Genomic DNA, 57,671 nt, shown 5'->3' with positions numbered 1-57,671 from the left:
CAAAAGCATGATCTGTTAATAGTTGTTCTAATCCGTTTTTAGCAACTTCAACCCATGAAGTTTCTGTGTCAAATTGTAATCCAAGCATAATGTGTAATTGAGGTTGTAAAAGTAAAAAATATAAGTGCTAATTGTATTATAAATACTCTAAAAATGGTAAATTTGTTGCTGAAAAAATCTCTTAAGAAAATTGCTTTAAAAAATATTGATCCGAATTACGAATACTAAATAGATTGCTACAAATTCTAAATAGGGTAATATTTTAAAAATATTTTTCAGTAGTTTTAGATAAAATAGAGAAAGACAGAAAACTTCTAAGGAAATGAAATTACAGTTACAAAAAAAAATGGGAAAAATTATTGGCGCTTTAGCATTAGTCTTTTTAATGATTACAGCTAATTCGTGTAAAAAAACAGTTACTACAGAAAGTAATGTAAATGAATTTGGTGAATATATTAGTGTTTTTCCAGATAAGCTAATATCGGTAAACCCTAACTTAAAATTTGTATTAAAAAATAAAGTCACGACAAACTTTGATGCCACTGAAGTTATTACTACAAAACCAGCTATAAAAGGAGAAGTAGTTTTAAATGATAATGAGTTAGTTTTTGTTCCAGCTGAAAAACTAAAAAGCAATCAAGAGTATTTAATAACACTTCATTTATCTAAATTATATGAAGATATAGAGGAAGATTTAGAGAACTTTACTGTTAAAGTAAAAACTAAAGAATTATTATTCAACGTTTCTTTACAAGCTCCAAGTGTTCATAATAAAAAACTATATGCAGTAGAAGGAGAGTTAATTGCTAGTGATATTATAGAAACGGAAAAAATTCCATCTTTAATTAGAGCTACATATAATGGGAAAGAAAAAGCTATAAAGTTTAGTACTGTAGGTAAAGTAAGTTCTAAAGTTTACTTTAAGATAGACAGTATAGAACGCTATGAGGAAGACAAACAATTAAAGGTAGAGTGGACTGGAACACCAATTCAGTCAGAGTCCAAAGGAAGTAGAGAAGTTACCATAACAGGAAAAAACAACTTTAAGATATTAAATGTTGAAGTTATTGATATAGATAAACAACATATTGAAATAAGCTTCTCAGACCCATTACAAAAATCACAAAATTTAAAAGGACTTATTCAGTTTTTAAATACTCAAAAAAGAGCTTTTACATACAAGATAAATAGTAACAAAGTAACAGTATATCCAAAATCATCATTTACACAAAAAGTTGATTTAGAGATTTTCAAAGGAATTAAGAGTGTGGATGGTTATACTTTAAAAGAAAACACAATTAAAACGGTTTATTTTGAAGAATTAAAGCCTGCGGTAAAGTTTATAAAGAGTGGATCAATACTTCCAAACTCTAATAACCTAAAAATAAATTTTAGTGCAGTTAACTTAAAAGCGGTTGATGCTACAATTTACAAAGTATATAAGGAAAATGTATTACAGTTTTTACAAAATAATAGTTTAAGTAATCAAGGAAATTTACGTTATGTAGGGCGTCCTGTAGCTAAATACACAGTAAACCTTGGTAATCAAGGATTAGATCTAAGTAAAGAAAATGCTTTTGCTATTGATTTAGCAGAAATAATAAAAGTGGAAAACGGAGCGATGTATAGAGTCGAGTTTTCATTTAATAAAGACTATTCAAATTATAAATGTGCAGAAGGTGTTTCAACGAAAACCATCGTTTTCGGAAAAAAGGAGATAGATACCAAAAGCTATGACAACCCTAATTACTATGACGATTATTACTACGATTATAATTGGAGAGATAGAGAGGATCCTTGCACAACGTCATACTATTATAACAAAGATATTAGTACAAATATTTTAGCTACCAATATTGGAGTTATAATTAAAAAAGGAAATAATAATAAAACGTTAGTAGCAGTAACAGATATACTTACTACAGGTGCTATAGAAGGAGCAAAAGTAACTTTATATAATTTACAAAAGCAAGAAGTAACTTCAGCAACAACTAATAAAGAAGGAGTAGTTTCTTTTTCTGATGTTACTAATGCCTTTTTTGCAGTAGTTACTAAAAACAACAATACAACTTATGTGAAGTTGAAAGACGGTGATGCACTTTCAATGAGTAAGTTTGATGTTTCTGGAGTGAAATTACAAGAAGGAATCAAAGGGTATATTTATGGAGAACGAGGAGTTTGGAGACCAGGAGATCAATTGTTTTTAACTTTTGTTTTAAACGATAATGCGAATCCAATTCCAGAGGAACACCCAATAAAATTTGAATTAATAAATCCGCAAGGAAAAATAATCGATAGAAAAGTACTTCCAAAAAAATCAAACAATGTATACACATACGCTCCTATAACAAACCCAGAAGCTATTACTGGTAATTGGAAGTTACGTGTAAGTGTTGGTGGAGCTGTTTTCAATAAAACATTAAAGATTGAAACCATAAAACCGAATCGATTAAAGATAAAACTAGCTACAGATGCAGAGTTCATCAAAGCAAATTCAACTATTACAGGAAATGTAGAAGTAAAATGGTTACATGGAGCAATAGCAAGAGGATTAAAGTTAGATATCAACGGGAAATTCTCACAAACCAATACGGAGTTTTCAAAATTCAAAAACTATAACTTTGATGATGTAACTCGTCGATTTGGAACAGAAGAGTTTAAAGTGCTAAAAGGAAGTTTGAGTAATGATGGAACTACTAAATTCTCGGTAAAACCTAAATTAGATAGTAAAGCTCCAGGAATGTTAAGAGCGAGTTTTATTACAAAAGTATATGAAAATGGAGGAGACTTTAGTACCGATGTATTTTCTAATAAAGTGTCACCGTATACTTCGTATGCTGGATTACAAGATGCTGAAGAACCACAATCTAAAAACTATTTATTTACAGATGAAAACTATACATTTAATGTAGCTTCAGTAAATGAAGAAGGAGTAGGAATAGCAAATACTTTAGAAGTAAATGTATATAAATTATCATGGCGTTGGTGGTGGAGTACTTCTGATAATGGATTGTCTAGTTATGATGGTACACGTTATCATGAACCTTATAAGAAATTAAAAGTAACAACAAATGCAAGCGGTAAAGGGACTTTTAAATTAAAGGTTGACGAAAATGATTGGGGACGTTATTTAATAAAAGTAAAAGACTCAAAAAGCAAGCATGTTACCTCAAATGTAGTATATTTTGATTGGCCTTCTTGGTATGCTAAAAAGAAAGGAAATCAAGATAAAAGTAACGCTACGATGTTAATATTTACAACCGATAAAGAATCGTATGAAGTAGATGAAAAAGCAACTGTGAAGTTTCCGTCTTCAGAAGGAGGAAAAGCATTTATTACTATTGAGAATGGAACAGAAGTATTAGATCATTTCTGGGTACCAACACAAGCACAACAAACATCGTTTAGTTTCCCAGTAAAAGCGAGTTATACACCAAATGTATTTGTAAACATTTCATTGTTACAAAAACATAGTCAAACAGTAAACGATTTACCAATTCGTATGTACGGTTCAATACCAATGTTGGTACATAATCCTGCAACGAAATTAGAACCAAAAATCCAGTTAGCGGACGAGTTAAGACCAGAATCAACAGCTACTATTCAAGTAAAAGAAGAAAAAGGTAGACCAATGACTTATACCATTGCACTGGTAGATGAAGGTTTGTTAGATTTAACACGTTTTAAAACACCAAATCCATGGGGAGTGTTCTATGCACGCCAATCTCTTGGTGTAAAAACTTGGGATATTTTTGATGACGTTATTGGTGCTTACGGTGGAAAAGTAAATCAAATATTAAGTATTGGAGGAGATGAAGCAGAGGCAGGAAGTAAAAACCGAAAAGCGAATCGATTCAAACCAATGGTTACGTATTTAGGCCCTTTCGATTTAGAAAAAGGAGACAGTAAGGAACATAAAATAAAAATACCTAAATATGTAGGATCTGTTCGAGCTATGGTGGTGGCTACTGATACTAAAAAAGATGCGTACGGTAGCGATGAAAAAACAGCTTTTGTACGAAAACCAGTAATGATTTTAGCATCATTGCCTCGTAAAATAACACCACAAGAAACCGTTACCTTACCAGTTACTGTTTTTGCAATGAAACCAAACATTAAAAATGTAAAAGTTACAGTACAACCAAACGAAGCATATACTATTGTAGGAGATAAAACACAAACCGTTTCATTTAGTCAGCCAGATGAAAAAATGGCGTATTTTACCCTAAAAGTAAATGATTTTAAAGGAATTGGTAAAGTAAAAATAGACGCAAGTTCAGGAAGAGAAAAAGCATCTTACGAAGTAGAAATAGATGTGTTAAACCCAAATCCAGTAACTACTGAAGTAAAAGATGTCGTATTGAAATCTAATGAAGTAGGGGAGATTAACTTTACAAGTTTTGGTACTAAAGGAACGAACGGAGCTACGTTAGAATTATCAACCTTACCACCAATGAACTTTACCAAGCGTTTGGGATACTTAATTCGTTATCCGCATGGATGTGTAGAACAAACAACTTCAGGTGCTTTTCCACAGTTGTTTTTACCCGAATTATTTGAGTTATCAAAAGAAAAGATAGCTTCAACAGAAAGAAATATAAAAGCAGCAATTCAACGTTTATCAGATTTCCAATTATCTAATGGAGGGTTGTCATACTGGCAAGGAAATAGTACCGCAGATAGTTGGGGAACGTCTTATGCAGGTCATTTTATGATAGCGGCTGAGAAGAAAGGGTATGTACTACCTATTGGTTTCAAATCAAAATGGATAGGATATCAAAAGCAACAAGCACGTAATTGGAGAAATAACTCACGTTATTACAATAATTCTTTATCACAAGCATATAGGTTATACACGTTAAGTTTAGCAAATAGTCCTGATTTAGCATCAATGAACCGTTTACGCGAATCAATGGGAGTTTCAGATGAAGCAAAAATGAGATTAGCAAGCGCGTATGCTTTAATAGGTAAAAAGGCTATAGCAAAATCTATTTTAAAAGGAATAACCGGTTATACCTATACAAAACGATATTATTCAAACTATGGTTCTGAAACTAGAAACAAAGCAATGTCTTTAGAAACCTATATGCTGTTGGATGACGAAACTAAATCAATAAAATTAGCAAAAGAAATTGCTGAAAACCTATCAAGCGAGCGTTGGATGAGTACACAAACTACAGCCTATAGTTTGTTGGCAATGAGCCAATATGCTCTAAAAAATGGCGGTAGTGACGGAATTAATACAAGTTATATTTTAAATAAGGCGTCAGGAGAAGCAAGTACTTCAAAATCGCTGTTAGCAAAAGATTTAATAGCTATTCAAAAAGAAAATTCATTAAAAATAACTAACAAAAACAACGGAGTTTTATATGTACGTATACTAAACAAAGGAATTTTACCAGTAGGTGAAGAAAAAGTATTCCAAAAGAATTTAGAAACCACTATTACATACAAAACAAAAGATGGAGCTCGTATTACTCCAGATAACTTGTCACAAGGAACCAATTTTGTAGCAGAAGTTACAGTGAAAAATCCAACAAGTGAAACCATTGAAAATGTAGCATTAACGCAATACATTCCTTCAGGATGGGAAATTGTAAATACACGTTTTACTGATTTTGGAAACAATACAACATCTTCAAAAGTAGATTATACAGATATACGAGATGCAAGTATCAGTAACTACTTTACCTTGAAGAAGTACGAAACCAAAACATTTAGAGTATTAGTGAATGCTTCGTATTTAGGTGAATATTATTTACCAGGAGTACAAGTAGAAGCAATGTATGACAACGATTATATAGCTCGTACTAAGGGACAGTGGATTAAGGTAATTAAGTAAATAGTTTCTAAACAATCATTACGGTTTTTGTAGTGATTGTTTGTTATTTGTTAAATTTTAAAAGAGGGTACGAGGGATATTTTTTAGGAGAAATTTGACACATAAAATAATTTATGCAAACAATTTTCAAATGGATACAACAAAATAAAATCAAAGCAATCATCACAGTTTTTGTGGTGATTGCTTATTATTTCAGCCTACCTAAAAAATTATTTGAGACACCTACATCAACAGTTGTTACTGCAAAAAACAACGAATTATTAGGAGCTGTAATAGCCAGCGATGGTCAGTGGAGATTTCCTGAGTTAGACTCTGTGCCTAGAAAATTTGAACATTGTATTTTACAATTTGAAGATGCTTACTTCTATAAGCATTTCGGGTTTAATCCTATTTCAATAGGAAAAGCAATGGTAGAAAACATCAAAGCAAAAAGAGTGGTAAGAGGTGGAAGTACACTAACGCAGCAAGTAATTCGCTTATCAAGAAAGAATAAAGAACGCTCATATTTTGAAAAGCTACAAGAATTAATACTAGCCACTCGATTAGAATTTCGTCACTCAAAAAAAGAAATTCTAAACCTCTATGCATCTCATGCTCCTTATGGAGGAAATGTTGTTGGATTAGAAATGGCTTCATGGCGTTATTTTGGTTTAAAACCACATCAATTGTCATGGGCAGAAACAGCAACTCTAGCTGTATTACCCAATGCTCCTTCATTGATTTATCCGGGAAAAAATCAACAAAAGCTAAAAAATAAAAGAAATAGGTTATTACAAAAATTACATGAAGAAGGAATAATAGATCAAATAACATATGATTTAGCAATTGAAGAAGAGTTACCACAAAAACCATATCCGTTACCTACAGTAGCACCACATTTTGTACAAGAAGTAACTAAACAGTATAGAGGACAACGTGTAAAAAGTTCTATTGATATTCATTTGCAAAGGCAAGTAAATAATTTAGTAAAGCAGCATTATTTCCGTCAAAAACAAAATGAAGTCTACAATATGGCAGTATTGGTGTTAGATGTTAAAACAAGAAAAGTACTGTCTTATGTAGGGAATTCTCCAACCGATAAAGCACATCAAAAAGATGTGAACAATATCATCGCTCCAAGAAGTACAGGAAGTACTTTAAAGCCTTTTTTATATGCGCAAATGCTACAATCGGGAGATTTACTACCTAGTCAATTAGTCGCAGATGTACCAACAGAAATAGCAGGATATTCACCAAAAAACTTCAATCTAACTTTTGATGGAGCAGTTCCTGCGAACGAAGCATTAACACGTTCACTGAACATTCCTTCAGTACGCATGTTACAGCGATACGGATTGGAAAAATTTAGAGAAGATTTAAAAGCATATCACATTAGCGATATTAATAAATCAGCAGATTATTATGGACTCTCCTTGATTTTAGGAGGAGCAGAAGCAAGTTTATGGGATTTATGTAAAACCTTTGCAGGATATGCAGGAATTGTAAATCACTATGAAGAACTAAAACATAAGTATTACCAAAATGAGTTCATAGAACCTAGTTTTTTGTCAGAAGGAACTCCAGATTTTGGTAAAGTTCAAGAAGACTATATAACTTTAGATGCTGGAGCTACATTTTTAACACTAAACACTTTAATAGAGGTAAATAGACCTTATACAGATCAAGCTTGGAAGTATTATGATTCGTCTCAAAAAATAGCATGGAAAACAGGGACAAGTTTTGGAAATAAAGATGCTTGGGCAGTTGGAGTTACCCCAAAATATGTAGTAGGGGTGTGGATAGGAAATTCTGATGGAGAAGGACGTCCAGACTTAACAGGAGTTGGAAGTGCAGCTCCATTAATGTTTAATGTTTTTGATGTGTTACCGAAATCTAACTGGTTTTTAGAACCCTATGAAGATTTAATAGAAGCTGCTATTTGTGAGAAAAGCGGGTTCTTAGCTAAGACAATTTGTCCTTCAGTAATAACCAAAAGAGTTCAAAAAAGTGCTATGAAAGCCAAGTCATGCCCGTATCACCAAGAAATAACGGTAGATATATCTGAAAAATATAGAGTGAACTCAAATTGCGAATCAATTTCTAACATGATAACAAAACCATGGTTTGTATTACCACCACTAATGGCTTATTATTATCAGCAGAATAACGCAGATTACAGATCACTTCCAAAATATAGATCAGATTGTAACCAGTTGGAAAGTAATACAATGGATTTTGTTTTTCCTGCTAAGCTCACATCAAAAATATCGTTAACACGAGGAGAGAATAATAAGTTAAATCCTATAATTTTAAAGCTCACACACGCCAATGCAGAGGCAAAAGTATATTGGTATTTAAATAAACAATTTATTGGAATAACAGAACAGTATCATGAACAAGCTGTTATGCCAAAAAAAGGAGTTCATACAATAACAGTTATAGATGATTTTGGGAATGAGCTGAAAAGGATTATTGAACTAAAAAATTAAATAAATATAAATACGGTTTAATTAAAAGCTGTATTTTTAGTTTTTTTAAATATAAAATATGTTAGAACTAGCAGGGATAATTATACTTGGAATTTTAGCTCAATGGGTAGCTTGGAGGTTTAAAATTCCAGCAATTTTACCTTTAATTTTAATAGGATTGCTTGTTGGACCTATTGCAGCAGAATTTTTTAATGATGATGGAAGTAAATGGATAGAACCTATTTGGGATGGTGAAAAAGGGTTATTCCCCGGCGAAGGACTGTACTATTTTGTGTCATTATCAATTAGTATTATTCTTTTTGAAGGAGGTTTGACCTTACGACGCGGAGAAATAAAAAATATAGGTCCTGTTATCACCAAATTAATCACATTAGGATCTGCAGTTACCTTTTTTGGAGGAGCTATAATTGCTCATTATGTATTTGGATTAAGTTGGGAGTTGTCATTCTTATTTTCTGGATTAATAATTGTTACTGGACCTACAGTAATAACACCAATTCTTAGAAACATACCGCTTAAAAAAGATGTCTCAGCAGTTTTAAAATGGGAAGGAATACTAATAGACCCTATTGGAGCATTAGTAGCTGTACTTGTTTTTGAATTTATAAGTGTAGGTGGAGGTGCTGGATTTACTGGAACAGCCTTATTAGAATTCTTAAAAATTATCCTTTTTGGAACCACTTTCGGTTTCACTTTTGCCCATGCTTTAATCTTTGTAATTAATAAAAAATGGGTGCCACATTATTTATTAAATGTAGTTTCCTTATCCACTGTTTTATTAGTATTTGTAGAATCTGAATTATTTGCTCATGAATCAGGATTATTAGCTGTTGTGGTTATGGGAATGGTACTTGGTAATAGTAAATTAAAGAACTTAAAAGAGATACTGTACTTTAAAGAATCATTAAGTGTCTTGTTAATCTCTATTCTATTTATTTTATTATCAGCAAATATTGATTATAAAGAGCTAACACTATTATATGAGTGGAAAACATTGCTTCTATTTGCTTTAATTGTGTTTGTGATACGTCCGTTAGCAGTATTTTTAAGTACCTCAAAATCTAATTTAAAAACTAACGAAAAACTATTTATTAGTTGGGTAGGGCCAAGAGGTATTGTTGCAGCAGGTATTGCTTCGTTATTTGGAAGCAAGCTGTTAAAGCAAGGAATTGAAGGAGCAGAATATATTACACCTTTAGTATTTATGGTGGTGTTAGGAACTGTTTTGTTAAACGCTACTACAGCAAGGTTATTTGCTAAATTAGTTGGTGTATTTTTAAAACGTTCAAATGCAATAATGATTGTTGGAGCTTCAGATTTAGCTAGAATGATTGCTAAGTATTTAAAACAAAACCAAAGAAGAGTGGTGTTGATTGATTCTAATATTGAAAATGTTGAAAAGGCCAAAGAAGAAGGATTAGAATCAATTGAAGTAAATATTTATGATGATCAACTTACAGACAATATTGAACTTAATGATGTAGGATATTTAATAGCAATGACAGGAAGTGATTCAATTAACAAATTTGTAATTTCTAATTTCTCCTCTATTTTTGGAGAGCAAGGAGCTTATCGTTTAGCAACTTCACAGGAAGTTATTACAAAAGATTACGAAGACGAAGATCATTTATTTACAATAGAAGATGATTATATTAATTTAATGGAAGCTGTAAGAGAATTCCCTGAAATTCACGAAACAGTAGTTAATTCTATTGATGATTATAAGAAGAAAATTGAAGAAATTAACAGAGATCAAAAATCGATTCCAATTTTCGTTAAGAGTCAAAAGAATGAAATTCTATTAATCTCAGAATTTGAGAAAAAAGTAAAGAAAATAGAAGATTGGAAGTTAGTTTACGTAGGTAAGAATTTAAACATCTAAGCCAAAAGTACTCTTTAATTTTTCAATTAATGGATTTTTTTCTTTTAGTTTGTCGTACTTCTCTTGAGGAGTATAGGCAAACTTTTTTTCTACAGTTTCATTAACAATAACATTAATTTGGATACCGTAGTTATTTAATTTTTCTCGTAAAAAACGTAATAATTTAGGTTTTCCTTTTTCAAGTTGCGACTTCATTAAGTCATTAGGTAACGAAAAAATAATCGTTAAATCTTCTTGTAACTTGGGCTCACCAGAAGCTAAAATAGCAGCGATACTTCGTTCTCCAAAACCTTGTAATTGGAAATAATATTTTTTCCAAGCATCTTTTAACTCATCTTGAGTAAAAGGAGTTCTTGGATGATTATCGAAGTTTTCCTCTGTATCAATAGTACTTTTTACTTCTTTCTTTTGCTGTAAGCTTTTTAAAGATAAAGCAGAAGTACGTCGTTTAATGTTCTTTAAAACTGGTTTAGTGGGAGTTTTTTCTTTTATTTCAGTACTAGTTACTTGTACTGATTCCATTTTTTTAGGAGTTTTTGTAACAATAGGCTTTACCTCAGTTTTTTTGACAGAAGGAGATAAAGCGGTAAAAAAAGTAGCAGGAATTATGTAGTTGCTAGATTTTTTTTTTGCTCCATCAAAAGTGATAGAGGCAATTTGCATTAAAGTAAGTTCTACCAATAAGCGTTGGTTTTTACTTCCTCGATATTTCAAGTCGCAATCATTAGCCTTGTCTATAGCAGGGAGTAAAAATTGCATACTGGCTTTAGAAGCTTGCTCTAAATATTTTTTCTTAGTATTATCACCAACCTCTAATAAAGCTATGGTAGCTTGGTCTTTTGCAACTAACAAATCTCTAAAGTGAGAAGCCAAACCGTTTATAAAATGATGTCCCTCAAAACCTTTTCCCAATACATCGTTAAATGCCATTAAGACTTCTGGAATTTTATTCTGAAGTAATAAATCGGTAATGTTAAAATACACATCGTAGTCTAACACATTTAAGTTTTGAGTAACAGCTTCGCGAGTTAAATTGTTTCCAGAGAAGCTTACAACTCTATCAAAAATAGAAAGGGCGTCACGCATTGCACCGTCAGCTTTTTGAGCAATTACATGTAATGCATCATCTTCAGCAGTAATGTTTTCTTTAGCACAAATCGTTTTTAAATACTCTTTAGCATCTAAAACACCAATGCGTTTAAAATCAAAAATTTGACAACGAGATAATATCGTTGGTATAATTTTATGTTTTTCAGTAGTTGCTAAAATAAAAATAGCATGTGCAGGCGGTTCTTCTAACGTTTTTAAAAAAGCATTAAAAGCGGCTTGAGAAAGCATGTGAACCTCATCAATAATATAAACCTTGTACTTTCCTGTTTGAGGCGGAATACGAACTTGATCTGTTAAATTACGAATATCATCAACCGAGTTGTTAGAAGCCGCATCTAATTCAAAAATATTAAAAGCAAAATCTTCATCATCTGTAGTTGCATCTTCTTGGTTAATACGTTTAGCCAAGATACGAGCACACGATGTTTTACCAACTCCACGAGGTCCTGTAAACAATAAAGCTTGAGCTAAATGGTTGTTTTGTATAGCATTTTCTAACGTATTGGTAATAGCTTGTTGCCCTACCACATCTTCAAAATTTTGAGGACGATATTTACGTGCCGATACTATAAAATGTTCCATTAAAATCTACTGTTTACTTGAACAAAAATAGAAAACACAGTGGCAACACGCAAACAAAATTCTTAAGGAAATATTAAAGTTGTAAACAATTGTAAAAATTGTATTCTTTGTACGACCAACTAACATATAAATAATAGGAATTATATGAAGATATTCAAGGGAGTAACAGTATTTACTGCTGTTGTTTTAACGGTAACGTTATTAAGTTTCTCACAAAAAAAAGAAGAAAAACTAAAAGAGGTATCAGTAGAAACAAGCTCAGAAACAAAAGTAGCTTACTTTGCAAGTGGTTGTTTTTGGTGTGTAGAAGCAATTTTTGAAAGTGTGAATGGAGTAGAGGAAGTAGTATCAGGGTATGCAGGAGGACATACTAAAAATCCAACCTATAAAACAATTGGAACAGGTAGAACAGGACATGCTGAATCTGTAGCTGTATATTATAATCCGAAAAAAGTTAGTTTTCAAACATTAGTAACGGTGTTTTTTGGTTCACACGATCCAACCACTAAAAACGGGCAACATCCTGATTACGGTTCACAGTATCGTTCAATAGCGTTTTATAAAACACAAGAAGAGAGACAGCTCATAGAAAATACTATTAAAAAGTTAAACGAAGATGTGTATCATGGGAAAATAGTTACTGAGGTTAAAAAGATGGAGAAGTTTTATCCTGCGGAAGAGTATCATCAAAACTATGAACGTTTGCACCCAGAGAATCCGTATGTGCAAAAAGTTTCAATTCCTCGACTAAACCGATTTAAACGTAAGTTTCCGGAATTGCTTAAAAAAGAAAAGCATTAAAAACTTTATTAAGTTAAAGTTTGTTTATATAAAGACTCCCTAGTAATGCTGGGGAGTTATTTTTTTATAAAGTAAAGTTTGTTTATTTCTATAAAAATATTTTTAGGAGTAAATTTTCTGGTAAATGTAACTGGGTTGTGTAGAACATATAGAATAGGTAGTAGTATATTCCAATACAGAAAAAGTAGTTTTCAATTTCTCAACTAAACTAGTTCAATCGCAAATATCCAAGTTTGCTAAAAAAGAAAAGTATTAAAAACTTTATCAAGTAAAAGTTGGTTTAAATATAAAGCCTCTTAGCAGCATAGTTACTAAGAGGCTTTTATAATATGGATTGTTATAATTATTGTATTTCTACTTTAAAAGAAACTTGTACATCTGTTTCTCCACCAGCGTTGGTAATATCTCCTTCTTTTACTCCAGAAGCTCCTTTATTTGGCTCGTGTCTTAAGATAAAAACATAATTTCCACTTCCAGCTGCACCAGTTGCAACCGTAAAATTAATACCTACAGGATTTCCATTGGCATCATTATCACCAGCATAAGAGAAAGTACTAGCAATACCACCTGTTACATTATAAAAGAACTGGTGTTCATCTGCTTCTTCAGCAACTTCTTCAGTAATATTTTCAGCTGGGTCTTCTAATTCATTTAATAAGGTAATTTCTCCATTATATGTTGTGTTAGCAGCTAAAGTACCTCCTGTAACTACTGGATCGTTAGGGCCATCACCATCTAAATCTTTACTTTGCAATGTAACGGTATCACCACCTCCTTGTGGAGTTAATTTAACAGTTACTGTAGTAATAACTTCTTCTTCGTTAACTGGTACTGGGTTATCATCACTAGAACAAGAAGTAATTGCTAATGCAGAAGTAAATAATATGGCTAATAATTTAATATTTTTCATTTTTAAATGTTTTTTAATAATTAATTTTTAGTTGAACTTTAAAATTTCTTCCTAAGTCGTCAGCAAAATATCGTAATCTATTTAAATAATTTCGATAAGATTTGTTTAAAATATTGTCTACATATAAATTAATGTTAACTTTTGTTTTATTTAATTTAAAATCAAATCCTGAAGAAAAGTTTAATAAATGATATGCTGCTGGAGGTGTGCTAATATCAACAAGTACATTTTGATTTAATGTAGGAATAAAGGCATTAAAGTTATTATTAGGATACTTGATTTGTTTTGCGTTGTATTCGCTTTCGATAGAAGCATAAAAATTTTGCCAGTTTTCTTTTTTAAAAGCTAGCGAAGTTACTGTTTTAAAAGGAGGAATGTCTATTAACGGTCTGTTGTTAGATACATCAGTACCTCTTAAAAATGAACTTTTGTTTGTTAACACAAAATTATTATTAATGTTGTATTGAGTGCTGGCATCAATACCAAATAACTGTGCGTTAACTTGTTTATAAGACCAAACAGGAAAAGTACCTCTATTAGTAGTTTCTTGCCCACTTGGTTCTATGTAAATAAAATCTTTAATATGATTGTAAAAAGCTTCTAAATTCAGGTTAACCTTTTTATTAGTGTACTTGTAAGAGGCAGATAACCTATTAGAAGTTTCTGTTTTAATGCGTAAATCTCCTAATTCTATTCTAGCAGCAGAGTGGTGTAATCCATCGCTAAATAGTTCTGATGGATTTGGAGCTCTGTTTGCTAAACCATAGTTAAATATAAAAGAATTATGATCATTTGTATTATAGGTAATACCTGCAGAAGCTGATATATTATGATAAGTAAATGTTGGATTTGTTAGTAGTTGAGAACCAGATACATTTGGGTTGATTACTATATTACCAAAATCATTTTGATAATTTAAATTATCCCATCTAGATTGTTGATAGAATTTTTTAGCATCAATATGGTTAAAATCATATCTAACACCTGTTGTTATATACAGTTTGTCAAACGTTAAATTAGAAATAACATAGGCTCCAAAAGCATATTTATCATAATCGGGTATTAATCGTCTAACTTTAGTTATTGGATCTGAAAAATTTGATTGATACAAACCACTTATACCAAACTTATAAATTTGGTCTGTATTTGAATCTAAATACAAATCAGATTTAAAACTATGAGTTTTAAGTTTTAAGTCTACTGCTTGTAAGTTTTTTCTATCACCAATTCGTTTATCAAATTCTAATCTATGATTCACTTGATAATCATATTGCAACGATAGCTTACCAAAAGCTTTAAAACGTTTATAAAATTTAGTTTTAAAAATTTGATGAGTTACTTCTTGTCTTGGATTATTAATAGTATAGCTAAAATCATCAATAATAAGTGGTTGTCTACTATTTATTGCATTTACTAAATCGGTAATATTACCAAAATGAGAAGCACTTAAGATACCAACTTGATTATCTAAGTAACTATAAAATAAATCAAAACCTTTTTCAAATTTATGAAAACCAGTATTAACAGTTAATGCTTTTGAGTTAATACCTGTATTAGTAAGTTTATAGTTTGCAGCATCAAAATCACCCGATCTTTTATATGATGCTTGTCCGTTTACATACCAACCTGTTTCGTAGTTTTTATTTACATTGGTTGCTACCGAAAACAAACGACCATTGGTTTGTTGTGATACAATTGTTTTTCCAAATAAAGTGTCTTTAAGAATATTATTTTTTGGATTAAGTATAACTACACCACCAATAGCGTCACCTCCGTATTGTAAAGCATTTGCTCCTTTAATTACAGAAATTGAGTTAGCAGCATTAATATCAATATTCGGAGCATGCTCTACACCCCATTCTTGATCTTGTAATCTAACATCGTTAAAAGACACCAAAACTCTACTACCATGTAATCCATTAATTACAGGTTTAACTATGCTATTCCCTGTATTAATAGATGAGACACCAGAAATATTTTTAAGGGCATCTCCTAAAGTAGCGTCACTATTTTTTTCTAAAACATTTGATTTTAACACTGTTTCTTGTGCTGTTTTAGTTTTTAAGCCCGTAATACCTTTTATATTTACTTCATTTAGTTCTTCTTCATGATGTTCTAAATCAATAACTAAATAAGTGTTTTTAGAAATGTTACGTTCAATAGTTTGTGACTCACAAGCTACATGTGATACTTCAACTATAATTTTACCAGAACATACATTTTTAATTGTAAACTTTCCTTCAATATTAGTAACAGCATATTTATTTTGATTTTTAATGTATACCGTAGCTCCTACAATAGGAGATTTATCGTGAAAGTCTTCAACTAAACCAGAAAATGTATATTCACATTTTTGACCATATGCTGTTGAAAAAAATACAAGCATAAGCATCAAAATGATACAATTTGATTTCATGTAAAGATTTTATATTATTATTTAAGTTTTAATTTTTATAAAACTTAAAAAGGAGGTGCTCTAGAGAGTTTTTTTATAATATAGAAAGAAGATGTAATTTCACCTAGAAAAGATGTTAACTTAAAAAAAGCTCTAGGAATTACATCAAAAATAGGAAGTATTTCTTCAGAAAATACTTGAAACTGATAATGAAGAGTAGAACAATCTATTTCTCCTTTATGAAAATGTTTATCATTTTTAGATATACATATAGTATGTTCGTGTTTTTCAAAAGCATGAACTAATTGTATAACTGAAGGTATAAGTAATACAATTATACTTAGGGAAACTATATGTTTTTTAAATGTTAACATTAGTGCAAATGTATAAAAAACCCTGTTTGTTTTTGTACAAACAGGGTTTTTAACTTTTTTTTATTTTTTTGAGTTACCTCGCATTTTCATATTAAGCATTTCAACTAATAAAGAAAATGTTATTGCAAAATATAAATATCCTTTTGGAATTGCACCTACAGATTGCCCAAAAACAATCATGTTAGATAAGTGTGCTCCTTCAGTGATTAACATAAACCCAATTAAAATTAAAAAAGACAAGGCTAGCATTTGAATAGTAGGGTGCTTGTTTACAAAATTACTAATGGGAGTAGCGAATATTAGCATGATTAATATTGAGACAATTACGGCAATAATCATAATTATTAGCGCTCCTTGAATACCGTTGGTCATACCCACAGCAGTTAAAACTGAGTCAAAAGAAAAAACAATATCAATTAGTACTATTTGAGTAATAACATTTAGTAATGTTTTCTTCTTTTTAGAGGTGTTTGTAGCATCTTCATCTCCTTTTCCTTCCACTTTATGGTGAATTTCGCTAGTACTTTTGTATAAGAGAAATACACCTCCTGCAAATAAAATTAAACTTTGCCCTGTAACACCTACCTTTAACCAAGATAAGTCAATATTCCAAATAGGGTCTTTCATGCTTATTAAATAAGAAACTCCTAATAAAAGAAGAATTCTAAAAATCATCGCTAAAAGGAGGCCTATTCTAGCAGCTTTTTTTTGTTGATTTTCAGGGAGTTTGTTGGAGGCGATAGAGATAAATATAATGTTATCAATCCCTAGTACTACTTCTAAAAAAGTAAGAGTTAGTAAAGCTATCCAAGTATCTGCTTGTAAGAAAATTTCCATAGTTTATTGCACTTTATATACAGTTCCTTTTTGTTTAAAGTTAGAGTAGCCAATACGAGCTGTAAAATTATAAGAGCTATCGGTTACTTTAGTTATTTGAACAAATATAGGATCTTTATCTAAATCAGTTTTAGGATTTTTCATTCGCAAAGTGTATGCAAAATTATTTTTCCATTTGATGTAGAGTGTATCTATGTGTTTTATCTCCTTTTCGGTAACCAAACTATCTGTAGAAATACTTACTTTTTTGGTGTACTCTTCAATTTGCAAACTATCTTTTCTTACAATAGTTGTTTTTCCATAATTGTCACCAGCAGGAATTTCAAAGGTTCCATGAACAAAACGTGTTGGATCTCCTTTTTTGTCTGGAGTACACGAAATAGCTAAGACTAAAACTAAAAAAGTAAGTAAATATCTCATTATATACCTGTGTAATTAGATGGTGTAATTTGTTTTAATTCATTCTTAATCGCATCAGAAACCTCTAAAGTATCAATGAAGTTAGCGATAGAATCTTTGTTTATTTTTTCGTTCGTACGAGTTAATCCTTTTAAAGCTTCGTATGGATTAGGATAGGCTTCACGACGTAAAATAGTTTGAATAGCCTCAGCAACTACTGCCCAGTTATTTTCTAAATCTTCTGCAAACTTAGCCTCGTTTAATAATAACTTGTTCAATCCTTTTAACGTAGAAGCAAAACCGATTAACGTATGCCCAAAAGGAACTCCAACGTTACGTAATACCGTACTGTCAGTTAAATCACGTTGTAATCTTGAAACTGGTAACTTAGCAGATAAATGCTCAAAAATAGCGTTTGCAATTCCTAAATTTCCTTCTGAGTTTTCAAAATCAATCGGATTTACTTTATGTGGCATTGCAGAAGAACCTACTTCACCTTTTTTAATTTTTTGTTTGAAGTAGTCGTTAGAAACGTATGTCCAAACATCGCGATCTAAATCGATTAAAATTGTATTTACACGCTTCAATCCGTCGTATAAAGCTGCCATGTGGTCGTAGTGCTCAATTTGCGTGGTAGGGAAGGAGTGGTGCAATCCTAAAACCTCCTCAACGAAATGGGTTCCGAAGTTTTTCCAATCGATATCTGGATATGCAACTTTGTGTGCGTTGTAATTACCCGTAGCTCCACCAAACTTCGCGGCGTGTGGTGTGTGTTGTATGTGAATAACTTGATTGTTAATACGCTCTACAAATACAAAAAACTCTTTTCCTAAACGAGTAGGAGAGGCTGGTTGCCCGTGAGTTCTTGCTAACATTGGTACGTTTTCCCATTCTTCTGATAAATCAGCTAATTTGCAAACTAAGGTATCTAAAGTAGGGTAGTATACTTCATCCATTGCATCTTTAATAGATAATGGAATAGCGGTATTGTTAATATCTTGAGACGTTAATCCGAAGTGGATAAACTCCTTATACTTATTCAAGCTTAGCTTGTCAAACTTTTCTTTAATAAAGTACTCAACAGCTTTTACATCGTGATTGGTAACGCTTTCAATTTCTTTGATTTTTTGCGCGTCTTCTGCAGAAAAATCTTCATAAATTTTACGTAAATCAGCATATAAATCTTTGTTGAAATCGGCTAACTGAGGTAATGGAATTTCACATAAAGCAATGAAATATTCAATTTCTACTTTTACACGATATTTTATTAAAGCTTCTTCTGAAAAATAGTTCGCTAAGCTTGCTACTTTGTTACGGTATCTACCATCAATAGGAGAGATGGCGTTTAATTCTGTTAAGTTCATGTTTTGTTGTTGTGTTGAAAGGCACAAAAATAGAAAATACTTCCCTTTTTTTAGAGATAAACTACAGGAATTTTAGTACTAACAAAAAGCAATCTTATTTAGGGACAAAGAAGTATAGAAGATTTTTGTTAGAAATATTATTTGTTTATCAAGAGAATATAAACTTCATAGCATCCGTATAAAAAATGATGAGATTATTGGATCCCAATTTTTAGCTTTTCAGGTATTCTTTTTGACTCTTAGTAAGTTTGTTAGATTGGATTCCAAAGAAAGAACTGACAGAAAGAATTATCCCACCAACTATAATTAAATACCGAAAAGGTAAAGTGTTCATAAGAACAAAACCAGTTCCAATTAAAACAAGACCAATAATTAGATTGCGAAGAGCTTTTTTATAGGTTTTATATTTAATTTTTAACAGGATATCTTCGTTGTATATTTTTTCAAACTGTTTGTTGTTAATTAAGTCATTACTCTTAAGTACTTCCAACTCTTTTTTTACTTCTGAATATCTAAATTTAAATCGTTCATTTGTCAACAATTCAGAAATGTTTTTATTAATCTTATTTTGATATTCCATTTTAATTTTTATAGGTGTAGTACTAGAGTAACCTTAATTAATTTATTCTATAAAGACCTACACTTATTGGTAGGTCTTTAATTATTTTTTATGTTTAAATACTGTCTAAATAAGTAATCAATTCATTTAAAGCATTTTTACTTTCTTCTTCAAAACCCAGTAATGGTCCTAGTTTTATTAAATATTCTTTTTTAAGTTTATTAAAATCCAAGTCATTAGTAAGTTTCATTAAGACTAAAGAATGCATTAAAGGAATAATTGGAATCTTATTATCATTTTTCAGTATTCGTTCTTTTTCTTTCTTGTTTACATATTGTAAATCATCATTAGCTTTAAAAAAAAGCAAGATTTTTTCTCGAATAAAAGGGATAAGAGAATTTATAATATTTTCAATATCTTCTTCTGTATGTAATATAAAGGCCTCTGTTTTTATGTTTTCTGATTTAGAACAGATTTCACAATTTAAATTGTTCTCTGACTTAAATTTAATAGTATAAATTTCTTTATTTAAATCAACATCCGGGTAAATAGTAATTGTATCTTTATGAAACTTTGGGTTTATAAACCTACCATCATAAAATTTGTTTACAATATTCTCTACGATATCTAACCTTTTTTTAAAAGAAACAGATAGTTCTTGATGACTTATAGGATACATATCATATGTAGTAAAGTCTATTTTATCAAAACCTCCTTTATATTTCCTTATTAATTCTTGTTTAGATTTTACATATTTAAAGCCATCAGCACTAAACTCTTTAGCAAGTTTAGTACCAACTGTTTTTATTACTAAGTTTTTTGTGATTATTTTTTCCATAAAGTTTTTAATGTATTAATATCAATAACTCCATTTACACTGTGTGCTCGTAAGATTTCAGAAACTTTTATTAAGGAGCCCTGGCCAAAAATAACTTCTCCATTTACGTCCTTAAAAAGACCTTTAGATCTTACTTCTATGCTTTTTCCTGCTTTAATCGCGTCCTGAATATATTTTTGATTTTTGGTAAGCTTATTATGTACACCATATTTACTTTCATTTAATAAAAACTTTCCTGTTTTACTATTATAAATTAAATCGTCTACTATAGAAACCACTCCATTATATTTCAAATATACTTGATTAAAGACAGAATAACCGTCACTTACTTTGTAAATTGTTTTCAAATGTGAAGAAACATTTTTCTCAAAGATTCTAGCCTTTTTAAAAAGTTGTAATATTTCAGGCCAAGTTAGTTTTGCAGGTCTTGTTTTAGCAGCGTATTGAGCTAATAGTTCTTGAAATTGTGGAGTCTCAGAAGCAGGAATAAGTCCTTTGCCTTTTGGACCTGATAAGTGTCCTAATGCTATTGTTGATACAATGTACGAAGCATCTGATAAATCTGCATTAATTACAGTGTTCCATGTTTTCTCAATATCAAAATCTAATGTAGCTATTTTTATAATTCCTTTGGCAAAATCACTTATTGTTTTATTAGGATGCCCCACTAAATCTACAACAAAACCACCCAAGTCGTCAGCTGCTCTGTGTATTCCCCAAGTTATAGGTTGACTATTTCTATTGTACTTGTCTAAAACATAGTATTGATAACTTCTTTGTTCTGTGAATCTGTTGCCTTCCAAAAACCAACCTTTTCCTTTTGTATAGAAGAAGAACTTTTCATCAGGAGTTATAAAAGCAAATGCATTACCATTTTTATCAGTAAAAGCAACAGCATTTTGATGAATTCTTGAAACTCCTCCGCTTGTTTTAACAACTTGTCCAAAGTAATCAGGTTCTTCTTGTTGTAAGAACTCAGAGAGATTTTTAGGTGTACTCGTAGAGTTTAATAACTTATCTAATGCTTGATTTTTTAATCTTTCCCATTCCATTTTGGCCATATACTCACCTCCAGGTAAAGCAGGAGGTGATGTATAAGCGCTTAATAACTTGTAATAGGTTCTACCATCAAAGACTGAAAACCCTCCTGTTCTGTTTTTTATAGATAATTTTTTTATTAACTCAGGTGTAGCTTTATCTATATTATTAAACTTCTTAAACATATTATTAATATGTTCAGGAACAAGGTATGGAGGAGAGCTTAACTTTTTATACTCTTCATAATGAACTAAAAATTGTAATAAGCTTAGCCTGTCCCAAGTGTTTAAACTATTATAATGTCGGTTTTTAAGTTTAATTACTTCTGGTTCAACTCCTCTACCTATGCTTTTATACATATGGTTGTTTATATGAGTTTCAGCGATGTTCTTGCTAAAATCATCAAATAAAGGAGTCCATTTTGATTTTAAGGAATTTAAACTTCTAATATCTTTTAAGTATACCCCTTGTACTTTAATATAACCCAAGGAAGGATTATTTATATTTCCTGATTTAATTTCTGCTTCTCTTAGTTTTAATAACTTTAGCTCTTTTAAATGCTTTTCTTTGGCCTTAAATCCTCGAGATCTTAAACGAGAATATTTATCTCTAAGAGGTCTTGAAAGAGTAGCTATGTTTTTTCTTTCAGAATCTATTAAAAGTTCATTTTTAGCTTCTTCAAAATTAGAAAACGTTCTACCAAATTTTCTGTCTATAGCTGGTTTAACTACTTTGTTTATTTGGTTACTATACCATTTTTTTAAAGCTCTTTTTCTAGCAAGTCTAATCAAGTTCTCGTTAGCTATTGCATTATTAAAAGAGCCACTCCAGTTAAAACTTAAATCAGCAACTTCACAGCCACAATTTTTTGATAAAACAGGCCTTAATTCACTATATGTACCATCTGGAGCAATTAAGAATTCATCTCCAATAGTTGATTTTTCAGGTATATTTAATCTTTGGGCTTGTAAATCAATATTAAATGTACTTACTAAAAGTAGTAGTAAAAACTGTATATATATTCTTTTCATTTGTGTGTTTTTCTAGCAATTATTTTTTGATGATAATTCTTGTTTTTCTTTCTTTTCCTACTAGTATGGTTACTACATACATTCCTTTAGGTAAATCCGTTCCCTCTACATAATATTGGTATCTACCTGTTTCCTGACTAGCTAAAGGCTTTATTACTTTTTCTCGTAATCCATTCATATTGGTTATGGTAACCTTCGTATTTGCTGGCTGTTCTAATGAATAGGATACAATTACATCTTTTTCAAAAGGGTTTGGATATAGCTTTATAAAACTATCTTCTTGTTTTGAAAGTGCAGCTAAGGCTTCTTCTGAAAGCTCTTCTTCTGAGTTTTCTAATTTCTTTTTCTTCTTTAACACAAAACGAATAGGTACTCCTGATTCTTTCCAAGCACTCACATAAGTCTCTAAATTTCCTGTTAAGTAGGTTTCTGAATTAAATTGTTTGATAGAAACATCAGAAGAAAGTAATTGATGCTCTAAAACAGAAGGAATGTTTTTACTAAATGAACTATGTGGTAATTCAACAGTAACATCATTAAAATAAAGACTGTTATCTAATTTAGTAAAATCTACATTTTGTTTTTTATCAGCAATGGTCGTAGTGATATGTAATACATCACTTTCTGCATCATATTTAGCTGTAATTTTAAAAGGAATTTTGTTTTCTATATGAGTTGCTGACCAATCAAAAAACAATAAATCGCCTTCCCACATTCCGTTTAGTTGTTGTTTGGTAACCTCTACTGATGTAACTGTCTCTTCTTCATTTATAACATGCTTAATTTCCTCTGCATTTACTACTTCTGAGTTTTTAGATGCTTCACTTATGTTAGCTTCTTTTGCTGTATCAAAGTTGGTTTTTAATAACTCATTTGCTTTTGCTACATTTTTATCTACGCCATAACCGTGATAGTAACAAACTCCTAACCAATATTTCGCCATAGGATAGTCGCTCTTTTCAAACCAACTAACCGCTTTGGTATAGTCTTGTTGTATGTTTCCAAAGCCTTTTAAGTATAGGTAGCCTAATAAATAAGCTGCTTTGGTGTTCCCTAACTCAAATCCTTTTTCAAACCATTTTCTCGCTTTGTTGTAATTGAGTTTACACCCTCTACCATACTTATACAGTATTCCTAAATCGGTAGCAGCAATAGCATTGCCTTGTTTTGCAGCTGCTTTAATTAGTTTAAAAGCTTTTGTGTAACTTTCTTCTGTGGCTTCCTCTAGCAAGATACGACCCATCATAAGTTGTGCTACGGGATTTTCAGTTTCTACACAAGGAGTTAGGTATTCAATAGCTTTTTGTTTGTCTTTTGTAAAGAGTTCTTTTCCTTCCAAATGGTAATAAGCTCTGTTAATGTTGAAATCGCAATCAACTTCTTTTTCTTGTGCATTGAGTGCCGATGTACACAGAGCAATCAATGCAATAATTCTAGTAATTTTCATTTTATGTATTAATAATTAAGTTAAAATTCTTAGCAATAATATTCCACCCATACCGAAAAGGTATCGTTAGAATTTTACGTGTAGAGGCATATAATTATGAAGAACTGGAAATAAATTACATAGCTTTTTTCTGTGGTCTTCATTTTTTTGCTCTTGTGCTAGTACATGAATAGACGCAAAGCAAAGAACAACTAATAAATAGTTGAGTTTTGTTTTCATATTTGTTTAATTTTTGGGTTACAATTCTTTAAAAGAGAACAATTTTTTGAATAAAACAAGTAGGTAATAATTTACCCTACCCAAAAAGTAAAATAGTATTAGAAACTTAGTTAAGATGTACTTAATAAAAATAAATTAACATACCTTATTGAATACTACCCAACGAAACTATCAGCGAACTTCGCTGACTTTTCTTTACAGGTGTATAAGTACACTAAAACGTGTAGAGAATTGTGTAAACAAATTATGGCTAAATGTAAGAGTAAAAAGTGGTTTACCTCATGATGCGAATTATAAAAGTGTTTTTGGTATAAAGTTTTAAAAAATTTACTTGTTTTTACCTCAGCTCTCAGTAGTGTAAAAGTATTTTATGTTTCAGATTGTATTAAATAAGGCAGAGCATTTAATCATTACCTTTTAAGCATTAGATATGTATTTTTATTAAAGATAAAAAAGGCAGATTACCATTGTTAGTGTCAAATATTATCCATTTAAATCAAAGTTTCTTACTCTCTGAGGTTGTTTTGAAAATCTAATAGGTAAGTTGTCAAAATAAAAGAAACCTTTTCAAGGTATATGCAGAATCGACTGATTTAAGGTTTTTTTACTCTTCTAACGTAAGTTTTTATACTTTTATATCTAACTTTTAATTTTTTAAAAAAAATTGTAATGAAGAAACTAAAGTAACGACCAAGCTGCTTTAACTTAAATGAATCATTATGAAAAAAAGAATAACACTTGTTATTTTACTATTACAAACAATAATTTTTGTAGCTCAAGAGAAAGACTTTACGTCTTCAATAGAAAAAGCGCATCATAAAAAAACTTTTATGAATCAAAAGTATTTAAAGTATGATATAGACATAACTTTTGGTGGAAAAAATCGCTTAACAGGAACAATAACACAAGAACCAGGTGGAGGTAAAATAAAGATAGAGAAAAATAATGGAGAAATAATACTTTTTGACGGAAAAGAAGTGTATTCAGTTGGAATAAAAGAGAAAGATTTAGCAGCAGCAAGGTTTGATATTTTTACATGGTCATATTTTTTAGGGTTACCTTATAAACTAAACGACGATGGAACTATTTGGTCTAATTTTGAAGAAAATAAATGGGGAACTAAAAACTTTGATACAGGTAAACTAACCTTTGCTTCTGGAACAGGTGATGCACCAGACGACTGGTATGTAATTTATAAAAATCCTAGTACAAACTTTTTAGAAGGAGCGGCGTATATTGTTACTTTTGGTAAAGGAAAGGAAAAAGCAGAAAAAGAACCGCATGCTATTAAGTATAACAATATCGAATTAGTTAATTCAATTCCTTTTGCAACTAATTGGACTTTTCATATGTGGTCATTAAAAAACGGATATGAAGAAGAGATAGGAGAGGTTAAGTTATCAAACATAAAGTTTATTGAAGAAGCAGAATTTGTTATACCTACAAAGGCTAAATTAGTTAAACCTTTATAAAGGTATAAATTTATAATGAAGTAAAAAGCTGTTATTTTAAAAATAACAGCTTTTTTATTTCTCTACATTTCTTCACTACAAGTGTACTCTTGTGTACAAGCAAAATATTGATGACAATAAATAGGACCTGTAACGCTTCCTGAGCAGTCACATCCACATTTATTAAGATCAATAGCAGCACCACCTGTTAAGTTCTTTTGTTGGTTCTTTGAAAGAACGGTAACTCCTGAAATGTTTAAAAAATTCTGTTTCATAATGAGGGACTTTTTATGTTATAAATTAATTAATAAAAATTTCTTAAATATATAGTTTTGAAATCTTTGAACAAAATATAAATATATTTTTTTTTGAACTTTATACTATGGTTTTCTTTGAGAAGTTATGTTGCAATGTCATTATGACACATTTCTTTTATTGGCAATATTATTGTTAATCAAAAAGTGTTAAATACATGAAACGATTTACAATGAGTAAAGATCAATATACAAAAGAAGACGAAATTAACGACGCTATTAAAAATGGCGACTTAGGAGAGAATCAAGAAGAAACTCAAGAAAATAAAGAGGTTGAAGCTAAAGAAGAGCCAACGGCAGAAGAATTAATTCAAGCAGAGAAAGATAAATATTTGCGTTTATTTGCAGAGTTTGAAAACTATAAAAAACGTACTTCAAAAGAACGTATTGAACTTTTTAAAACTGCAAGTCAAGAATTAATGACAGCTTTACTGCCAATTATGGATGATTTTGATAGAGGTTTGGCAGAAATTAAAAAAACAGAAGACTCTGAGTTATTAAAAGGTATGGAACTTATTAATAATAAGTTTAAAAACACCTTAACTCAAAAAGGGTTAACTGAAATAGAAGTAAAACCAGGAGATGATTTTGATGCAGAAGTTCATGATGCAATAACACAAATACCAGCACCTTCAGATGAATTAAAAGGAAAAATTATAGATTGTGTGGAGAAAGGATATAAGCTAGGAGATAAAATTATTCGTCACCCTAAAGTAGTAATGGGGCAAGCGTAAAACAATCATCATTAATACAACTATTGGTCACTAACGATACTTACTTACTAATAGTTGAACATTGAAAGTTATGGCAAAACAAGATTATTACGAAATATTAGGATTATCAAAATCAGCATCAAAAGCTGAAATTAAAAAGGCATATCGTAAGATGGCTATTAAATACCATCCAGATAAAAACCCTGACGATAAAGAAGCTGAAGAAAAATTCAAACTAGCCGCAGAAGCTTATGAGGTGTTAAGTGACGACAACAAAAAAGCTCGTTACGATCAGTACGGTCATGCTGCTTTTGAAGGAGGTCATGGAGGCTTCGGTGGTGGAGGTATGAATATGGATGATATATTTAGCCAATTTGGAGATATTTTCGGAGGAGCATTCGGAGGAGGTTTCGGTGGTTTTGGTGGTGGAGGTCACCGTCAAGCACGAGTTAAAGGTAGTAACTTACGTATCCGTGTAAAGTTAACACTAGAAGAAATTGCCAAAGGTGTAGAAAAGAAGGTAAAAGTTCGTAGGAAAGTTCAAGCAGACGGAGTAACCTATAAAACATGTTCAACATGTAATGGTAGCGGACAACAAATGCGTGTTACCAATACTATTTTAGGTAGAATGCAAACAGCTACTACTTGTAGTACCTGTCATGGAGCAGGAGAGATGCTAGATAAAAAACCAAGTGGAGCAGATGCACAAGGAATGGTAGTAAAAGAAGAAACCGTTTCTATCAATATTCCAGAGGGTGTTACAGAAGGTGTACAATTAAAAGTAGGAGGTAAAGGAAATGAAGCTCCAGGTAAAAACTCAATTCCAGGAGATTTATTAGTGTTAATTGAAGAAGTACCACACGAAAATTTAAAGCGTGAAGGTAGTAATATTCACTACGATTTATATATTAATTTTTCAGAAGCAGTTTTAGGAGTATCAAAAGAAATAGAAACTGTTACAGGAAAAGTAAAGATTAAGATAGAACCAGGAACGCAATCAGGTAAGATTTTACGTTTAAAAGGAAAAGGATTACCAAGTATTGAGCGTTATGGTAATGGAGATTTCTTAATTCATATAAATGTATGGACTCCACAAGAACTAACGAAAGATCAACGTAAGTTTTTTGAGGAAATGCAAGAAGATGAGAACTTTAGCCCAAACCCTCAGAAATCAGACAAATCTTTCTTTGAAAAGGTTAAAGACATGTTTTCTTAAAAAAATCATAAAAAAGATAATTTTTTTAAATAAAATTTTTTTTAAACGAAAAACAGTTATATATTTGCAGTGTCTAGGAGACGTTCTAGACACTTTTTCTTTTTCATAGCAATTTTCCCACTCAATTCTTTTGAGTGGGTTTTTTTATGAATAGAGGTGTGAACTTTTATTTGATTATAACAATATAATAGCAGACCTATCTTATCGACTTGTAGAAAATATAAGTAGGAAAGTCTGGACACCATAGAGTAGCATAGCGGATAACATCCGTCCGGTGTAAACCGAGGACAAGTGCAACAGAAAGAATGTACAGGTAATGCTGTAGTGAAACCAGGTAAACTCTATGCGGTGCAATGCCATGTACATTAGAGCTTGAGCGCTACTCGCGCGATTCTAAGGGGTAGGCAGATTGATTCTGAGAGTAATTTCAGAACTAGATAAATGATAAGAACCTTATTTTTTAAGGGACAGAATCCAGCTTATGGGTCTGCTTTTTTTCCTATTTAGAATCATTATAGCATTTTTTTTTAATACACTTAAAAATAGTGAATTATCAATTTGATAATTATTGCGTGTTTTTACACTTGTTTTTTTGGTATATTTTTAAAAATAGGTCTTTCTAATTAAATTAATTTGCTTTTTTGACTGTTTTGTTGTTTATTTTTAAAATTGAGGTTAAAATATTACTTTTGCTAAGCAAAAATTAACAGGATAAAGCTGTAAAAGAACGGTTTTAATACGTAATAACTTTTACTATTTCCTTCTAAATATTTAAAAACAAAACTTTTTATGAACACATACTCAGATTACCTAAAGGAGATTGAAGTAAGAAAAGGTCAAGGTCTTCACCCTAAACCTATCGATGGAAGTGAATTGTTAACTGAAATCATCTCACAAATTAAAGATGTAAACAATCCTCACAGAAAAGACTCTCTTAATTTCTTTATCTATAATGTTTTACCGGGTACAACAAGTGCTGCAGGCGTAAAAGCAAACTTTTTAAAAGAAATTATTCAAGGTGAATCTGTAGTAGAAGAGATAACTCCTGCTTTTGCTTTTGAACAATTAGGACACATGAAAGGTGGTCCATCTGTTGAAGTGTTATTAGATTTAGCACTTGGAAATAATGCTGATATTGCCGTTGAAGCAGCAAAAGTATTAAAAACTCAAGTTTTCTTATATGAAGCAGATACAGAAAGATTAGAAAAAGCATATAAAGATGGCAATGTAATAGCTAAAGAATTAATAGAAAGCTATGCTAAGGCAGAATTCTTTACTAAGTTACCAGAAGTAGAAGAAGAAATAAAAGTAGTAACTTTTGTTGCAGGTGTAGGTGATATTTCTACCGATTTATTATCTCCTGGAGCAGACGCTCACTCTAGATCTGATCGTGAGTTACACGGACAATCTATTTTTGAGCATGATAAAGAAATGCAACAGCAATTATTAGCATTAAAAGAACAACACCCAGATAAGCGTGTAATGTTAATTGCTGAGAAAGGAACTATGGGAGTTGGATCTTCTCGTATGTCTGGAGTAAATAATGTGGCATTATGGACAGGTGTTCCTTCTTCTCCATACGTACCATTTATCAATATTGCGCCAGTAATTGCCGGTACTAATGGTATAGCACCTATTTTCTTAACCACAGTTGGAGTAACCGGAGGAATTGGAATCGATTTAAAAAACTGGGTAAAACAAAAAGATGAAAACGGTAATACAGTTGTAGATAAAGATGGAGAACCAATTTTAAAAGAGATGTATTCTGTTAAAACTGGAACTGTTTTAACAATCAATACAAAAGAGAAAAAATTATATAACGGAGATCAAGAGTTAAAAGATATTTCTACTGCTTTAACTCCTCAAAAGATGGAGTTTATTAAGGCTGGAGGATCTTATGCTGTAGTTTTCGGTAAAAAATTACAAACTTTTGCCTGTAAAGCTTTAGGTATTGATATTCCTCAAGTATATGCAGCATCAAAAGAAATCTCTATTGAAAACCAAGGTTTAACAGCTGTTGAGAAAATTTTCAATAAAAATGCTGTTGGAACTACACCAGGTAAGACATTACATGCAGGTTCTAACGTTCGTGTAGAAGTAAACATTGTAGGGTCTCAAGATACTACAGGTTTAATGACGTCTCAAGAATTAGAGATGATGGCAGCTACGGTAATTTCACCAATTGTAGATGCTGGTTACCAATCGGGGTGTCACACAGCTTCTGTTTGGGATGATAAGTCAAAAGCGAATATTCCTCGTTTAATGAAATTTATGAACGACTTCGGTTTAATTACTGGGCGTGATCCAAAAGGTCAATATCATGCAATGACAGATGTAATTCATAAAGTATTAAATGATATTACTGTTGATGATTGGGATATTATTATTGGTGGAGATTCTCACACTCGTATGTCTAAAGGAGTTGCTTTTGGTGCCGATTCAGGTACAGTAGCATTGGCTTTAGCAACAGGAGAGGCAACTATGCCAATTCCAGAGTCAGTTAAAGTAACCTTCAAAGGAAATATGAGAAGCTTTATGGATTTCCGTGACGTGGTACACGCTACGCAACAACAAATGTTAAAGCAATTTGATGGCGAAAACGTATTCCAAGGGCGTGTTATTGAGGTACACATTGGTACCTTAACTTCAGATCAAGCCTTTACATTTACAGACTGGACTGCTGAGATGAAGGCAAAAGCTTCTATCTGTATTTCAGAAGAAGAAACGTTAATTGAATCTTTAGAAATTGCAAGAGATCGTATCCAAATCATGATTGATAAAGGTATGGATAACGAAAAGCAAATGTTACAAGGTTTAGTTGATAAAGCCAATAACAGAATTCAAGAGCTTAAAACTGGTACAAAACCAGCTTTAAAACCAGATGCTGATGCGAATTATTACGCAGAAGTAGTTATTGATTTAGATGAAATTGCTGAACCAATGATTGCAGACCCTGATGTAAATAATGAAGATGTTTCTAAACGTTACACACATGATACTATTCGTCCATTATCTTTTTATGGAGGAACTAAAAAAGTAGATTTAGGTTTCGTAGGATCTTGTATGGTACACAAAGGAGATATGAAAATTTTAGCTCAAATGTTAAAAAATATTGAATCTCAACAAGGAGAAGTAAAATTTAACGCTCCGTTAGTAGTAGCACCTCCAACCTATAACATTGTTGATGAATTAAAAGCAGAGGGCGATTGGGAAGTGTTACAGAAGTACTCAGGTTTTGAATTTGATGATAATGCTCCAAAAGGCTTAGCACGTACAAAGTATGAAAACATGCTATATTTAGAGCGCCCAGGTTGTAACTTATGTATGGGTAACCAAGAAAAAGCAGAACCAGGAGATACGGTAATGGCAACATCTACACGTTTATTCCAAGGAAGAGTTGTAAAAGATTCAGGAGAGAAAAAAGGAGAATCACTATTATCTTCAACACCAGTTGTTGTTTTGTCTACTATCTTAGGAAGAACTCCAACTATGGAAGAGTACGAAAAAGCAGTTGATGGTATTGTTTTAACTAAGTTTAAGCCATCTCAAAAGCAGTTAGTAGTATAATTTATTTATTAAATAAAGTAACTAAAAGCTCAAGTATAATACTTGAGCTTTTTTTATACTGTTAACTACATATAAAATTAGAAAATCTATTATAGATAATAACTATTTAAACTCATTATAATTATATAGTAGCTTCATTTCTATACTATTTTTTTTTGGTAAATTCGTAGGATAACAAAAATTAATAAATATGGCTTTTGATATAGAAATGATAAAAGAGGTATACAGTAAAGTAGTAGAACGAGTAGATACTGCAAGAAAAATTACTGGAAAACCCTTAACATTAGCAGAGAAAATTTTATACACACATCTTTGGGATGGAACACCAACGAAAGCTTTCGAAAGAGGAAAGGATTATGTTGATTTTGCTCCAGATCGTATCGCTTGTCAAGATGCAACAGCACAAATGGCATTGTTACAGTTTATGCAAGCAGGAAAAGATAAAGTAGCTGTACCAACAACGGTGCATTGCGATCATTTAATTCAGGCAAAAGTAGGTGCTTCAACAGATTTGCAAACAGCATTAAATAATTCAAACGAAGTTTTTAATTTCTTAGAGTCAGTTTCTAATAAATATGGAATTGGTTTCTGGAAACCAGGAGCGGGAATTATTCACCAAGTAGTCTTGGAAAACTACGCTTTTCCGGGAGGAATGATGATTGGTACAGATTCTCATACGGTAAATGCAGGAGGTTTAGGAATGGTAGCTATTGGTGTTGGAGGTGCAGATGCTGTAGATGTTATGGCAGGAATGCCTTGGGAATTAAAGTTTCCTAAGTTGATAGGTGTGAAGTTAACAGGTAAATTATCTGGATGGACAGCACCAAAAGATGTTATTTTAAAAGTTGCAGAAATTTTAACAGTTAAAGGAGGAACAGGTGCTATTGTAGAGTATTTTGGACCTGGTGCAACAGCAATGTCGTGTACAGGAAAAGGAACTATTTGTAATATGGGGGCAGAAATTGGAGCAACAACCTCTACTTTTGGTTACGATGAATCTATGGAGCGTTATTTACGAGCAACAGATAGAAGTGATGTAGCAGATGCAGCAAATGAAATAAAAGAATACTTAACGGCAGATGCTGAAGTATATGCAAACCCTGAACAATATTTTGACCAGGTAATTGAAATTAATCTATCAGAATTAGGCCCTTTATTAAACGGACCTTTTACGCCAGATTTATCTACTCCAGTAGGAAAGGAAATGACGGAGAAAGCTCAAGCAAACGATTGGCCATTGCAGGTAGAATGGGGATTGATAGGTTCTTGTACAAACTCTTCTTATGAAGATCTATCGCGTGCGGCTTCTATTGCACAACAAGCAATAGACAAAGGATTGAAAACAAAAGCAGAGTTTGGTATAAACCCAGGGTCTGAGCAAGTACGTTATACTGCTGAAAGAGATGGTATCTTACAAGTTTTTGAAAACTTAGATGCAAAAATATTTACTAACGCGTGCGGACCATGTATTGGTCAGTGGGGACGTTATGAAGACCCGAAGAATGCTCCTAAAAATTCAATAGTACACTCATTTAATAGAAACTTTGCAAAGCGCGCCGATGGTAATCCAAATACACATGCCTTTGTTGCTTCTCCAGAATTAACCGCAGCCATTGCTATTGCAGGTCGTTTAGATTTTAATCCATTATCAGATAAGTTAATTAATGAAGATGGAGAAGAAGTGATGTTAGACGAACCTACAGGTTGGGAATTACCACCAAAAGGATTTGAAGTTGACGATAATGGATATTTAGCTCCAGAAGAAGATGGTAGTGATGTTGAAGTTGTAGTAGATCCAAATTCTGAACGATTAGAATTGTTAACTCCATTTACACCAATTGGAGATGAAATAAAAGGAGCTAAATTATTAATTAAAGCTCACGGTAAATGTACTACAGATCATATTTCTATGGCAGGACCATGGTTACGTTATCGTGGTCATTTAGATAACATTTCTAATAACTGTTTAATAGGGGCTGTAAATGCCTTTAATAAGCAAACTAACTTTGTAAAAAGTCAGTTAACAGGTGAATATGATGCAGTACCAAAAACACAAAGAGCGTATAAAGCGAAAGGAATTCCAACTATAGTTGTAGGTGATCATAATTATGGAGAAGGGTCTTCTCGTGAGCATGCAGCTATGGAGCCTCGTCATTTAGGTGTAGTAGCAGTTTTAGTAAAGTCTTTTGCTCGTATTCATGAAACAAATCTAAAAAAACAAGGAATGTTAGGGTTAACATTTGACAACGAAAATGACTATGATTTAATTCAAGAAGATGACACGTTCAACTTTTTAGATTTAAACGAGTTTGCTCCAGACAAACCATTAACAATAGAAGTTGTTCATGCAGACGGTTCAAAAGATATTATTATTACAAATCATACATATAATAAAGGGCAAATAGAGTGGTTTAAAGAAGGTTCAGCTTTAAACTTAATAAAAAAGCAAAACGCTTAAAAGGCTACTCGCAAAATAAAGGTAAAAAAAGCTCTGGAAAACTCCAGAGCTTTTTTTGTAATGTATTTTTAGCTTTTTCGACTTAAAATTTAAAAGTAAAAACTATGAGTGCACTTTGGTATTTTGAAGATGTTAACTTATTTAAAATATTATGCCCACATAAATATCCTGCCTATAAAGAAACACATACTTTAAGTCTTTATAAAAAGAAAGACTATATCTATTTTGAAGAAGATGTCGCAAATAAAATTTATTTAATAGATAAAGGAAAGGTTAAACTAGGTTATTATACAGAAGAAGGAGAAGAAGTAATTAAGGCTATTTTAACCAAAGGAGAAATATTTGGAGAAAAAGCTATTTTGGGTATTGAAAAACGAAATGAATTTGCTCAATCTATAGATAATACAACAGAAATTTGTCCAGTATCACGAGAAACTATGTATTCTTTGATGAGAGATAATATACCTGTAAGTTTTAAGATTTATAAATTTATTGGTTTGAGAATAAAAAAGTTAGAAAGAAGACTTCAGTTATTATTATTTAAAGACACACGTACTCGCTTATTAGAGTTTTTTAAAGAGTTGTGTGAAGAATATGGACATGAATGTGAAAAAACTGGAGATCAAGTAATAGAACACCCATATACACAAAAAGATATAGCAACACTTATAGGTACTTCAAGGCCAACTTTAAACACCTTAATGAACGAGTTAAAAGAAGAAAAAATTATTAATTTTAATAGAAAGGAGATACGACTACTTAAAAAAATAGCGTAAGTGTAAGCTAGCTAACATTTTATTAGAAAAACTGCAAGTAACTTTGTTTTTGTATAAACTCAAAATTACAAAAACAATGAAAAAAATACTTTTAACAATAGCAGCAGTAAGTGCGTTAACTTTTGTTGCCTGTAATGATGATGACGATAATACACCAAAAACATCAAACTTAAGTTTAAATGTTAATGGTCTAGAGAATTTAGGAACTGATTATGTGTATGAAGGTTGGATAATTGTAGGAGGAGCTCCTGTATCAACAGGAACTTTTAATGTAAATGATTCAGGAGAATTGTCTGAAAGCTCTTTTGTAGTTGATTCTGACATGCTATCAGCAGCAACTACATTTGTTTTAACCATTGAACCAGCAAACAACCCAGATCCAGCACCAGCAAATACTAAAATGCTAGCAGGAGATTTTTCAGGAAACTCAGCAGGAATATCATCTACAGGAATTGTAGGAGACTTTTCAACTTCAACAGGTAAATACATTTTAGCTACCCCAACTGATGGAATGATGAATAATGAAAGAAGTGGTATTTGGTTTTTAGACTTAACAGGAGGGAGTCCTGCAACAGGACTTTCTTTACCAACTTTACCTGAGGGCTGGAAATATGAAGGTTGGGTAGTTATTAATGGTACGCCAATTAGTACAGGAACTTTTACAGATGTAGCAATGGCAGATGATAATGCAACAACAACACCATTTAAAGGTAATGAAAATAATGGACCAGGATATCCGGGAGAAGATTTTATACAAAATGCTCCAGATGGATTTATTTTTCCAACAGATTTAAGAGGAACAACAGCTGTTATTTCTGTTGAACCCTATCCAGATAACAGTCCAGCCCCATTTACATTAAAACCTTTAGCACATGGAGTACCAGCAGATGCAGAAGATCATGTAACATTTGATATGGAAGCAGGACCTGTTAGAGAAATTAGCGGAACAGTAACACGATAGAATAATTTGTGTAATTTACATATGTTAGAGTAATCAATTATCTTTGATTACTCTTTTTTATATATAAAACTATTTATGACAGATTTTTTTAAGAATATATCTCAAAAACCATTGCATGTAATTAATGCTAACATATTTTTTAATGAGTACATTCCAATTTCAATAGCTGCATCTAACAAAGAGTTAACTTTTGACGTTTCTTCATCAAAAGAATGGGAAGCATATTTAGAAAACTACTTTTTTAAACATAAAAAAACAGTTGCTTTTGGAGGATATTTAGAAGTAAGAGATATTTATAACAGAAGTGAACATTTTAATAAATTATCAGAAGAAAATCAACGAAATATTCATTTGGGAGTTGATTTGTGGTGTGATGCAGGTACAGATATTTTAGCAGTATTAGATGGAGAAATTCATAGTTTTAAAAACAATGTAAACTATGGAGATTATGGACCAACAATTATAATCAAACATTCAATAGAAGGAAATGAATTTTATTCATTGTATGGTCATTTATCCTTAGAATCTTTAGAAGACATATCAGTTGGTAAAAAAGTTAAACAAGGAGAGAAAATTGGAACTTTAGGAGATAGTTCTGTAAATGGAGATTATGCTCCGCATTTACACTTTCAGTTAATAATAGATATTAAAGATTATTATGGAGATTATCCAGGAGTGTCTTCAAAAAAGACGTTGGATTTTTACAAGCAAAATTGCCCTAATCCTAATTTATTATTAAAATTGCCCCATGAAACCCTCATAGAGGGATGATGCAAAACAATATAATCGCCCTAAGTAAAGAAAATGAATAAAAGCTAGGGTCAGTTAATTAATAAAATTTAAACATTTGAAATATAGACAACTTACAAAAGAGCAGTTTGAAGGATTACACGAAGAGTTTGCACGTTTTTTAGCATCACAAAACATTGATAAAAAAGAATGGGATGAATTAAAAAAAGAGAAACCACATGTGGCAGAAGATGAAATGAATGTATTTAGCGATGTTGTTTGGGATGATGTATTAACCAAAACAGAGTACTTAGAACATTTTTCTCCAAATTTAGTAAACCTATTTAAATGCGAAGAAAAAGAAATGCATCGCATTGTGATAAAAATTGATAAAGAGGTTAATGTTTTAGAGCAAGAAGGATTTGAATGGCTATTAAAAAATCCAAATGATGAAGCAATTGAGTTTTTAAGAGGCTCAAAAGCATATCAAGAAGAAAGAAATGTTGAAATTTTTGACTTAATTGAGAAAGGAAGTACTATTTCTAAAGGAGAACTGTACGAGTATTTTGATCGCTTAACATCAAACTCATAAAGCCTTATTAAGTATTGTAATTAACTTATCAGTACCAGAACTAGCAACGTCTTCAATAATAGTTAAGTTATTGAAGACGTTTTTATTTACAGCAGGTTTAGGATCTATAAAATAAATTGGTGTGTTATGCTGTACATAGTTAACCAAACTAGCCGCAGGATATACTTGCATAGAAGTCCCTATAATTACTAAAATATCAGCTTGTAAAGTAATTTCAGCAGCTTTTTCCAATAAAGGGACATCTTCACCAAACCAAACAATATGTGGGCGTAATTGAGCATTTTCTTCACATACATCACCCATAACAATATCTTTATTCCAATTATAAACAAGATGTTTGTTTTTAGTACTGCGAGCTTTTAATAGTTCGCCATGTAGGTGTATTACATTTTTGTTTCCTGCTCTTTCGTGTAAATCATCTACGTTTTGCGTAATAATATCAACTTCAAAATTATTTTCTAAAGAAACTAGGTTATGATGTGCTTTATTGGGAGAAACTTCTAAAAGTTGTCTTCTACGTTGGTTATAAAAACCTAACACTAACTCAGGATTAGCACGAAACCCTTGTGGAGAAGCTACCTCATAAATATCATGACCTTCCCATAAACCATCAGCATCCCTGAAAGTTTTAATACCGCTTTCAGCACTAATACCAGCACCTGTTAATACAACCAATCGTTTTTTCATAAATATAAATTTTGTTGCAAGTTTAAGAAAATAAATACTGGGCTATCGCTCTGCGCTTAAAAATAGGAAAAATTACTATGTTTGTTGTATGATTGATGAAGGATTATTAGCCTATTTAGAAGGCTACATTACTGAGAAAAGAAAAGAAACCTTTTATAAGGTTTTAAATGAACGCACACGTCATTTCACGGTAGTGTTAGAAGATATTTACCAACCACACAATGCCAGTGCGGTGGTGAGAAGTTGCGATATTTTTGGAGTACAAGATGTGTATGCAATTGAAAATAAGTTTACGAACAAGGTTTCAAGACATGTAGCAAAAGGAAGCCAGAAATGGTTAGACATCCACCGATATAAAGAAGATGGAGACAATACCAAAGCCTGTTTAGAAGATTTACGAGCAAAAGGATACCAAATTATAGGAACCACTCCACATACTGATTCTTGTATTTTACCTGATTTTGATGTGACAAAAAAGTCGGCATTTGTTTTTGGAGCTGAAAAAGATGGGATTTCAGATTATATCAAACAAGAAGCGGATGGGTTTTTAAAAATACCAATGGTAGGTTTTACCGAGAGTTTAAACATATCAGTAGCAGCAGCTATTACTTTACAAGATGTAACTACACGTTTGAAAAGAACAGATATGCATTGGCAACTTTCAGAAGAAGAAAAGAAAGTATTGTACTTTAAATGGATAAAAAATACGATTAAAAATCCAGAGAAACTGATAGAGTACTATTATAAAGAACTTACTTAGAAGTCAATATTTTACATACTAATTCTTTGGTTAACGGTTGTCCGTTAGCCATTTTTTTGATGTTTTCAAAAGTAAACACAAAGCCACAACCATTTTTATACTCAGAACATCCGTAAGCAGATTTTCCTTTTAAAACAGTTCCTTTATTACATTTAGGGCAGGTTATTTTTTCACTGTCATTACGAGGAGTTTGTGACGAAGTAATCTCTTCTTTTGTAGTAATTCCTTTTTTTGGTTCAAATTTTAAATTGAAGTTATCATCAAAACGAACCAAACCTTCAACTTTTTCACCTTTTTGTTTGAAGCCTTTTAAATTGGTTGTACATCCTTTATCAAGTAAACGAATTAGTTGGTTTTCGGATATTTTTTTGTCCATAAATTCAAAAGCCAGTGTAAAATCACAACCATTTTTATAAGCAGAACAGCCATAAGCAGCACTTCCTTTTAATAATTGACCTTTTTTACATTTTGGACATTCTTTACCAACAACGGTTTTCTTTTTAGAAGCTGTTTTTTTTGGCGGTTGTTTTGTTTTTTGAGCTTCGTAAGAAATTCGTTTGGTTTTAGAACTCGAACGAACTTCATAGACCAAATCGTCTACCATTTTTTTCATTTGATTGATAAACGTAGCAGCATGGTATTCACCACGTTCAATTTCTTTCAAACGTTTTTCCCAGAGCCCTGTTAATTCAGCAGATTTTAAAAGTTCATTGTCAATTAAATCAATTAAATCAATACCAGTTTGGGTAGGAATAATTAACTTTTTTTGGCGTTCAATATATTTTCTTCTAAATAACGTTTCAATAATACTCGCACGTGTGGATGGTCGTCCAATACCATTTTCTTTCATCAATTCACGCATTTCATCATCATCTACTTGCTTCCCAGCAGTTTCCATGGCACGTAACAAGCTCGCTTCGGTATAATTACGAGGTGGTTTGGTTTCTTTTTCTAAAAAAGAAGGTTCGTGCGGACCTTTTTCTCCTTTTTCAAAAGTTGGAAGCACATCTTTCTCTTCTGTTTTTTTAGAATCGTTTCCATATTCAAAAACAGCTCGCCAACCTTTGGTAAGTATTTCTTTTCCTGAAGTTCTAAAAGGCACTTTATCAGCTTCACCTTTAACTTCGGTTTTTGAAATATCGCTATCAGGATAAAACACGGCAATAAATCGTTTTACAATAATATCATATACCTGTTGTTGGTTGTATTGCAGATTGATTTCTACTCCTGTAGGAATAATAGCATGGTGATCGGTAACCTTTTTATCGTTAAAAACTTTACTTGATTTACGTATTTTTTTTCCTAATAAAGGTTGTGTTAACGAAGCATATTGTTTTAGTCCTTTTAAAATATTTGGAACCTTAGGATAAATATCATTCGGTAAAAAAGTAGTATCCACTCTAGGGTATGTAACTACTTTCATTTCGTATAATTTCTGAACAATTTTTAAGGTTTCATCTGCTGAAAACCCAAATTTGTTGTTGCAGTATACCTGTAAACCTGTTAAGTCAAAAAGTTTAGGTGCGTATTCTTTTCCTTTTTTCTTAGTAACCGAGGTTATTTCAAAATCACTTTCTTTTACCTTGTCGGCAAAAGCTTGTCCGTCTTCTTTCTTTAAAAAGCGACCTTCTTCACAACTAAATAAAGTTTCACGATATTGCGTTTGTAACTCCCAATAAGGTTCAGGTTTAAAGTTTTGAATTTCCTTATAACGATCTACCAACATAGCTAGGGTAGGAGTTTGTACCCTACCAATAGATAACACTTGTTTGTAACCGCCAAATTTTACAGTGTACAAACGAGTAGCATTTAAACCTAATAGCCAATCACCAATAGCACGAGAAAATCCCGCATAATATAAATTATTATAATCGTCGTTGTCTTTTAGGTTTTCAAACCCTTCTTTAATTGCTTCTTCCGTTAGAGAAGAAATCCATAACCGTTGAATTTTACCTTTGTAATTTGCTTGATTGATAACCCATCGTTGAATGAGTTCTCCTTCTTGCCCAGCATCCCCGCAGTTGATAACCACATCGGCTTTTTCAAATAAAGACTTAACAATTTTGAACTGTTTCTGAATACCACTATCATTAGTAACTTTCGTTTCAAAACGCTCAGGAAGCATCGGTAGGTTATTTAAATCCCAGCTTTTCCAGTGCGGTTTGTAGTCTTTAGGCTCTAAAAGTGTGCATAAATGACCAAATGTATACGTAACTGCATAGCCGTTCCCTTCGAAATATCCATCTCGTTTGGTACTGGCTCCTAAGATATTAGCAATCTCACGGGCTACACTAGGTTTTTCGGCGATACAAACTTTCATGAAAGTAATTTAGAGGGTCGAAATTACTAAATTATTTATGAATGTAGAATCTTACTTTTTATAATACTTAATATTTAAAATAGTTGGTATATTTAAAAAATAAAAAAATCGTTTTTAGCTATTTTTAAAAACAAAAATAAGAAAGAATGAAAATAACAGAACTTATAAAACCTAATACATTTAATAACGAGAACCATTGGTATCCTAAGGTGCTGAATGCTACAATTCATCCAATGGTAAACTTTTTTTTAAATCTTGATAAAGAACGAATTATTGCTAGGTATTGTCATTTACATCCAAAAGTAAATGCAGATAAACTTAGAGAAATTTTATCGTATGAATGTAAGTACTTTTTATGGGGAGGAGCAGATTTGATTAACTCAACATCGGCAGATGGAGATAAAAATATGGTTATTATAGAGAATAACTCATGCCCATCAGGTCAAAAATCAATGCCTTTGCTAGATGATAATAAAGAAGACGGAGTATATCGCTTGTTAATTGAAAGAACGTTTAAGCCTATCTTAGAGAAAAAGCGAAAACTTGTTAAAGATGGTAGATTAGCGGTACTTTATGATAAAAATTATATGGAAACATCAGGTTATGCAGCTGTTATAGCTGATGTTTTTAAAGAAGATGTTTTTCTTGTACCTTATTATTCAAACAAAGATAACGATCATATAAAAATAGAAAATGAAATTTTTTATCTAAAACAAGAAGAAGAATGGATTCCGTTACGAGGTATTTTTAGATATGTAACTCAAAAACCATGGAATAGATTCCCAATTAATAGTAAAACAAAGATTTTAAACCCTATTATTACTTGTTTGGCTGGAGGAAGAAATAAAATGGTGGCTGCCAAAGCATATGATATTTACAACACAGAATTAGAAGAATATGGAATGAAAATAAATATTCCAGATACTATTTGGGATGTTAGCAAGAATGAAATTCCGTTGTGGGTAAAGAAAATGGGAGGACAAGCAGTTATAAAAATACCTTATAGTAATGCAGGACAAGGAGTTTTTACGATTGTTAACGAACAAGAACTAGAAGAGTTTATGAAGTTAGAAATCGAATATGAACGTTTTATTGTACAAAGTTTAATAGGTAACTATAATTGGAGTTCAGTAAGCACAAAAGGCAAATATTATCATGTTGGTACAATGCCAAATGCTAAAGGAGAAACGTTTGTATCAGACATTCGTATGATGATTAGTAGTACAAAAGATGGAATAAAACCATTGTGTATGTACTCGAGAAGAGCATTGCTACCGTTGGAAAACGACTTAGAAAGCAGTAAAGATTCTTGGCAAATGTTAGGAACTAACTTATCGGTTAAGTTAGGTGAAAATGAATGGACGTCAGACACTAATCGTTTGTTAATTATGGACAGAAGAGATTATAACAAACTAGGTTTAGGTATAGACGATTTAATAGAAACTTTTATACAAACTGTACTTTCTACCATTGCTATCGACAAAATGTGTATTAGTTTAATAAACTCGAATAAAAAGTTTAAAAAGAAACTATTTACTTCATTAAACAACGATAGTACGCTGTTAAACGAATTATATTAAAAGTATGAGTATGGGACACCAGATTGAATATATTACCGAGTTTGATGTGAATCAAACACCTAAAAATTCTATTAAAAATTATTGGTTAAAGGTTACTTCTAACGCAATGGGAATTCCCACGTGTATTCCTGTCATGGTAGCTAGAGGAAAAGAAGATGGTATTGTATTGGGACTTACAGCTGCGGTTCATGGAAATGAATTAAACGGAATATCAGTTATTCAGCGATTATTTAAAGATTTAGATACAGAAAATTTAAAAGGAACAATTGTAGGAATTCCTGTGGTGAATGTACCTTCGTTTGTTCGAGGGACAAGAGTTTTTAGCGATGGAGTTGATATTAACAGAATTATGCCAGGAAAAGATAATGGAAATACCAGTGAAGTATATGCCAATCGTTTTTTGAATTTAGTAGTAAAGAAGTTTGATTATTTGTTAGACCTACATACAGCTAGTTTTGGTAGAGTGAATTCATTTTATATTAGAAGTGATATGAACAATAAAGTCACCAAAAAATTAGCCTTATTACAAGATGCTGAAATTATAGTACATACACCACCATCAGACGGTACTTTACGAGGAGCTGCAGAAGAGTTAGGAATTCCATCTATTACTATCGAAGTGGGTAATCCGCATAGTTTTCAAAAGAAAATAATTAAAAGTGGAGTAGCAGGAGTGCACAATGTATTGGCATATTTAGGAATTACGGATGATGAATATGAAACCTCTAAGAGAAATACAGTAGTTTGTAAAAAATCCTATTGGTTATACACACAAGAAGGAGGGTTGCTCACAGTACATGTTGATTTACGAGATATTGTAGAAGAAGGAGATCATATTGCTACACTACGAGATGTGTTTGGTAATAGAATTAAGAAATACCACGCACCAGAAAGAGGGATTGTAGTAGGGAAGAGTGTAAACCCCGTAAATCAATCAGGGGGACGTATTATTCATTTAGGAATTATAAAATAAAAGACTGTTTTTAGCAGTATTTTATTTCTATAAACAATAGTTGTAACTAGCAAACCAATTCCAATACCAAAACTTAATCCTTACATTAAGTCAGATACTTTTAAATAATGAGTAAGTATTTGTGAAGCGGCAATGATTAAAATTCCTATTGATAATAACATCAATGATTTTTATGATATAAATTATTGGTAGAGAAATAATGTAATTTGTCACACACTAACAGAGGCTAGAAGAATTATAAAAACAAAAAACTCGCCAAATAGCGAGTTTTTATATCTATAAAAAGTTTAGTAGAAAAATTACTTCATTTCAGCAATAAACTCTTTGTTCATTTTTACATAATCAGCATTTCCAGCTTTTTCAGCACCAGCTAATGAAGCTTTAGCTGCTTTAACAGCTCCTTTTTTATCTCCAGCTTTAGCTAAGATTAAAGATTGTTGACGTAAGTACCAAAAGCGAGGTTGGTCTTTAGTCATGTCAACCGCTTTGTTAATCCAATTTTTAGCTTTGTTAATGTCTTTTCCTTCTTGTAAATAGTAAACAGCAGAAGAAAAATAATCGTTAGCAGAAGGACCTCCCATTACTTGAGCAATGCTTTTTTCTACCGCTTTATCAGTAGGAGTATTGAATTTTACACCAACGTAAGCATTTTCCCATAAAATTCCTAACACAGCAGAATCGTTTGTTAAGTCATCAATACTCATTGTAAACGTTTCAATTTTCATAGGCATAGCTTCAACTTTTGCAGTCGTAGATACAGCTACTTTAGAGTCATCCCACTTTTTTGGAGTTCCCCAGTTATTAGTATCAGAATAAAAAATTACTTCCCAAGAATCTTTTCCTGGTTTTGTATACAAAGCATATGTGCCTTTTTTTAATATTTTACCGTCAATAGTAACATCATCGCTAAAACTAACTTTAGTATTTTGATTAGCTCCTGTTCTCCAAACTTTTCCATAAGGAACCAAATCTCCAAAAATAGTTCTTCCTTTCATACTAGGTCTAGAGTACTCAACTGTTACATCTGTTAAACCAACATTTTGCTCTAATTTAGCAGAAGGACTAGGTGCTGGGGTTTTTAATTGCGCATTAATACTTGTTGAAATTGCAACAACAAATAAACTTAAAAGTATTTTTTTCATGATAAAGGTTTATTTAGAGTATAAAATTACCATCTTATATTATGGTAAAATGTTAACAAAAACTTAAATTTATTGTTTATAAATATGTTTAATCGTAATATTGCAATATTATAATAAAACGATAAAAAATGTTAACAAAAAAATTAAGCTTTTTAGATAAAAACTTAACGTTATGGATTTTTGTAGCTATGATGTTAGGTGTTAGTATAGGGTATATATACCCTGAAATATCCGGTAAAATAAATGCATTAAGTACTAACTCAACTAATATACCCATTGCAATTGGGTTAATTTTAATGATGTACCCTCCTTTAGCAAAAGTGAATTATGCGTTATTACCAAAAGTGTTTACAAATAAAAAAATACTACTAACTTCACTTTTACTTAATTGGGTAATTGGCCCTGTTTTAATGTTCTTTTTAGCGTTACTTTTTTTACATGATTATCCAGAGTATATGACTGGGTTAATTTTAATAGGTTTAGCTCGGTGTATAGCTATGGTTTTGGTTTGGAATGATTTAGCTGAAGGAAGTAGTGAGTATGGAGCAGGTTTGGTAGCTTTAAATAGTATATTTCAAGTATTTGCTTATAGTTTTTATGCGTGGATGTTTATTACTATTTTACCCCCTTATTTTGGCTTTGAAGGTGCCGTAGTAGACATATCTATTTTAACAATTGCAGAAAGTGTAGCTATTTATTTAGGTATACCATTTATTATGGGAATTTTAAGTAGATATATTTTAGTGAAGTTAAAAGGTGAAGAATGGTATACTACCAAATTCATAACTTCTATATCTCCATTAACTTTAATAGCTTTATTATTTACTATAATAATAATGTTTTCCTTAAAAGGAGAGTTAATAGTTAAAATACCTTTAGATATTTTATTAATAGCAGTTCCTTTATTACTGTATTTTGCTCTTATGTTTATTATCGGCTTTTTTATAACCAAAGCTACAGGAGCTACTTACGACAAAACAACAGCTGTAGCTTTTACTGCGGCAGGTAACAATTTTGAGTTAGCAATTGCTGTAGCAATTGCTGTATTTGGATTAAACTCAGGAGAAGCTTTTACAGGAGTAATAGGGCCTTTAGTAGAGGTTCCAGCATTAATTTTACTAGTAAAAGTATCTTTTTGGCTGAAGAAGAAATATTTTAGTAAAAATTAAATAGAGATTAAAATATCTTACACCCTTAAATAAAAAAATCAATACTTCTAAGTATTGATTTTTTTATTTAAGAACTATAATACAATTAAGAGTATTTCTTCTTCCTCCAGTAATTAAACCCAAAGCCAAACAGAGCTAACAAAACTAAAGGAACACCAATATTGATAAATTGCCAAAAACGTTTTTCAGTAAAAGCACGTTGTTTATCCAATAAGTTAATTTGAATGGTTTTATTGCGTAATTGAATCAATCCAGAATCGTCTAATAAATAATCAATAGCATTGATTAAAAACTCTTTATTACCAAACTGTTCTCCTGTCCATTTATCTAAGGACAAATCGTGAGGTTTTCCTTTTAAAATCTGATTTCTACCTACATCACCGTCAGCAATTACAATCATTTTATTGTTTGTACTCTCAGCTTTAAAATCAGGAGCGTCAAAAGGTTTCATTCTGTTTTTATAAGCAGAAGGAATGTTACCTTCTATAAGAACAGCTAATAATTGTGGACCTGAAGCAAATTCATTTTCTTTTGGTTCTTTGGCGATACTTTGTAACTCAATAAAGTTGGGAGTTCCTGTTTGTTTGGTAAGTACAGAAGTTACTAATAACGGAGTCTTTTTTAAGTTTCCTTTCAAAGTATCTATTTGAGTAGCAAAACGAAAACGAACAGGTGCAACATTTTTAGTAATCGGGTGGTTCGGATTGCCACTAACTAGTGGATGATAAAACCAATTTAAGTGTTGAAACTGTGTTTGATTTCCTACATTTCCTGTAGCTAACGGAATTTTAGCTGAATACAAATCTTGAATGAGTTTATTGTTTACACGAACTTGATACCCAAACAATAAGTCCGTTAAATTCAAATCACGAGGAAATGCTAACATTTTTCCTTCATTGTATAAACTATCAGTATCCGCATAGTTATTATCTAGCATCCATAAACTTTTACCACCATTGGCAATAAATTGATCAACGGTAAGCTTTTCCTCTTCTGTAAAACGCTCGGTAGGTTTAGCAATAATTGCTAAATCGTATGCTCTTAAGTCTTTTAAGGTTTTTTGCGGATTATTAGCAACACTATCTAATGTAAACTTAGCTAAACGATATTTTTTACCAACTTCACTTAACAAACTATATTGATAAATATCTTGCAACTCACCATTACCAGCTAATACCGCTATTTTTTGTCTTTCTTTTAAAGTAACATTATGTAATGCATTAGCAAAAGAATACTCTAACTTTTCAACAGCATTTTGTAGCTGAGCTTCTTGTGTCTTGGCAATTGAGTTAGGAAGTAAAGAAATTAACTCTACTTTTTTACCATAAGTAATTTCTGCCCAAGGAAAAATAATAGCTTCAGATAACTTTCCATCTTCTTCTACAGTTAACTGGCTAGGCATCATTCCTCTTTTTACCAAACGTTCACGAATATTATCAGGGTTGATAAAACGGAAACGAATATTGGCGTTTTTAGCTTGTAATTCTTCTAAAAACTGGAGTGTCTCTATTTGTAAACGTTTAAATTCCGCAGGAAAATCACCTTCTAAAAATACATGAATCGTTAGTGGGGTATCAATTTTATCAATAAGATTTTCACTTACTTCAGATAAGGTATAACGTTTGTCTTGTGTTAAATCGAAACGTTTGTAAACTGAATTAGCGATGTAATTAACAATTAACAATCCGATAAGAGCTAATGCAATATGTTGTAATTTCTTATTCATTTTTTAACTGTTGTTTAGTGATGAATAAAAAGAAGAATGTAACACTGATAAAATAGATTACATCACGAGTGTCTAACACACCACGACTAATGCTTTTAAAATGTTCATTAAAACCAAACTGTTGTAAGGTGTATCCTGAGTTTCCTAAAGAAGAACCTACAGCGTCAAAACCATAGAATAAAGCAAAAGTGATAAATACACTTAAAATAAATGCCACAATTTGATTTTTGGATAGGGTAGAAGTAAATAATCCAACAGCTGTATAAGTTGCTGCTAAAAATAATAAACCTAAATACGAACCTATAGTACTACCTACATCTAAATTTCCAACAGGACTTCCTAATTTATATACAGTATATGCATAGGTTAATGTTGGTAATATGGCGATGACAACTAACAAAAGAGAAGCGAAAAATTTACCCAGTACAATTTGCCAATCGGTAAGTGGTTTAGTTTTTAGAATTTCAATAGTTCCGCTATTAAACTCATCAGCAAAACTTTTCATTGTAATAGCAGGAATCAGGAATAAGAACAACCATGGAGATAAATAAAAAAAGCTATTTAAATCGGCAAATCCCGCATTTAAAATATTAAAATTATCTTTAAATACCCATAAAAATAAGCCATTTACAAGTAAAAACACCCCAATAACCAAATAGGCAATAGGTGAGGCAAAAAATGAGTTAAATTCTTTTTTTAGTAGTGGTAGCATAAAATACTATTGTTCGTTTTTAAGTAGCCCAAAAATAACATTATTCTCGAAGTCGTTATCTTTTTTATCAGGACGTAATTGAAAGTTAAACCTTTTTAACAAATTTATAGAATCTTTATTGTGTTTGTGAGTATAAGCTTCTATTTCGTTTAAGTTAAGAGAACTAAACCCAAACTGAAGAACCTTCTTTAAAGCTTCACTCATAAAACCTTTTCCGTGAGCATCAGGGTGTAATTCATAACCAACTTCAGCATAAGAAAAATCATCATTGAAGTGACGTAAACCGATAGAGCCAATAACCTCATTATTGTGTTCTATTAACCAGTAAACACCTTCATTTTTGTTTACTAATTCATCAATTAGTTTTATAAAATCTTCCACATCAGAAATATCACTAGGAATCTTTCTATCAATAAATTTATTGACTACTGAATTCGATCGAATTTTAAAAACAGCCTCTTTATCATTCTCAACAAGTTTTCTTAGTACAAGACGAGGTGTATATAAAACAGGAAAAGGACTGAATAAATTCATTAAGGTAACGATTCAACTTTATCTACACTCCAAGCAAAGGGTTTGTCATTAAATAACACTTTGGTTTGTGCCCAAACGCCTTTAAATAAATCAGAATTTCTGTAGTTTTCTAAGTCCTGCTCAGTATCCCAATAACTATAAGTGAAAAATATGTTTGGATTTGTTTTGTCTCTGTATAACTCTAATAAACGGCAACCAGGTGAATTTCGTATAAATTCTTTTTTGGAGTTAAAGGTGTTTAAAAATTCTTCAATTTTCTCTGGCTGAAAGCTCATTTTTACAATTCGTACAAACATAAATTTAACTTATAGGGGTAAACTCTGGTTTAATAGGATTTTCAAATTCAACAGTAATGGTGTCGCGATATTCTAAACCAAGTAGGGTAGAAGCTCCACCAACCGTTTCTAAATTACTTCGGTAAATAGCAATCTCCAAAAAGCCAGCAGAATTAAAAATAGCTAACTTTTCACCATCATACTGTCGTTTATCAGTTACCGTAAAATCAACAATTTCGTTATATCTGCTGTAAATTTTAGAAAAAGTATAACGTCTAGCCGTAACTTTATAATCACGACCTTTTCCAATAGTATTAAATTGTTTTTTACTAATGTTAGTAATTACATTTCCATAATTATCAATGTAAATAACACCACCTGCAATAATAGTTTGTTGCTCGTTTACTTTAGGCTTAATTTCAACAATCTTTTTATACGTGTCAACCTCTCTACCAATAACGCTTAAACTACCACCACGAGCAATATGAGAAGCTACTTGCACAAAAACGTCTAGCACAGGAAAACTACTCTCAATACGATCGTGAATATTAATTTCAAAAATTTTAGTAGGTTTAATTTCAGAAGCAATCATTGAAATTAGTCCGTTATCAGGACAAATAAAATAATGATTATCCAATTCTAAGGCAATATGCTTATTGTCCACACTTAATTCTGAATCTACCCCAATAACATGAATTGTTTTATCAGGAAAGCTTTTATAAGCATTCTTTAAAATATAAGCAGTTTCAGTAATGTTGAAAGGAGAGATTTCATGCGTAATATCAACAATCTTAGCATCAGGTAACTCAGAATAAATAGCTCCTTTTACAGCCCCTACAAAGTGGTCTTTTGTTCCAAAATCAGTAGTTAATGTAATAAGAGACATTAATTTAGGTGTTTGTTAATTAATTTGTGAAAAATTATGCTGAAATTTTAAACAAAACTACGTAATTCAAGAAAAATAATCATTATTTTTAGTGTGAATAATATTAAAACTTTTATCATTTGAACGAACGCGTAATTGAATTAACAGAAATCAACCCAAACGATTTTTTTGGAGCTCAAAACAGCACTATTACTCAGTTAAAAAGCTTCTTTCCTAAAATAAAAATAGTTGCTAGAGGAAATAAACTTAAAATTTTTGGTGAACCTGAATTATTAAATGAATTTGAAAAGCGATTAGAAATGCTTATCAAATACTTTAATAGATACAACAAGCTAGATGAAAATAGTATTGAGCGAATTTTAACGTCAACAGGAAAGGAAGAAGAAATACGAAAATCTGGAAATGCAAAAGACGTTCTAGTACACGGTGTTAGCGGAAAACTAATAAAAGCTCAAACAGCTAATCAGCGTAAAATGGTTGAGTTAATGCAAAAAAATGATATGTTATTTGCTGTAGGACCTGCGGGTACTGGTAAAACATACACAGCAGTTGCTTTGGCTGTAAAAGCATTAAAAGAAAAAGAAGTAAGACGAATTATATTAACAAGACCTGCGGTGGAGTCAGGTGAAAACCTAGGATTTCTTCCTGGAGATTTAAAAGAGAAGTTAGATCCATACATGCAACCATTATATGATGCCTTACGCGACATGATTCCGCATGAAAAACTTGAATCACATCTAGAAAAAGGAGTCATACAAATAGCACCTCTGGCTTTTATGCGTGGTAGAACTCTTGACAATGCTTTTGTAATTTTAGATGAAGCACAAAACACAACGCATTCACAGATGAAGATGTTTTTAACACGTATGGGAATGCACGCAAAGTTTATTATAACCGGAGATCCAGGTCAGATAGATTTACCAAGAAGACAAGTTTCTGGATTGAAAGAATCGTTATTAGCGTTAAAAGATATTGAAGGAATTGCGCAGGTGTATTTAGATGACAAAGATGTAATCCGCCACCGATTAGTGAAAAAGATCATTACAGCTTATAAAAGTATAGAAACCGAGTAGTTTTTAGTTGTCAGTATTTAGTGATTAGTTTACTTTTGTGCGATACAACACAACAACATACAATGAATACAATTAACGAAACAAACTTTCAGTTTCAAGGACAAAAAGAAGTTTATAAAGGAAAAGTAAGAGAAGTATACAATATCAATGATGAGTTATTGGTAATGATTGCTTCTGATCGTCTTTCCGCTTTCGATGTAATCTTACCACGCCAAATTCCTTTTAAAGGACAAATTCTAAATCAAATTGCTACAAAAATGATGAACGATACTGCGGATATTGTTCCAAATTGGTTATTAGCGAATCCAGATGAAAATGTAGCAGTAGGTCATTTATGTGAACCTTTTAAAGTAGAAATGGTAATCCGCGGATATTTATCTGGTCATGCAGCTCGTGAATATGCAGTAGGAAAAAGAATGCTTTGTGGAGTAGCAATGCCTGAAGGAATGAAAGAAAATGATAAATTCCCAGAGCCAATTATTACACCATCAACAAAGGCAGATAATGGAGAACACGATGAAGATATTTCTCGTGAAGATATTTTAGCAAAAGGAATTGTTTCAGAAGAAGACTATTTAGTATTAGAAGATTACACAAGAAAGTTATTTCAAAGAGGGACTGAATTAGCTGCTAAAAGAGGATTGATTTTAGTAGATACCAAATATGAGTTTGGAAAAACTAAAGATGGTAAAATTGTATTGATTGATGAAATCCATACACCAGACTCTTCTCGTTATTTTTATGCTGAAGGATATGCAGAACGTCAAGAAAAAGGAGAGAAGCAAAAACAACTATCAAAAGAGTTTGTGCGTCAGTGGTTAATTGAAAACGGATTTCAAGGAAAAGAAGGGCAAGAAATTCCTGAAATGTCTGATGAAAAAGTTATAGAGATTTCAAATAGGTACATTGAGTTATACGAACAAATCACAGGAGAAACCTTTGTAAAAGCAAACACCGAAAGCGTACTCGAAAGAATAGAGAAAAACGTAACTACGTTTTTAAAAAATAAATAATAAAAAGAGAGGCTTTTGTCTCTCTTTTTATTTAAAATTATCTTAAAAGAATCCCATTAACAAACAAGCATTTATATTTTTTGTAACTTACACGATAAAAACAAAAATTAGCAAAAATGCCAAATTATACATTAAAAATTAACGGAAAGTCGGTATCCTTTGAGGCAGATGCTGATACACCATTGTTGTGGGTTTTACGAGATGAACTCAATATGGTTGGAACTAAATTCGGTTGTGGAATAGCACAATGCGGAGCCTGTACTGTTCATGTAGACGGAACAGCAATGAGAAGTTGTCAATTACAAATTTCTATGTTAGACGGTGAAGAAATAACAACCATTGAAGGGCTATCAACTGAAGGAGATCATCCGTTACAAGAAGCTTGGAAAGAAGTAGATGTTCCACAATGTGGTTACTGTCAAGCAGGTCAAATTATGACAGCAGCTTCCTTTTTAAAAGAAAATCCAAAACCTTCTAAAGAAGAGATAAGAGAAGCAATGCAAGGTAATATTTGTCGTTGCGCTGCATACAATAGAATAGAAAAGGCAGTTGCATTGGCTGCAGATAAAATGTCTTAAAAACTTTCAATCATGAGTACACAAGAAAAAAACTTTACGTTTAGCAGAAGAAATTTTTTAAGAACTTCTGCATTAGCTAGTGGTGGTATTATGATTGGATTTAATCTATTTACTGCCTGTAAACCTAATGTAAAACCATCTGTAGATGTAGAAAACTTAAATTTCAACGATTTTAACGCATTTATAAAAATATCTGATGAAGGCTATGTAACTATTTACTCTCCAAATCCAGAGATAGGTCAAGGGGTAAAAACTTCAATGCCTATGATTATTGCAGAAGAGTTAGATGTAGAATGGGATAAAGTACATGTTGCACAAGCTCCTTTAGATACCAAAAACTATACACGACAGTTAGCAGGAGGTAGTCAATCAATTCGTCATGGCTGGACAGCGCTTAGAGAAACAGGAGCAACTACAAAACAAATGTTAATTAATGCGGCAGCAGTAAAATGGGGAGTAGATGCAACTACTTGTTCAGCTTCAAAAGGAATTATTACAAATGCAAAAGGTGAAACGTTAGGATATGGTGAAGTAGTAAAAGAAGCTGCTACTTTAGAGGTGCCAGAAAACGTCGCTTTAAAAAAGCCATCTGAGTTCTCCATTATTGGTAAAAATGCTATAAATGTTGATATAGAAAAAATAGTAACAGGAAAACCTTTATTCGGTTTAGACTATAAAGAAGAAGGTATGTTGTTCGCATCTGTAGTAAGGCCTCCTTCTTTTGGACAAGAGTTAGAGTCATACGATGCAGCAGAAGCAAAGAAAGTGTCAGGAGTAATAGATGTTATAACAATAGGAGAGAAAGCAAGAAACTTTATTGAGTCAGGAAAAGCTAATTGGACGTTTAAGTTAACGAAAACGGATAAAGTAGTTGTACTAGCAGAAAATACATGGGCGGCAATTAAAGGAGCAAAAGCAATTAAAACTGTATGGAAAGATAATTCTGAGTTAGAAGATACAAAACTTCATAATGAAAAGCTAACAAAATTATTAGAAGCGAGTGACTTAGATGTAAGAAGAGAAGACGGAAATGTAAGAAAAGCTTTTGCAGAAGCAGATAAAGTTATCGAACGTACTTATCATTCACCTTTCTTACCACATAACTGTATGGAACCAATGAACTTTTTCGCAAGTGTAACACCAGAAAAAGTACACCTAGTTGGTCCTGTACAAACACCAGAATATGCAGCAATGGTTGCAGCAGAAATGTTAGGGCGTAATTTGGAAGAAGTTCATGTAGAAATGACCCGAATGGGAGGAGGTTTCGGAAGAAGATTATATGGAGATTTTGTTTATGAAGCGTTGGAAATATCTGATAAAATACAAAAACCAGTAAAAATGGTTTCAACGAGAGAAGACGATGTAACTAGCGGAACATATAGGCCAGCAATTAAATATAGAATCGCAGCATCAATAAAAGACAGAAAAATAACAGGATACCATTTGAAAGAAGCAGCCGTAAATGATAATATGTACGGATTAATACCACATTTTTTTCCTGCAGGATGTATTCCAAACTATAAAGTATCAACGGGAAATTACAAGAGTAATATTAGTACAGGAGCTTGGAGAGCACCATATACTAACTTTTTAGGCTATGCAGAACAAAGTTTTTTCGATGAATTAGCGGAAGAATTAGAGATAGATGCGGTGCAGTTACGTTTAGAATTGTTAGAAAATGTAAAAGCCACAGAAGATAAAAGAATAGAGTACTCAGGTAAACGAATGCAAGACACTATAAAGTTAGCAGCAGAAAAAGGGAGCTGGGGAAAATCTAAAAAAGGAGTTTATCAAGGTTTTTCAGCTTATTACAGTCATAATACCCACGTAGCTGAAGTTGCAGAGGTAGAGCTAAAAGATGGAGTACCGGTTGTAACAAAAGTAGTTACAGCGGTTGATTGTGGTATAGTTGTTAATCCAACAGGAGCTATAAACCAAGTAGTAGGAGGAGTTATTGATGGTATTGGACACGCAATGTATGGAAACTTAACTTTTAAAGAAGGAGCACCTTCAAGTAGAAATTTTGACAACTATAAGTTTATAAGAATGAATGAAACACCTAAAGTAGAAGTTCATTTTGTGCAAAATGAATTATCACCTACAGGTTTAGGAGAACCAGGCTTACCACCAGCAGGAGGAGCAGTTGCGAATGCAATACATAAAGCTTTAGGAAAAAGACTATATAAACAACCTTTTGTAGAGGAATTAAAATCGAACATTTTATCTTAAAAATCAAAGAGCTTTATAGGTATGCCAAAGTAGTATGTTTGTTATTTATTGAAAATGAAACACTCGGTAATTTTTGAAAATCTGTTAAAAAGCACTACTTTCGCAACCTATAAAAATCAAAAATAACAATGGTTAAAGATTTATTTGAAAGAATTAAAGGAGATAAAGGACCTTTAGGAAAATGGGCGGATAAAGCAGAAGGATATTATGTGTTTCCTAAATTAGAAGGACCAATCTCTAACCGCATGTCTTTCAATGGAAAAAAAGTAATAACTTGGAGTATTAACGACTACTTAGGATTAGCAAATCATCCAGAAGTGTTAAAAGTAGATGGAGAATCTGCTGCTACAGATGGTATGGCTTACCCTATGGGAGCTCGTATGATGTCAGGTCACACTAAATACCATGAACAATTAGAGCAAGAATGTGCTGAATTTGTTGGTAAAGAAGCAGCTTATTTAGTAAATTTCGGATACCAAGGAATGGTATCAGCAATTGATGCCTTAGTAGGAAAAGACGATATCATAGTATATGACATGGATACACATGCATGTATTATTGATGGAGTTCGTTTACATGCTGGAAAACGTTTTGTATACCGTCATAACGATATAGAGAGCTGTGAGAAAAATTTGAAACGTGCTACCAAAATGGCAGAAAAAACAGGAGGTGGAATTTTGTTAGTTTCTGAAGGTGTTTTCGGTATGCGAGGAGAACAAGGGCGTTTAGCAGAAATTGTAGCCTTAAAAGAAAAATACAACTTCCGCTTATTGGTTGATGATGCTCACGGGTTTGGAACATTAGGAGAAGGAGGAAGAGGAACAGGATTTGAACAAGGAGTACAAGACGGAATAGATGTGTATTTTGCAACATTTGCAAAATCTATGGCAGGAATAGGTGCATTCTTTGCAGGAGACAAAGATGTTGTTCAATACCTACAATACAATATGAGATCACAAATGTTTGCTAAATCATTACCAATGCCAATGGTAAAAGGAGCATTAAAACGTTTGGATATGATTCGTACCATGCCTGAACTAAAAGAAAACCTTTGGAAAATAACCAATGCGTTACAGTCAGGTTTACGTGAAGCAGGTTTTGATTTAGGAACAACACAAACATGTATCACACCAGTATACCTAAAAGGAGAAATTCCAGAAGCCATGGCAATGGTAAATGATTTACGAGAAAACCATGGAGTGTTTTGTTCAATTGTAGTATACCCAGTGATACCAAAAGGATTAATAATACTAAGATTAATTCCAACAGCACGTCATACAATTGAAGATGTAAATGAAACAATTGAAGCTTTTTCTGCAATTCGTGAAAAGTTAGAGAATGGAACTTATAAACAAGTAGCGGCTTCAATTATGGCAGAATAAAAAGAAACTGCAAAAAAATAAATAAAAACTCATGAAATACTTCATGAGTTTTTTTGTTTTAAAAGAGAAATGATACATTTGAAATCCTTTTGCTTATCAAAATAAAATGAAAAAAATACTATTCATACACTTATTATTATTTGTAGCAGGATTAAATGCACAAATTAAAGATACATTACCAAACTTTAACAATGAATATATTTTGGTAAAAGAAGGAGACAGTTTAATGATAAAGTTAAACGAGGTAACCGTACTTCCAAAACATAAGTTTAAAGAAAAAAAAGATATTCTTTATTATTATTGGCTTCGAAAAAAAGTATTCAAAGCATATCCTTATGCAATTTTAGCAGCAAAAAGAGTAGATAGTGTAAACTCACGTTTGGCTAGAATTAAATCAAAAAGTAAAAAAAGAAAATACATAAAAAGAATTCAAAAGTATTTAGAAGAAGAGTTAACAGCTCCCTTAAAAAAGTTAACAAGAACAGAAGGAAGGATTTTATTAAAACTAATTCATCGTCAAACGGGAAAAACAGCCTTTGCTAATGTAAAAGAGTTAAGAAGTGGTTGGAAAGCCTTTTGGTACAATACTACAGCAAATTTATTTAAACTATCATTAAAGTCAGAGTATAAACCTGAAGCGGAAAACGAAGATTATTTAGTAGAGGACATTATACAGCGAGCATATATAGAAGAAAAGTTGGAGTATCAAGAGCCTAAATTACGAAAGAATTATTTAGTAATTGTATCCAAAAGTAGAGGATATATTGATGTATCCGAGTATAAAGAGATGTTTTCGAAGATGCGAAAGAAGCGAAAACGAAAGAAAAAGTAAAAAAATAAAGAATTCAAATTCTTACTAAAGTTGATAATTAAGTACTGTAATAGTTATATGTACTTCCATGTTAGAAGCATTAAAATAGTAATAAATATAGTAAACAAAGGTAGGAGAGAAGTATAGGATAAAAAACTTTCGGGTGTAACTAATTATATAATAACGTATTAAAAAATATTTAAAAAAAAGGTTTAAAAATTGCTTGTTAAGTGGGAAAAGGTATCTATATTTGCACCCGCCAACGGAGAAGCGCTAAGTTTTAAAGTTAGCAAAAGTTCATTAAAATAGGGTTTAAGATATTTAAAGAAAAGGTTAAAAAATAGTTTAACAAATTCTTGTTTATTAGGAAATAAAGTGAGTATCTTTGCAGTCCGAATTTTAGGGGAACAGTTCATTAACATAGTGTAGCAAATCAAACGAGAAAAAAACTTTAAAAAAAGTTTTGTCAGATTAAAAAGAGTTTGTAGTTTTGCATCCGCTTTCACAAAGCGGCACGATCACAGAAATTTTGGAAGACGATAAGTTACTAGTTCGAGTCTAGTGTTTCTACAAGAGGATGAGTCGTAAGATAAGTAACAACTTGTCATTGGCGACTCGCCACAAGTTCATTGAAAATATTGAAATTGACAGCGTAATTAAAGAGTAGAATTACCGGTAGTAGTTTAAGAGATTAAGCTATTATAAAATTCTTTTGGAACTTAACATTAATAATATTAAAGATTATACAATGAAGAGTTTGATCCTGGCTCAGGATGAACGCTAGCGGCAGGCTTAACACATGCAAGTCGAGGGGCAGCGAATCTAGCTTGCTAGATGTCGGCGACCGGCGAACGGGTGCGTAACGCGTATAGAATCTGCCTTGTACAGGAGGATAGCCTTTAGAAATGAAGATTAATACTCCATAATGTTTAGAGATGGCATCATTTT

General features: G+C 31.7%; 45 protein-coding genes, 1 rRNA gene and 1 other RNA gene (2 of these 47 running past the window's edge). 25 read left to right on the top strand and 22 right to left on the bottom strand.

Going from position 1 to position 57,671, the window contains the following annotated elements; genetic code table 11:
• Positions 1-88, bottom strand: the 5' portion of a protein-coding gene (locus tag AC3VJB_RS05230; RefSeq protein ID WP_073183535.1) for a MiaE family protein. The gene continues 494 nt to the left of window position 1, outside the view; 88 of the gene's 582 nt are visible here — the first part of the coding sequence; it begins with the start codon at positions 86-88; the stop codon falls past the left edge of the window.
• Between the two features lie 258 nt (positions 89-346).
• Here AC3VJB_RS05230 and AC3VJB_RS05225 point away from each other — a divergent pair, with 258 nt between their 5' ends.
• The 3 genes from AC3VJB_RS05225 (at position 347) to AC3VJB_RS05215 (ending at position 10,192) form a co-directional block, all read left to right on the top strand.
• Positions 347-5,842: an alpha-2-macroglobulin family protein gene (locus tag AC3VJB_RS05225; protein WP_437824805.1), complete on the top strand. Its 5,496-nt coding sequence runs from the start codon at positions 347-349 to the stop codon at positions 5,840-5,842.
• 113 nt (positions 5,843-5,955) lie between these two features.
• Positions 5,956-8,310 carry a penicillin-binding protein 1C gene (gene pbpC / locus AC3VJB_RS05220; RefSeq protein WP_497666848.1) on the top strand — a complete coding sequence of 785 codons (2,355 nt, stop codon included), beginning with the start codon at positions 5,956-5,958 and terminating at the stop codon, positions 8,308-8,310.
• A 58-nt stretch (positions 8,311-8,368) separates the two neighbouring features.
• On the top strand, positions 8,369-10,192 hold the full coding sequence (locus AC3VJB_RS05215; protein ID WP_047790574.1) for a cation:proton antiporter: 1,824 nt from the start codon (positions 8,369-8,371) through the stop codon (positions 10,190-10,192).
• On the opposite strand, the gene dnaX is transcribed toward AC3VJB_RS05215, so the two are convergent.
• The gene (gene dnaX / locus AC3VJB_RS05210) at positions 10,181-11,884 is read right to left on the bottom strand and encodes a DNA polymerase III subunit gamma/tau (RefSeq protein ID WP_253680054.1); all 1,704 of its coding nucleotides are present in this window, start codon (positions 11,882-11,884) and stop codon (positions 10,181-10,183) included. The two genes, AC3VJB_RS05215 and dnaX, sit on opposite strands and share 12 nt — an antisense overlap.
• Positions 11,885-12,028: 144 nt before the next feature.
• Between dnaX and msrA the strand changes: the two genes are divergently transcribed.
• On the top strand, positions 12,029-12,685 hold the full coding sequence (gene msrA, locus AC3VJB_RS05205) for a peptide-methionine (S)-S-oxide reductase MsrA (RefSeq protein WP_497666847.1): 657 nt from the start codon (positions 12,029-12,031) through the stop codon (positions 12,683-12,685).
• Between the two features lie 343 nt (positions 12,686-13,028).
• Here the strand turns inward: msrA and AC3VJB_RS05200 are convergent, their stop codons facing one another.
• The 11 genes from AC3VJB_RS05200 to AC3VJB_RS05150 all read right to left on the bottom strand — a co-directional run bounded on the left by AC3VJB_RS05200 (position 13,029) and on the right by AC3VJB_RS05150 (position 24,096).
• Positions 13,029-13,595, bottom strand: coding sequence for a type 1 periplasmic binding fold superfamily protein (locus tag AC3VJB_RS05200; RefSeq protein WP_073183527.1), 567 nt, complete (start codon positions 13,593-13,595; stop codon positions 13,029-13,031).
• A gap of 13 nt (positions 13,596-13,608) precedes the next feature.
• Complete coding sequence (locus AC3VJB_RS05195) at positions 13,609-16,011, bottom strand: TonB-dependent receptor (RefSeq protein ID WP_497666846.1); 2,403 nt, start codon at positions 16,009-16,011, stop codon at positions 13,609-13,611.
• A gap of 44 nt (positions 16,012-16,055) precedes the next feature.
• Complete coding sequence (locus AC3VJB_RS05190; RefSeq protein ID WP_159494877.1) at positions 16,056-16,364, bottom strand: hypothetical protein; 309 nt, start codon at positions 16,362-16,364, stop codon at positions 16,056-16,058.
• Positions 16,365-16,424: 60 nt separating this feature from the next.
• On the bottom strand, positions 16,425-17,201 hold the full coding sequence (locus AC3VJB_RS05185) for a TerC family protein (protein ID WP_047790579.1): 777 nt from the start codon (positions 17,199-17,201) through the stop codon (positions 16,425-16,427).
• A 3-nt stretch (positions 17,202-17,204) separates the two neighbouring features.
• Entirely contained in the window at positions 17,205-17,621 is a 417-nt protein-coding gene (locus tag AC3VJB_RS05180) for a hypothetical protein (RefSeq protein WP_159494876.1), read from the bottom strand.
• Positions 17,621-18,964 carry an adenylosuccinate lyase gene (gene purB, locus AC3VJB_RS05175; RefSeq protein ID WP_159494875.1) on the bottom strand — a complete coding sequence of 448 codons (1,344 nt, stop codon included), beginning with the start codon at positions 18,962-18,964 and terminating at the stop codon, positions 17,621-17,623. Before purB ends, AC3VJB_RS05180 begins: the two co-directional genes overlap by 1 nt.
• A 211-nt stretch (positions 18,965-19,175) precedes the next feature.
• Positions 19,176-19,544, bottom strand: a complete 369-nt coding sequence (locus tag AC3VJB_RS05170; protein WP_167713736.1) for a hypothetical protein — start codon at positions 19,542-19,544, stop codon at positions 19,176-19,178.
• A 94-nt stretch (positions 19,545-19,638) separates the two neighbouring features.
• The gene (locus AC3VJB_RS05165; RefSeq protein WP_167713737.1) at positions 19,639-20,361 is read right to left on the bottom strand and encodes a hypothetical protein; all 723 of its coding nucleotides are present in this window, start codon (positions 20,359-20,361) and stop codon (positions 19,639-19,641) included.
• Positions 20,349-22,430, bottom strand: coding sequence for a hypothetical protein (locus AC3VJB_RS05160; protein ID WP_167713738.1), 2,082 nt, complete (start codon positions 22,428-22,430; stop codon positions 20,349-20,351). The genes AC3VJB_RS05165 and AC3VJB_RS05160 overlap by 13 nt, the downstream gene beginning before the upstream one ends.
• Before the next feature lie 19 nt (positions 22,431-22,449).
• Positions 22,450-23,877, bottom strand: coding sequence for a T9SS type A sorting domain-containing protein (locus AC3VJB_RS05155; RefSeq protein WP_281979819.1), 1,428 nt, complete (start codon positions 23,875-23,877; stop codon positions 22,450-22,452).
• 66 nt (positions 23,878-23,943) lie between these two features.
• Positions 23,944-24,096, bottom strand: a complete 153-nt coding sequence (locus AC3VJB_RS05150; protein ID WP_167713741.1) for a hypothetical protein — start codon at positions 24,094-24,096, stop codon at positions 23,944-23,946.
• A gap of 719 nt (positions 24,097-24,815) precedes the next feature.
• Between AC3VJB_RS05150 and AC3VJB_RS05145 the strand changes: the two genes are divergently transcribed.
• On the top strand, positions 24,816-25,568 hold the full coding sequence (locus AC3VJB_RS05145) for a DUF6503 family protein (RefSeq protein ID WP_437824788.1): 753 nt from the start codon (positions 24,816-24,818) through the stop codon (positions 25,566-25,568).
• A 62-nt stretch (positions 25,569-25,630) separates the two neighbouring features.
• On the opposite strand, the gene AC3VJB_RS05140 is transcribed toward AC3VJB_RS05145, so the two are convergent.
• Positions 25,631-25,822: a hypothetical protein gene (locus AC3VJB_RS05140; protein WP_047790585.1), complete on the bottom strand. Its 192-nt coding sequence runs from the start codon at positions 25,820-25,822 to the stop codon at positions 25,631-25,633.
• Positions 25,823-26,019: 197 nt separating this feature from the next.
• Between AC3VJB_RS05140 and AC3VJB_RS05135 the strand changes: the two genes are divergently transcribed.
• From AC3VJB_RS05135 to AC3VJB_RS05095, 9 genes are all read left to right on the top strand, one after another.
• Positions 26,020-26,595, top strand: coding sequence for a nucleotide exchange factor GrpE (locus AC3VJB_RS05135; RefSeq protein WP_231128407.1), 576 nt, complete (start codon positions 26,020-26,022; stop codon positions 26,593-26,595).
• Positions 26,596-26,665: 70 nt separating this feature from the next.
• Complete coding sequence (gene dnaJ / locus AC3VJB_RS05130) at positions 26,666-27,790, top strand: molecular chaperone DnaJ (RefSeq protein ID WP_073183511.1); 1,125 nt, start codon at positions 26,666-26,668, stop codon at positions 27,788-27,790.
• A 187-nt stretch (positions 27,791-27,977) separates the two neighbouring features.
• Positions 27,978-28,288, top strand: an RNA gene (rnpB, locus tag AC3VJB_RS05125) — RNase P RNA component class A.
• A 291-nt stretch (positions 28,289-28,579) separates the two neighbouring features.
• Positions 28,580-31,357 (top strand): bifunctional aconitate hydratase 2/2-methylisocitrate dehydratase, encoded by a 2,778-nt coding sequence (locus AC3VJB_RS05120; RefSeq protein WP_394420918.1) that lies wholly within the window; start codon positions 28,580-28,582, stop codon positions 31,355-31,357.
• 190 nt (positions 31,358-31,547) lie between these two features.
• On the top strand, positions 31,548-33,815 hold the full coding sequence (locus AC3VJB_RS05115) for an aconitate hydratase (RefSeq protein ID WP_497666845.1): 2,268 nt from the start codon (positions 31,548-31,550) through the stop codon (positions 33,813-33,815).
• A gap of 104 nt (positions 33,816-33,919) precedes the next feature.
• Positions 33,920-34,591, top strand: coding sequence for a Crp/Fnr family transcriptional regulator (locus AC3VJB_RS05110; RefSeq protein WP_047790590.1), 672 nt, complete (start codon positions 33,920-33,922; stop codon positions 34,589-34,591).
• 76 nt (positions 34,592-34,667) lie between these two features.
• A complete protein-coding gene (locus AC3VJB_RS05105) occupies positions 34,668-35,552 on the top strand; it encodes an anti-sigma factor (RefSeq protein WP_497666844.1) in 885 nt (294 codons plus the stop codon).
• A 75-nt stretch (positions 35,553-35,627) separates the two neighbouring features.
• A complete protein-coding gene (locus AC3VJB_RS05100; RefSeq protein ID WP_497666843.1) occupies positions 35,628-36,323 on the top strand; it encodes a peptidoglycan DD-metalloendopeptidase family protein in 696 nt (231 codons plus the stop codon).
• A 76-nt stretch (positions 36,324-36,399) separates the two neighbouring features.
• Complete coding sequence (locus tag AC3VJB_RS05095; RefSeq protein ID WP_281979816.1) at positions 36,400-36,873, top strand: DUF6495 family protein; 474 nt, start codon at positions 36,400-36,402, stop codon at positions 36,871-36,873.
• Here AC3VJB_RS05095 and AC3VJB_RS05090 read toward each other — a convergent pair.
• Complete coding sequence (locus tag AC3VJB_RS05090; protein ID WP_497666842.1) at positions 36,868-37,560, bottom strand: SIR2 family NAD-dependent protein deacylase; 693 nt, start codon at positions 37,558-37,560, stop codon at positions 36,868-36,870. The genes AC3VJB_RS05095 and AC3VJB_RS05090 overlap by 6 nt on opposite strands.
• A gap of 88 nt (positions 37,561-37,648) precedes the next feature.
• Here AC3VJB_RS05090 and AC3VJB_RS05085 point away from each other — a divergent pair, with 88 nt between their 5' ends.
• A complete protein-coding gene (locus tag AC3VJB_RS05085) occupies positions 37,649-38,320 on the top strand; it encodes a TrmH family RNA methyltransferase (RefSeq protein WP_497666841.1) in 672 nt (223 codons plus the stop codon).
• Here AC3VJB_RS05085 and AC3VJB_RS05080 read toward each other — a convergent pair.
• Complete coding sequence (locus AC3VJB_RS05080) at positions 38,313-40,640, bottom strand: type IA DNA topoisomerase (RefSeq protein ID WP_497666840.1); 2,328 nt, start codon at positions 40,638-40,640, stop codon at positions 38,313-38,315. The two genes, AC3VJB_RS05085 and AC3VJB_RS05080, sit on opposite strands and share 8 nt — an antisense overlap.
• 146 nt (positions 40,641-40,786) lie before the next feature.
• On the opposite strand from AC3VJB_RS05080, the gene AC3VJB_RS05075 reads away from it, so the two are divergent.
• Both AC3VJB_RS05075 and AC3VJB_RS05070 read left to right on the top strand, forming a co-directional pair.
• Positions 40,787-42,220, top strand: a complete 1,434-nt coding sequence (locus tag AC3VJB_RS05075) for an ATP-grasp domain-containing protein (protein WP_497650459.1) — start codon at positions 40,787-40,789, stop codon at positions 42,218-42,220.
• 10 nt (positions 42,221-42,230) lie between these two features.
• On the top strand, positions 42,231-43,193 hold the full coding sequence (locus tag AC3VJB_RS05070; protein ID WP_497666839.1) for a succinylglutamate desuccinylase/aspartoacylase family protein: 963 nt from the start codon (positions 42,231-42,233) through the stop codon (positions 43,191-43,193).
• A gap of 299 nt (positions 43,194-43,492) precedes the next feature.
• Here the strand turns inward: AC3VJB_RS05070 and AC3VJB_RS05065 are convergent, their stop codons facing one another.
• Complete coding sequence (locus AC3VJB_RS05065; RefSeq protein ID WP_281979812.1) at positions 43,493-44,335, bottom strand: DUF2911 domain-containing protein; 843 nt, start codon at positions 44,333-44,335, stop codon at positions 43,493-43,495.
• Between the two features lie 128 nt (positions 44,336-44,463).
• Between AC3VJB_RS05065 and arsB the strand changes: the two genes are divergently transcribed.
• A complete protein-coding gene (gene arsB, locus AC3VJB_RS05060) occupies positions 44,464-45,504 on the top strand; it encodes an ACR3 family arsenite efflux transporter (RefSeq protein WP_281979811.1) in 1,041 nt (346 codons plus the stop codon).
• A gap of 85 nt (positions 45,505-45,589) precedes the next feature.
• Here arsB and gldG read toward each other — a convergent pair whose 3' ends face one another.
• The 5 genes from gldG to AC3VJB_RS05035 are packed head-to-tail and all read right to left on the bottom strand — an operon-like array spanning position 45,590 to position 49,637.
• Positions 45,590-47,230, bottom strand: coding sequence for a gliding motility-associated ABC transporter substrate-binding protein GldG (gene gldG, locus AC3VJB_RS05055; RefSeq protein ID WP_497666838.1), 1,641 nt, complete (start codon positions 47,228-47,230; stop codon positions 45,590-45,592).
• Positions 47,223-47,942 (bottom strand): gliding motility-associated ABC transporter permease subunit GldF, encoded by a 720-nt coding sequence (gene gldF / locus AC3VJB_RS05050; RefSeq protein WP_497666837.1) that lies wholly within the window; start codon positions 47,940-47,942, stop codon positions 47,223-47,225. Before gldF ends, gldG begins: the two co-directional genes overlap by 8 nt.
• 6 nt (positions 47,943-47,948) lie before the next feature.
• Positions 47,949-48,476, bottom strand: a complete 528-nt coding sequence (locus tag AC3VJB_RS05045; RefSeq protein WP_159494861.1) for a GNAT family N-acetyltransferase — start codon at positions 48,474-48,476, stop codon at positions 47,949-47,951.
• Positions 48,476-48,772: a putative quinol monooxygenase gene (locus AC3VJB_RS05040; RefSeq protein WP_159494860.1), complete on the bottom strand. Its 297-nt coding sequence runs from the start codon at positions 48,770-48,772 to the stop codon at positions 48,476-48,478. Before AC3VJB_RS05040 ends, AC3VJB_RS05045 begins: the two co-directional genes overlap by 1 nt.
• A gap of 4 nt (positions 48,773-48,776) precedes the next feature.
• The gene (locus tag AC3VJB_RS05035; protein WP_125345545.1) at positions 48,777-49,637 is read right to left on the bottom strand and encodes an SAM hydrolase/SAM-dependent halogenase family protein; all 861 of its coding nucleotides are present in this window, start codon (positions 49,635-49,637) and stop codon (positions 48,777-48,779) included.
• Positions 49,638-49,756: 119 nt separating this feature from the next.
• On the opposite strand from AC3VJB_RS05035, the gene AC3VJB_RS05030 reads away from it, so the two are divergent.
• The 7 genes from AC3VJB_RS05030 to AC3VJB_RS05000 all read left to right on the top strand — a co-directional run.
• On the top strand, positions 49,757-50,710 hold the full coding sequence (locus tag AC3VJB_RS05030) for a PhoH family protein (protein WP_159494859.1): 954 nt from the start codon (positions 49,757-49,759) through the stop codon (positions 50,708-50,710).
• Positions 50,711-50,772: 62 nt separating this feature from the next.
• Positions 50,773-51,723: a phosphoribosylaminoimidazolesuccinocarboxamide synthase gene (locus tag AC3VJB_RS05025; protein WP_497666836.1), complete on the top strand. Its 951-nt coding sequence runs from the start codon at positions 50,773-50,775 to the stop codon at positions 51,721-51,723.
• A gap of 116 nt (positions 51,724-51,839) precedes the next feature.
• Entirely contained in the window at positions 51,840-52,301 is a 462-nt protein-coding gene (locus AC3VJB_RS05020; RefSeq protein WP_047790608.1) for a (2Fe-2S)-binding protein, read from the top strand.
• Positions 52,302-52,313: 12 nt separating this feature from the next.
• A complete protein-coding gene (locus AC3VJB_RS05015) occupies positions 52,314-54,530 on the top strand; it encodes a xanthine dehydrogenase family protein molybdopterin-binding subunit (RefSeq protein WP_497666835.1) in 2,217 nt (738 codons plus the stop codon).
• A gap of 128 nt (positions 54,531-54,658) precedes the next feature.
• Positions 54,659-55,912: a cysteate-C-fatty acyltransferase gene (gene capB, locus AC3VJB_RS05010; protein ID WP_099216665.1), complete on the top strand. Its 1,254-nt coding sequence runs from the start codon at positions 54,659-54,661 to the stop codon at positions 55,910-55,912.
• Positions 55,913-56,018: 106 nt separating this feature from the next.
• A complete protein-coding gene (locus AC3VJB_RS05005) occupies positions 56,019-56,744 on the top strand; it encodes a DUF4294 domain-containing protein (RefSeq protein ID WP_437824773.1) in 726 nt (241 codons plus the stop codon).
• A gap of 724 nt (positions 56,745-57,468) precedes the next feature.
• Positions 57,469-57,671 (top strand): 16S ribosomal RNA (locus AC3VJB_RS05000); it runs 1,319 nt beyond the window's last position.

It is taken from the genome of Tenacibaculum sp. TB-53, from assembly GCF_059716285.2.
The sequence above is the reverse complement of the archived record's forward strand: the minus strand, read 5'-3'. Positions and strand labels throughout refer to the sequence as shown.

What these genes read in the sequence shown, in the direction of transcription:
- AC3VJB_RS05225 (WP_437824805.1), top strand. Translation starts at nt 347, where the DNA reads ATGGGAAAAATTATTGGCGCTTTAGCATTAGTCTTTTTAATGATTACA.
- pbpC (WP_497666848.1), top strand. Translation starts at nt 5,956, where the DNA reads ATGCAAACAATTTTCAAATGGATACAACAAAATAAAATCAAAGCAATC.
- AC3VJB_RS05215 (WP_047790574.1), top strand. Translation starts at nt 8,369, where the DNA reads ATGTTAGAACTAGCAGGGATAATTATACTTGGAATTTTAGCTCAATGG.
- dnaX (WP_253680054.1), bottom strand. Translation starts at nt 11,884, where the DNA reads ATGGAACATTTTATAGTATCGGCACGTAAATATCGTCCTCAAAATTTT.
- msrA (WP_497666847.1), top strand. Translation starts at nt 12,029, where the DNA reads ATGAAGATATTCAAGGGAGTAACAGTATTTACTGCTGTTGTTTTAACG.
- AC3VJB_RS05200 (WP_073183527.1), bottom strand. Translation starts at nt 13,595, where the DNA reads ATGAAAAATATTAAATTATTAGCCATATTATTTACTTCTGCATTAGCA.
- AC3VJB_RS05195 (WP_497666846.1), bottom strand. Translation starts at nt 16,011, where the DNA reads ATGAAATCAAATTGTATCATTTTGATGCTTATGCTTGTATTTTTTTCA.
- AC3VJB_RS05190 (WP_159494877.1), bottom strand. Translation starts at nt 16,364, where the DNA reads ATGTTAACATTTAAAAAACATATAGTTTCCCTAAGTATAATTGTATTA.
- AC3VJB_RS05185 (WP_047790579.1), bottom strand. Translation starts at nt 17,201, where the DNA reads ATGGAAATTTTCTTACAAGCAGATACTTGGATAGCTTTACTAACTCTT.
- AC3VJB_RS05180 (WP_159494876.1), bottom strand. Translation starts at nt 17,621, where the DNA reads ATGAGATATTTACTTACTTTTTTAGTTTTAGTCTTAGCTATTTCGTGT.
- purB (WP_159494875.1), bottom strand. Translation starts at nt 18,964, where the DNA reads ATGAACTTAACAGAATTAAACGCCATCTCTCCTATTGATGGTAGATAC.
- AC3VJB_RS05170 (WP_167713736.1), bottom strand. Translation starts at nt 19,544, where the DNA reads ATGGAATATCAAAATAAGATTAATAAAAACATTTCTGAATTGTTGACA.
- AC3VJB_RS05165 (WP_167713737.1), bottom strand. Translation starts at nt 20,361, where the DNA reads ATGGAAAAAATAATCACAAAAAACTTAGTAATAAAAACAGTTGGTACT.
- AC3VJB_RS05160 (WP_167713738.1), bottom strand. Translation starts at nt 22,430, where the DNA reads ATGAAAAGAATATATATACAGTTTTTACTACTACTTTTAGTAAGTACA.
- AC3VJB_RS05155 (WP_281979819.1), bottom strand. Translation starts at nt 23,877, where the DNA reads ATGAAAATTACTAGAATTATTGCATTGATTGCTCTGTGTACATCGGCA.
- AC3VJB_RS05150 (WP_167713741.1), bottom strand. Translation starts at nt 24,096, where the DNA reads ATGAAAACAAAACTCAACTATTTATTAGTTGTTCTTTGCTTTGCGTCT.
- AC3VJB_RS05145 (WP_437824788.1), top strand. Translation starts at nt 24,816, where the DNA reads ATGAAAAAAAGAATAACACTTGTTATTTTACTATTACAAACAATAATT.
- AC3VJB_RS05140 (WP_047790585.1), bottom strand. Translation starts at nt 25,822, where the DNA reads ATGAAACAGAATTTTTTAAACATTTCAGGAGTTACCGTTCTTTCAAAG.
- AC3VJB_RS05135 (WP_231128407.1), top strand. Translation starts at nt 26,020, where the DNA reads ATGAAACGATTTACAATGAGTAAAGATCAATATACAAAAGAAGACGAA.
- dnaJ (WP_073183511.1), top strand. Translation starts at nt 26,666, where the DNA reads ATGGCAAAACAAGATTATTACGAAATATTAGGATTATCAAAATCAGCA.
- AC3VJB_RS05120 (WP_394420918.1), top strand. Translation starts at nt 28,580, where the DNA reads ATGAACACATACTCAGATTACCTAAAGGAGATTGAAGTAAGAAAAGGT.
- AC3VJB_RS05115 (WP_497666845.1), top strand. Translation starts at nt 31,548, where the DNA reads ATGGCTTTTGATATAGAAATGATAAAAGAGGTATACAGTAAAGTAGTA.
- AC3VJB_RS05110 (WP_047790590.1), top strand. Translation starts at nt 33,920, where the DNA reads ATGAGTGCACTTTGGTATTTTGAAGATGTTAACTTATTTAAAATATTA.
- AC3VJB_RS05105 (WP_497666844.1), top strand. Translation starts at nt 34,668, where the DNA reads ATGAAAAAAATACTTTTAACAATAGCAGCAGTAAGTGCGTTAACTTTT.
- AC3VJB_RS05100 (WP_497666843.1), top strand. Translation starts at nt 35,628, where the DNA reads ATGACAGATTTTTTTAAGAATATATCTCAAAAACCATTGCATGTAATT.
- AC3VJB_RS05090 (WP_497666842.1), bottom strand. Translation starts at nt 37,560, where the DNA reads ATGAAAAAACGATTGGTTGTATTAACAGGTGCTGGTATTAGTGCTGAA.
- AC3VJB_RS05085 (WP_497666841.1), top strand. Translation starts at nt 37,649, where the DNA reads ATGATTGATGAAGGATTATTAGCCTATTTAGAAGGCTACATTACTGAG.
- AC3VJB_RS05080 (WP_497666840.1), bottom strand. Translation starts at nt 40,640, where the DNA reads ATGAAAGTTTGTATCGCCGAAAAACCTAGTGTAGCCCGTGAGATTGCT.
- AC3VJB_RS05075 (WP_497650459.1), top strand. Translation starts at nt 40,787, where the DNA reads ATGAAAATAACAGAACTTATAAAACCTAATACATTTAATAACGAGAAC.
- AC3VJB_RS05070 (WP_497666839.1), top strand. Translation starts at nt 42,231, where the DNA reads ATGGGACACCAGATTGAATATATTACCGAGTTTGATGTGAATCAAACA.
- AC3VJB_RS05065 (WP_281979812.1), bottom strand. Translation starts at nt 44,335, where the DNA reads ATGAAAAAAATACTTTTAAGTTTATTTGTTGTTGCAATTTCAACAAGT.
- arsB (WP_281979811.1), top strand. Translation starts at nt 44,464, where the DNA reads ATGTTAACAAAAAAATTAAGCTTTTTAGATAAAAACTTAACGTTATGG.
- gldG (WP_497666838.1), bottom strand. Translation starts at nt 47,230, where the DNA reads ATGAATAAGAAATTACAACATATTGCATTAGCTCTTATCGGATTGTTA.
- gldF (WP_497666837.1), bottom strand. Translation starts at nt 47,942, where the DNA reads ATGCTACCACTACTAAAAAAAGAATTTAACTCATTTTTTGCCTCACCT.
- AC3VJB_RS05045 (WP_159494861.1), bottom strand. Translation starts at nt 48,476, where the DNA reads ATGAATTTATTCAGTCCTTTTCCTGTTTTATATACACCTCGTCTTGTA.
- AC3VJB_RS05040 (WP_159494860.1), bottom strand. Translation starts at nt 48,772, where the DNA reads ATGTTTGTACGAATTGTAAAAATGAGCTTTCAGCCAGAGAAAATTGAA.
- AC3VJB_RS05035 (WP_125345545.1), bottom strand. Translation starts at nt 49,637, where the DNA reads ATGTCTCTTATTACATTAACTACTGATTTTGGAACAAAAGACCACTTT.
- AC3VJB_RS05025 (WP_497666836.1), top strand. Translation starts at nt 50,773, where the DNA reads ATGAATACAATTAACGAAACAAACTTTCAGTTTCAAGGACAAAAAGAA.
- AC3VJB_RS05020 (WP_047790608.1), top strand. Translation starts at nt 51,840, where the DNA reads ATGCCAAATTATACATTAAAAATTAACGGAAAGTCGGTATCCTTTGAG.
- AC3VJB_RS05015 (WP_497666835.1), top strand. Translation starts at nt 52,314, where the DNA reads ATGAGTACACAAGAAAAAAACTTTACGTTTAGCAGAAGAAATTTTTTA.
- capB (WP_099216665.1), top strand. Translation starts at nt 54,659, where the DNA reads ATGGTTAAAGATTTATTTGAAAGAATTAAAGGAGATAAAGGACCTTTA.
- AC3VJB_RS05005 (WP_437824773.1), top strand. Translation starts at nt 56,019, where the DNA reads ATGAAAAAAATACTATTCATACACTTATTATTATTTGTAGCAGGATTA.